Below are 57671 nucleotides of genomic sequence, written 5' to 3'. Positions count from 1 at the left end.
AATAGCGGCATCCGCGCTTAACTCCCCCGCATCTTTGGCCATACAATGGAGCCGGCCCCCGACCACCCTGTGGCGGCTGCGGCCCTATGACTGGATAGGAGAACGTCTATGGCCAAGTACCGAGTGTGGGAGTGCCAGAACTGTGGCTGGATCTACGACGAGGCCAAAGGTTGGCCCGAGGACAACATAACACCGGGCACCCGCTGGGAGGATATCCCCGAGGACTGGTGCTGCCCCCAGTGCGGAGCCAGCAAGCGGGACTTCGCCATGCTTGAAGTGAAGCGGAGCCATACCCCACAGTCCCCAACCCCTCCCCCCACCGCGCCCAAAGCTGCCACTGCAACCCACATCTGGGAGTGTATGGTATGCGGATGGGTTTACGACGAGGCCAAAGGCTGCCCGGAGGAAGGCATAGCGCCCGGTACCCGCTGGGAGCAGATACCGGAGGATTGGTGCTGTCCCCAATGCGGCATCAGCAAGGAGGAATTCGATATGGTGCTGGTAACCGCAGCACCGGTAGAACCACTTGCAAAACCCGACGCCACAAAGGCGCAGCCAAGTCGCGATCCATTGGTCATCCTCGGTACCGGCCTTGCCGGTTACAGCCTGGCAAAAGAGTTTCGCAAACTCGACAGCGATACCCCCCTGCTGCTGATCACCAGTGACGACGGTACCTTCTACTCCAAGCCCCTCCTGTCCGCCTCCCTTTCCCACGGCAGAACCGCACAGCAGCTGAGCACGAATAGTGCTGAGGAAATGGCCCGTGAACTGGAGGCCGACATCCTGGTGCACACTCGCGTCACTGGTATCAACCCGGACACCAGGGCATTGACGGTACAACAGGAAACTGCGGACCACAGCGCAAAAATCCATTACGACCGGCTGGTACTGGCAACCGGAGCCCACTGCCGTCCCCTGCCCTGCATTGAGGGTGACGCCCACGCCCGCCTGTTTCGTATCAACAGCCTGAAAGACTATCATCGCTTTCGCACCGCACTGGTGGGACGCCAACGGGTGCTTGTGATCGGGGCGGGCCTGATTGGCTGTGAGTTTGCCAACGATCTGGTGCAAGCTGATTTTTCCGTGGACCTGGTAGACCCACTGGCCTGGCCGCTGGCCTCCCTGCTGCCAGAAGCGGCTGGGCGCGACTTACAAGGCGCACTGGAGAGCCGTGGCGTGCGTTTTCACTGTGCCAGTGCGGTACAGAAATTGTTGCGGCGCCCCCAGGGTCTCTTGGCCCAGCTCGACAACGGCCAGACTATCGAGGCAGACATGGCGCTTGCCGCCCTGGGTTTGCAGGCAAATACCGCACTGGCGGAAGCAGCAGGGCTGGCAATCCATCGCGGCATCACCGTTGACCGGCAGCTGCAAACCAGTGACCCACACATTTACGCCCTCGGCGATTGCGCCGAGGTGGACGGCCACCTGCTCTTCTTTGTCGCCCCTCTGATGGCCTGCGCCCGCGCACTGGCAAAAACGCTCAGCGGCCAGCCTACTCCCATACACTACGGAGTGATACCGGTCGCGATCAAAACCACCCTGCGCCCCACCACCGTGTGCCCACCCCCTCCGCACGCCAGGGGTCGTTGGCAGATTGATAGTGATGATTCCGGGGTGTGCGCAGAATTCCGCAGTGACACAGGACAGCTGCTGGGATTTGCCCTGACGGGAGCAGCAATCACCCGGCGGGAACCTCTCAGCAGGGAATGTGAACCTATGATGGGCGAGCCTTAGAACACACTGACAATCGAGCTTCTTTTGCTGGTGTTCGAGGCAAAACGCGCAATGGAGACGCTTTTAGCCTAAAATGGCGGCCTCGCACAGGTTTGGTACAAGCAACCCCCGTATGACGACAGTTAGAAGCCCAGCTACCACCCCATCTGCCCAGCAAAGCCGCCTGTTGCGCGACACGCTGGGCCAGTTCGCGACCGGCGTCACGGTGATTACCACGCGGGACGCCGACGGCCAGCCGGCAGGAATGACCGTAAACAGCTTCAATTCTGTCTCTCTCGACCCGGCCCTGGTGCTCTGGAGCATCGATAAGCAGTCACTCGGTTACGAGGCATTTACCACCCGCGACCATTTTGCCGTACATGTGCTGCGCGCCGACCAACAACATGTTTCCAACCTGTTTGCCGGCCGCGGAAGCGACAAGTTCGGTCAGATACACTGGTATGAGGGGCCCAATGGCATTCCCCGCTTGGAGGAGTGTGCGGCTTACTTCCACTGCAGCCGGGCCCAATGTATCGAAGGCGGTGACCATACAATCCTGCTGGGGACCGTACTGGAATTTACCGCTTTCGGTGGCGAACCTCTGGTCTTCCACCGCGGCGGCTACCGGGCCCTGGCCGGGGACTGAATCTCGACTGCAGGCACATCAATAGGGTATCTCCAGACCTGAGAGGTTGCAGTGCCTCCCAGGCCCCCTTAAGCCTTTTTTATGCCGATTGCCCAACAGAATGGGTAAACTTTGGTAGCAGTCACCCCACTGCAATAGGTCAGTGGCAGGCTGCAGCAAACCCTTTGGACGGACTCTACTACCAATGGCACCAGGCACCCTCTTCTGCTTCGCCCACCGCGGCTACCAGCAGCGGGCCAGCGAAAACACCCTGCAGGCGATCGGCCATGCGCTGGAAATGGCTGTGGGGGGCATCGAAGTGGATGTCTGGAATATCGGCGGCCAATTATTGGTAAAACACGATCGACGCCTTGGGCGATTGATTGCTGGCAGTGAATTGCTCACGGATATGCGCCCCGAAACACTGCGCGAGAGGCCGCTGCCCTGTGGCGGCACCATTCCGACCCTCCGTGAAGTTCTGGAATTGGTGGGCGATAGTGCCCAATTGAATATCGAGCTTAAGGGCCCCAACTGTGCCGCGCTCTTTGTCGAGGAAATCCGCTCTTTCGTACATGACAAAGGCACCGCTTTCGATCCCTATATCGTTTCCTCCTTTGACCACCGCCAGCTGTACGAATGCCTGCGGCGACTGCCGGAAGTGCGCCGTGGCGTTTTGCTCAGTGGCATTCCCCTGGACCTTGCCGCCTGCGCAGCCCCTCTGCGGGCCTATTCTCTGCACACCAACGTCGACTTTATCAATACGGATCTGATCGCCGACGCCAAACAGCGTGGCCTCAAGCACTATGTGTTCACCGTCAATACCCCCGATGACCTGGTATTACTGGCCGCACAAGGGGTGGATGGTGTGTTTACCGACGAGCCGCAAATGGTTTTGGATTTCAATGCACGCATAGCCGCGGGCAGGACAACAGGGTAGTCGGGGGAAATATACTGGCTACAACAAAAGTTAACCCGGCAGTAATGCCGGGCTAACTTTTCTAGGACAAGTCATGACAGCTGGCTTTCGAGGCGCCATTCAGCCGCCATAAGCGGGGTATCCCCAGACGCTATGCAAGTTAAAACAATTAGAAATCCGCACTGGCGCGTAAGTACCAGAAACCGCCATTAAAACCAAACGGCGAGGTGAGCGCCTGGCGTACCCCCAGGGATTGCAAAGTCCCGTCCTGCTCATCATCCGGCTGTACATCGAAAATATTCTCACCGCCGACAGAGAGTTTGTAATCCTCATAAAGGGTAAAGGTTACTTCCAGGTCCACCAGTAACTCACCGCCATAACTGTAAGTATCCGTGGCATCCCCAGGACCAAAGAGCCCGCCGGTGGACTCCCAGCCACTATAACGGTTGAGGCGCAAATAACCGTTGAACATCTCACCAGTTTCAAAATCGAAGGTCAGGGTGGTCCGATCACTGGGCACCTGATTTTCCAGGTCGAATACCCTCGATGCATTAATCGTATTCTGCGCAACTTTGCTCACTTCCTGGCGATTGAGATTGTGGCGCAGATCCACGACCAACAGGTTGCCGGCCACTTCAAAATCACTGGTAATGGCCAGGTCGATCCCGGATATCTCTGAATCATAGGCGTTGGCAAAGTAATTGGCATTACTGCCGTTTAGCAGCGCCGCGTTTTCCACCCCGGCCGCTTCCAGCAACGCCACCTCCACATCGCCTATAGCGTTATTGTTCAGGGCGAGGCGATCTTCGATCTCGATATGGTAGTAGTCGACAGTGACACTGGTGTTGTCAAACGGTGAAAAAACCGCACCCAGGGTATAGCTTTTAGACTCCTCGGGGGTCAGCTCAACCGCACCCAGGGCCACTGCCACCGGGTTGCTGACCGGATAGGTGCCATTGGGGATCAGGTTGCCACTGGAATCCGCCGTGGTGGTGACATTCAGGGTATTGACCTGACCGGGGGTGGGTGCGCGGAAGCCGGTGTTAAGGGTTCCACGCAGGGCGAAGCGCTCATTGATATCGTAGCGGGCGGAGAGCTTCCAGTCCGAAGTGGAGCCAAACTCATCGTACTCCTCAAAGCGCAGGGCCGCACCCAGTGTCAGTGCATCGGTAACCTCCGCCTCCAGATCAATATAGGCCGCGATACTCTCGCTACTGAAACTACCCGCCGCCTCCACGGGGAACCCCTGAAAACCATCGGAGCCAACACCAAATTGCGCCGCGGTGGGGCCCACTGCAATGGAGGCGGCATCTCCCGCCTCAATGGAGTAGGTCTCCTCGCGCCACTCGGCACCGAAAGCCAGGTTGAGTGGCGAAAAGAGCCCCGCGATATCCATCGGTTTGACGAAATCCGCGTTTAAGCTGGACTCCTCTTGGGTCAGAGTGCCGGGCTTGAAGCTGGTGGGCGACAGCCGGCCGAGGCTGGGGTTGATGGAGTCTTTCAGCACATACGCCACCTCGTTTTCCGCAACCCGCGCGCGCACATCCCAGGACAGGCCGTTATCCAGCGCACCGCGGGCGCCGGCAACGGCGGAGATATCGCGAATCTCCGCACCGAATTGCGGGTTGTAGCCACCGGGGAACTGGGTGTAGATGGGGTTGCGCAACACATAACCGCTGGGACTGGAGGCATCGGCCACCAGATAGTCGGCCGGGTTCAATCCCTGCCCTTCAATATAATCGATCAGTGACTGGGGTGCAGGGTCCGGCAAGTAGTCGACACTGTCGGGATCATCGGGGTCGTTGGGGGTATCTACCTGCAGGGTGCCACGGGCGGTAAACTTATGCTCCGGGTCCAGCACCGGGCCACGATAGAAGAAGTCGGAAATGGTATCATTGCTGGAATAGCCAACATTTCCATACAGCTCGACGCTGTCACTGATATCCAGCCCACTGTTGACAAAGAATTTGAGCGCCTCAACCTCCGGATCACCCCAGCGCTGGCCAAAGCCATCCAAAGGCACCTGGTCTTCGCCAACAATGGTCCCTACAAAGACGGCATCGGAGCGGGCGACACCGCGCCAGGTCTTATCCGCACTGGATAACTCCACGGTGGCGTTCACAAAGCCCTGATCCCACAGATTCAATCCCGTGTTGGCCGCCAGGCTGGTGCGGGTGCCATCCCCTTCAAAATACTCACCGGTCTGGGCGGAAAGGCTGAAACCTTCCGCATCGTCTTTCAAAATCACATTGACGACGCCTGCGATGGCGTCGGAGCCATATTGGGCCGAGGCACCATCACGCAGTACTTCCACCCGCGCAATCGCCATGGCAGGCAGCGCGGCAAAATCCACTGCTTGGGCCCCCTGATTCACGGTACCCAGAGGTGCCAGCTGCAGATTGACCAGAGCAGAGCGGTGCCGGCGAGTTCCGTTGACCAGCACCAGAGTCTGATCTGGCGACAGATTACGCAGGGTTACGGGGCGAATAAACGCCGTGCCATCGGCAATCGGGAAGCGCTGGGTGTTAAAGGACGGGGCAATTTTTGCCAGAGACTCTGTGAGGTCAAAACTGGCCTGATCAGCCAGATCCGCACCACCCACCACGTCAACCGGGGAGAGGGTTTCCGTTGGCGAAACGCCCTCCTTGCGGGTACCGGTCGTGATGACCTCCTCCAGGGTACGGTTGTCGGCAGCGGGGGACTGCGCTTCCCGTTCCTGCGCAAAAGCACCGCCAACAGGCATGGCAAGCGCGACAGCGATCGCCAGTGACAAGGGTTTCAGCAAATGGGTTTGCATGTTGTCCGTCCTCTTTTTTCATTATTAATTCGAACAGCACACCACTGGATACCTCTGGAGCGCGGTGCGCAATAGGTATTTGTGCGCGCAAACAGCTCAGAAATTCTTTTTTTAAAAACTGCCTTATTTCCCCTGTGAGATACGACCAGCCAATCCCAGCTATCAAGAAATTTGGCTTCGGCGCTAAGAAGCTGCAACTGTTGACGTTATCCATCACCCGAGCAAACAGCAAGCCCCTTGAATCGGGGATCATGGCCTAGCGGTTGATTTATGTCAAAATTTGGCACACTTGCCAATCTACCATAGATGGCAAGTGTGCCAATCCTTACACATCACCTTAAGAATAGAGAGAGGCTAAGCCATTCTCTGGAGGCGAACCCGTTCCATTGTTCACCATCATTCTGATGTGTAGGTGACTTGCAGCTCAAAAATGGAATCCCGGGGACTGTAACCCCGCACCATCACATAGACCGCGCTCTTATCACCGGGCACCGAAAGCGTACAGTTTTCGGAGGACCCATCCTCGTAGGGCCGGCAGTCATAGTCGCGCGAGGTGGGTATCGCGCCGAAACGCACATAGAGATCGGCGTCATTGGTTCCTGTCATATCCGCAACAAAGCCCGTACCTGGCACTGCACTAAATGGCCCGAAGTGCTCTTCACTCCCCCGCACCACGCTACCGGAGAAGTTCTCGGTCTGTTCCTCTGGGTCGGGATCAGGGCCCGGATCATCGTCGATTGTACCCTTGGCCAGTTCCGCGACATAAGCTGCAGCGAGTTTGCCAAACTTAACCGCATGGTTTGCGTCCCCGCCACTGTTGGCTAGTGTGTCGTTGCTGGTATGAATGTAGGGGTTGTAGCCACCAAAACCAGCTTCAAACGGGAAGGACACCACATAGCCCCGATTGTGCCAGGATGCGTGATCTGAACAGGCGTATCCGCAAGACGTGGTGCCGACACTGAGTTCACTCTGGTAGGTCTGGGCAAGATCCCTGAGGAAGGTGTTCTGGGCACTGTTGGTATAATCGTCAATAATATAGATATCGCTGTTGGAGCCGAAATAATTGGTCATATCCAGTTGCAAGACACCGATCACATTCTTGTTTTGGCTTTGGTAGTCACTGGCGATATCCCCGGACCCGCGCAAACCCACTTCCTCAGCCGCATAGCCCATAAACGCCAGGGTTTTATCCGGCTTATAGCCCGTTGCCCCTATGGCGTTAATTACTTCTGTTAGCGCCGCGATTCCCGAGGCATCGTCATCGGCACCGGGAGCCCGGGTGCCCTCCCCGGTACCAAAGCCAACCGTGGAATCCAGGTGTGCCCCCAGCACCACAACCTCATCGGGGTCAGCCTGACCGCGAATGGTAAGAATTACTGAAGGCTGCGCCCAACTGTGGCCATAGAGCTGCACCGAGGCATCACTGCGCGAACTGATCAAAGCCTGCCACTTGTCCCTGATCCACTCGGCCCCATCGACACCTGTTGTGGTGGTGTAATAGCGGTTGGTAAAACCTGACAGGGTTTCTATAGTGGAGCGGATATTGACCTCCGTGATTTCATCTTGCAGCGCATTCACGGTAGCGCCATTGTCTATCGTATAATTGATAAGATTGTTCACTGCAGGGGATGGCGGAGGAAGCAGTGCTGCCTGTGCCTCCGCCAGAGACCCATGCACTATAAAACCGCCACAGCGATTATGCTTTTGGTGCATAATGGTGGAAATATCGGATAGGTTACGTTCATCCACCTTTAATATCGTTACGCCGTTACGTGCACCTTGAGCATCCAGCGGTTGCCTGGCCATCAGCCCCGTATTTTTTTTCAGGGTTTGATAGCCATCATTGCCGATTGTTATCCATACCTCCTGCGCCAAAATAGCACTGGGAAATACCAGGAACCCGATGAGCAATGTACGAATCATTTCTTTCATTATTTTCTCCACATTAGAATGACCCCCGGCGCAAAAGTCGATATATCCCGGTAATACACAAATGAGCGCAGCACCTCCCCACAAAAAAACTTGCATAACTACGGTGCCGGACATCGACAATATTTAAATAACATGCAATTTGTCGAATTTGGAGATACGATCTGACCGACAAGAAACGCCTACAGATCATCCAGATTTATTTATTATTTAAATTTTGAAAATCGCGAGGATAAGAAATAAAGCCAACTAGAATAGCTGGCAACATACACCGTAGCACAGGTGAAACAACACTGAAATATAACGACCCTGAACCCAAACAAAAATAAAAATTGTTTGCTTAACCGGAAGCCAAACAGATTTTCAGATTAACACGAAATAAAGAAGCATCATCCCTCATAGCAGGCGCGAAATGCTTTGTTGAGACACCAGCACCTTCACGCAGTTGACCCACATTCTCAGGTAGCAATCCAAGAGTCACGAAAGTTCTTTACGATCACCAGAACCACAGCAATAAAAATTATAAAAAAATAGAATATCAATAGAGCATCAGTAACAAATGGAGTCATGGATAGCCCTAAAATAACAGATTCAAAATTCATATATAAAAAATCACCCTGGCCTTTTACAAACTAATTAACTTTATTAGAATACCCTCTTCCTGTTACCCCATGGGAAAAGACAGATACCTGTAATCAATACACAAACCTAAGATTACATCCGCTCAAAATTGACACCACAGAGAAACAGCGCCCCCTTTAATAACCGCTGAAAGGCGTTGACGCAGAGGTATTGGCAGGGAGGATTCTCTGGAAACGCCTTCAGCTCCCAGTCAGGATCGGCAGGATACACTGCCCCAAAACCCCAGCAGCAGGACACATCCGTGAAGTTAAGATTCAGAATTATCCCTCTAGCCGCCCTGATCCTTCTCGCCACGGGCTGTGCCACCATGAGCGAAGAGGAGTGCCGTATGGCCGATTGGCAGGCACTTGGCTATGAGGATGGGGCGGCCGGCCGGGGCCTGGATTATATGAGCAAACGCCGCCAAACCTGCGCCAAATACCGTGTTCAGATCAACACCAACACCTATCGCAGTGGCCGCAATGAAGGGTTGGAAGTCTATTGTACCGAGCTGCGCGGATTCGCTGAAGGCCGCGCCGGAGAAAACTACAACGGCGTTTGCCCAGTGGACCTTGAAGGGCTTTTCCTACGCGGCTACAACACCGGCCGCGCTATTTTTACGGCGCACAGTGCAGTGCAGTCATTGGAAAACACCATCCACGACCTGGAACTGGAGCGGGAATATCTCTTGGATGACCTGACAGAAAAAGGCGCACGACTGATCGGTAATGAAGCTTCCAGGGACGAGCGTATCAGCTTGCTGGCAGATATTGCACGCCTCAAAACACGTCATACAGAATTGGGCATCGACATTGACAACCTGAGGTTCGAATTGACTCAGCACCAGGCGGAATATCAGGCGGCGCTCTCCAGGTCGCCGTACCATCCATAGTTTGGGGCACAACCTCCACTTTGCCTTATAGACACTGCCTCTGCTTCAGATGCCCATTCCATGCTCCCTTATGAGTACGTTTCAGATCCCATGCAAACCAAGCGGCTTGGAAGGGGGCTGGCCCACCATGCCAAGACTGCTTTTTCTGTATATCACATACCATCAATAGGCGCTGAACAAAAAAGTGTTTCCCTGAAATCGCTTGGCCAGGTAAAGCTTTCAAAACCGGTACGCCTCGCAATGCTTTTTCTCGAGAATGAGAAACAGTGGCCTTTTAGCAACGGTTTATTAATTCACTCACGTACTACAACAGCCAGTATGAACCGCCGGATTCAGGGGTGCTTGATGATCACCCATAAATTGTGCCATCCGGCCAAGCTTTGAGCCTGGTGGATGAATGGTGTTTACTGATCCAGAATTTTTCCGCGCGTCAGCTTCAGCTTGGAACGCCTGCTTTTACGCTCTAAACGCCTCTCCCTTGCTCCGCGACTTGGCTTGGTGGCAATTCGCCGTTTTGGAACTGACAAGACTGTTTCAATCAGGCATTGCAAGCGCTCAATGGCATCTGTGCGATTCTTGTCCTGGGTGCGAAATCGCTGGGCCTTGATTATCACTATACCTTCGGCGGAGATACGTCGATCCCGCAGTTGTAGCAAACGCTGCTTGACCTCCCCAGGTAACGAGGAGGTACGGATATCAAATCGCAGGTGAATAGCGGTGGAAACCTTATTGACATTTTGGCCGCCGGCCCCCTGGGCACGCACCGCACTTATCTGAACTTCCTCTACAGGGACCTTGATTTTTCGGGGGAGATTGTGCATAAAAATTCACGAACCTTTGCAACTTCAACAGCCAACATCTACACGGGTAGAAAACCCGCCTATTTTCATTAAACCGCCAAGTCACCCATACCATACGCGGCATTGGTCGGTGCCTATGCACACCTTGGTGACCACAACCTGTCAATCGCGCCATGAAACAGGAATCATCCGGGCTTTGGTATTTTTACCTAAAAATGATAATCCAATACTATTACGGCCTTTTTATACTGTATCTCTCGTAGCTGGTCTCTATACAAAGTGACCAGGTAGCCACTTTTTTTGCCCGTGACCTATTTTATTGTCCAGGTCAAATCCGCTAGTATTGCCAAGCTTCTCAGAGGCACAGGAAGAATAAAAGCGCACGCCCTGTTGTTTGCCCTGGGCGACTCCCGATGTTTTCGCGGGTGTGCAGTTACCGGCGAATAGGAGAAAACCATGCCCAACGCCAAGCGCAGCCTCGCGGCGGCGATAGCACTTACAACCATAACCAGCGCTTTCGCATTTGCAGAGGAATCCGCATTCACTCAGGTTATTGCTTTTGGCGACAGCCTGACCGACGTAGGGAACTACGATGTCTTTACCAGCGGTGGTGACAACCGTGAAGCAGCCATCAGTATTTTGTCGCAAAACCTGGGGCTGGGCGCTGTAAACCCATCCTGTGCCGGTTTGTCCCTGTGTCTCCCCGATATCGACCTGACGGACCCAAACCTGAGCCAGGAGGCACTTCTGGCCGCCGCACAGGCCCAGGTAATAGCTGCCGTGCCAAATGTCGGAACCGGTTGGGCCGTGGGTGGCCATAAGGCTGCAGATGTCCTGATGAACATTGTCGGCACCAAAAAATACTTTGAATATCTCGAAACCAAAGGGCTGGCCTACGACCCAAACAAACACAACTTTGCCAGCGCCCTGCTGCCAGACCCTACCCGGGAGACCGAAACCGGCCTCTACCCGGATTTAGAGCAGCTGGGTTACGTGCTCAAGGCAATAGATGACCCTGCAACGTCAGCCCAACTGCGCGCCACAGCAGCCCAATTTGCGGCTGCCGGTGATACCGATTCGGCGAATTTCTACTACGAACTGGCAGACAAAATAGACGCGGCCCCGGCTACCCTCATTGCCGGCTCCGGCACCACCGGTAATCCACACCCCCTGGGCCTGGGCTACCTGGAGAGCACACTCGGCAGCGTGGACCCCAGAGCGCTCTACTGGGTGAACGGGGGTGGCAACGACCTGCTCAACGGCTTCGCCAGCGTTGCAGCAGGGACGACCACCCCAGAAGCATTCAGCGCAGATATCGACCTGGCCTCGACCATGCTGGCAGATGCCGCCGGCGCCCTTTCCAACGCCGGCGCCAACTATATCCTGGTATCCAATGTGCCGGACATCAGCAAGACCCCGGCCAGTTACGCCCTCGCCTCTCAAAAAGCTGCCTCTGAGCTGGGCGCCGCCGTTGCTGCCGGCCTGATAACCCAGGAAGAAGCCGACGCGCAATTGCCAGCAGCAATTGATACGATCCTGGCTCAGGCCAATGCCGCCGCTGAAACCTTTAACACCAACCTGCTCGCCACTGCCAGGGACATCGATGGGGTGCTGATGGTAGATCAAGCGGGCCTGCTCAAAGTCATCCTGGATAACGCCGGCCTGCTGGGCCTGTCCGGGGAAGTCGAGCAGAATCGGTTTTGTTACGACGGCAGCGGCGGTGCCTGTATCGAACACCCGGTTTACGGAATAAGTCAGGAGACCGCAGACGCCGACCAGTTGATCTTCAATGACGGCGTACACCCAACCCAGGTTGGCCAACAGGTACTCGCCGACTACTACACCGCCATTGTCAATGCGGCACAAGTTGCCGGCCAGCTGCCGGACATCGGTGCCCAGTCAGCGCACATGCACCTCAACAGCCTGGAAGAAAATTTGGCCGGGGTACGCTACAGCCAGGCCCAGACCGGTATCTTCGTGGGCAGTGTATTTGGCAACATCGATTACGACAATGGTTTTGCCGCTGATATCAGTGGTGACAGCAACACCAGTCTGATCGGTTTGACTTACGCTCTGCGCGACAATGCCGCACTGGGCTTTGCCCTGAGCCGCTCCAATATCGATCTGGACAACGCCCGCTCTGATATCGAGTCAACCTCAACACATTACAGCCTGTTTGGCCGTCTTCACCACGATATCTTCTTCGTAGAAGGAAGCGCCACCCTGACCGACGTTGATTATGATCAGGTCAATCGCGCCCTGGTCCTCGGTGACAGCTTCAAATCCGAACTGAAAGGCGAGACCTCCGGTGAGAATCTGGCCCTGAGCCTGACTGCCGGTGCAAACCTGTTGAGCAATTCCAGTTTCCAGTTCGGCCCCTTCGTCGGCGTAACCAGGTCAACCGTAGAAATAGACGGCTATACCGAGGATGCCATCGAAGGCTTCACTTATACCAACCTCGGCGGTGCCGAGCTGGACCCCCTGGGTATTCGCTACGGTGATCAGGAGCGCCGCTACACCACCCTGCGCTTTGGTGCTTTTGCCAATAAAAGCTGGAGCACCATCAACGCTTACGCCCAGGTGTGGTACCAGGACACCACCGGTACCGAGGAGGACACCCTTGAGATAGGCGTTAAATCCCTGGAAGGCAATATGAGTGCGATGCCAAGCTACTCCAGTGCGGACCAGGGCCTGTTTGAAGAGGATATGGGGTTGGTTGCCGGTATCCGCTGGCAGGCAGCGGAATCCCTTGCTCTGGGCGCCAGCGTGACCTCCCGCCCGACCACCCAATCTGCTTCTCTCAACGTCACATACCACTTCTGACGCCGTCGCTGGCGTTTCCGCATGTGCCTCCTCTCCTGGGGGCACATTTCCCGTCGATCTCCCGCACTGGAAATTCCAATACAGTGCCTGCACCGAGCGCTCGCCAAACGCTTATCCCACAGGCAATATAAGTACCCAGCCAACGGAACTGTACACACCGAACATGTTTCAACTTAAAACGCCCAATCTGGTACTGCATGAACTTTGTGATGATGACGCAGACCTGATTCTCAACCTGCTCAACGACGCGGATTTTTTGCAAAATATCGGTGACCGCGGTGTACGCAATCTGGAACAGGCGCGCACCTATATCCGTAATGGCCCTGTCACCATGTACCGCCAACACAATGTCGGCCTCTATAAAGTGGCGCTGAAGGAAGGTACCGCTATCGGTACCTGCGGGCTGATCAAGCGCGAAGGCCTGAGGGTTGTGGATCTCGGCTTCGCTTTTCTGCCCCAGTATCGCGGTATGGGGTATGCTCTGGAAGCCGCGCAAGGGGTCATGCAGTACGCACAGAAACAACTCGGGCTGGAGCGCATTGCCGCCATCACTCTGCCCGGCAATACACCCTCGCTGAAGCTTTTGAAAAAAATCGGTTTCAGAGTTGAGGGAAGGATCACACTGCCCGGCGAGCACAAGGAGCTGTTGCTCATGCTCTGGAAGACCAGTTCGCACTGTCACTCTTCGAGCAAAGAGAAATAAGCGCTATTCAACCAGGACTTTTACACACCTAATCCACCTCCTGCGCGCCTCCCATTAACTATTGGGGAGCCAGACCGGATAGGGCGCTCAGGCTTTTAAAACCGACAAGCTGCCTCTTTTGAACGGCTACCCAATTTTTAGCGCCATTTTCTTTTTTTCTGGTTCCATGAGAACCAGTTTACAGAACCCTTCTTATGCATTGTTTAGAGTATTTTTACGATTAATAACGAGTACAAGATTGAAAGTTTGACCAATAATTTTACAATGGCTTTCCGTTCATGCCACCTGGCATCCAATGCAGTACCGGGCAAGCCTATCCAAAAAATGCACACTAAAATAAAGGTACAGGTCACATGCAAAAGAAAAATTGCCGTCCGCTCATAGTGGCGTTCATCATATCCGTATGTTCTGTCAATGCCTGGTCGACACCAGGTGCTCCCGCTATTGCCTGGATGCCCACAGAATATACGGAAGGTACTGCCATTCCAGTGACTTGGAATATGTGGTGGGGTGAAAATGGCACCTCTTGGGTTTTAACGTCGAACAACAGCCAGGTTTGCTCAGGAGACTTAACTCCAAATAGCAACAATGCCCAAAAGGCCAGTTGTACCATTGCCCCTTCTGTTGGGACTCACCAGTTACAGGTGGTTCTCAGCAACGCAGCAGGGTCCTCAACAAGTGCTGTTAAGACAGTGAATGTGGTTTCAGGAGATGGAACCTCACCGGACCCTGAGCCCACCCCAGACCCTGAGTTTGGTGATGCTCCCGCCAAACCTGTTATCGCCTGGATGGATACAAATCAGTCGGCGGGGGATGTTACGGTTTCCTGGAATATGTGGTGGGGCGTGAATGGTTCCAGTTGGACACTACAGTCTAATGATTCAGAAGTTTGTAACGACACGCTAACTGTGAATGGAAACAATGCGCAGCACGGCAGTTGCACCGTGAACTTTGCGAAGGGCAGCTACGACCTTCAGGTGCTTTTGACCAATGCAGCAGGCTCTACCGCCAGTGATGTCAAAACCATCTCTGTTGGTGGTGCGGGAGGCGGCGTAGTGGGCAGTAGCGAAACTCCATTGCCAACGGATTATGCTTCACCGGGTCTGCGAAAGCATAAGCCCTATAACAACACCACAAATTCTGTGGTTGGAGCTTACTTTGTCGAGTGGGGTATATATGGCAGAAATTATCAACCGGCCCAGATACCTGCCTCCAATTTGACCCACCTGCTCTACGCCTTTATCCCTATTTGTGGACCAAACCAAAGTCTGCAGGATGCCAACCCCAGTGGATATAGTGCCTTGCAGCAATCCTGTCAGGGAAAACAGGATTTCGAAGTAACGGTGCATGATACATACGCAGCACTGGATAAACTCTATCCCAGTGACAATGATGCCCAGGACTATAAAGGCGTATTTAACCAGCTGCGCCGTATAAAATTGGCGAATCCTGATTTGGTGATTCTACCTTCCGTGGGCGGCTGGACACTTTCTGATCCTTTCTATTACTTCGATAATGCAGCCAACCGCAACGTATTTGTGGATTCCATGATTGAATTCCTGAAAACTTATACTTTCTTTGATGGTGTGGATATTGACTGGGAATATCCAGGCGGCGGCGGTGCCAACGCCGATCTTGGCAAAGAATCGGATGGCGAGACCTATGTCACCCTGATGAAAGACTTACGCACAGCCCTGGATGCCCTTGAGTCAGAAACCGGTCGCGACTATCAGCTGACCAGTGCTGTGGGTGTTTCACCCGACAAAATTAGCAAGATTGATTACTCTCAGGCCAGCCCCTACATGGATTACATCTTTGCCATGAGCTACGACTACTATGGCGCCTGGAGCGAAGATCTGGGCCACCATGCCGGACTTTACCCCACAGGCAACGCGATTCATACGGGATTCAGCGGTGATGAAACTGTCACCAATCTTCTCACTGCAGGTGTCCCCGCCAATAAGCTGGTGCTGGGTGTGGCCATGTATGGCCGGGGCTGGAAAGGGGTTTCCAATATGACCTCTCAAGACCCCTTCTCCGGAAAAGGGAATGGCCCCATCTCGCTGACGATGAACAATGGTCACTGGGAGGCTGGCGTTGTGGACTACTTCCGCGTAGTGGAAGAAATGCTGGGGGGTGATCCCAATAGCTCAGGCGTAAACGGTTGGAGTGCAGTTTACGACGATACAGCGAAGTCGCCTTACGTATGGAAGGCCAGCACAGGTGAACTGATCACCTATGAGAATGGCAAATCCGCTAAAACCAAGGCGGAATATGTTCGCCAGCGCGGGCTTGCCGGTACCTTTTCCTGGGAAATTGATGCCGATAATGGAGACATTCTCAATGCGGCTCACGAGGGGCTCGGTCATCCACAGCAGTAAATAAAACCTACGGGATCGGAGGGGCGGCAACTGCCCCCCTCTGATTTTAGTGAAGCCGTTAACCCCACTTCCCCTTTCAACACCATCCCGCTGTTTTCCTGAATCAAAATTCATCGACCTTTCACAAACAGAAGGATAGGGTGATGTCGGTGATTTACCCCATTAAAACTGACCGAACAGGCTCTTGAAACACGCACTTTCACCCCACACCCCATGGAACTGGCCACTTGCCAAAATAACAATTCGTCAATAAGGGTTTCCAAGGACCATTTCCCAGAATGGCGGTATCTTTAAATTCGAGCCTAATGTTTTCAACAGCCCATTCAAACCGCAGGGAATTTTCATCGCCGAAATGCCCGCTATGAACAGCCCTATGCAGGTTATCCACCCCACCATTGCATAAAGAATTTTTGTGTGAAAACGCCCTCGAATATCAGGCAAGCCCGGCACTATTTGGGTGACGAATAGCCATGAACATGACAAAGGGGCAGGTAGAGTACATTCCGAGCTTCACTACTGGCGTGATTTTTATCGTTCATGGTCAGACGCACTATTTTTTTGAACCAGCTTAACCGGATTAATTCCACACAAATACTACTGTTTTTCGTTGACTTGTAATCTGGCTAGACTAGTCTCCAACTGACTAACCAGGAGAAGAAAACCATGATTATTGCGACAGATATGCCTGAAGTCAGCAAGTGTGCCGTTACACACTGCGCCTACAATGCCAATGACGGTTGCCACGCCAGAGCCATCACAATCGGCAATGGTGCAGACCCCGATTGCGATACCTTCCTCGCCAACGCAAAGCACACCAGCAGCGCCCGCACCGCCGGTGTCGGCGCCTGCAAAATGGAGGGTTGCAAATTCAATGATGATTTTGAGTGCTCTGCAGACAGTATCCAGGTTGGGCGCAACGGAAGCGCAAATAACTGCCTCAGCTATACCCACTGATTATACAGGTTTATTATTCACCCAATGATCAAATAGGTCATGGAAGACTTATTTGATTACAGGATTGGTGACAACAGCTTCCAATGTGGCGCTCCCCTCTTGCTGGCTGGCACTACCCAGCGGCTCCCAGATAATTCCCTCGCTGTTCGCAAACGCCTTGAGCAATGGCTGGTAACGCGCTTCCAGCACTTTGCGTCTGATCTTCATCGTTGGGGTAAGCAAACCATTTACCGGCGTCCACTCCTCCTTGCCAATTAAAACAAGTTTAATTCGTTCATGGTGCGACAAGCGCTGATTCACAGCACCAAGCCGCCGCAGCAGCCGGGCGCTAATTTCTTTTCGCGGAAGTGTTTCTGCCAACTCAGATACAGTTGCCAGCAGCACCGGTTGATCCATTCCATGCCCAAGCACACAGCACTGTGCCAGAAGCGGTTCATTGCCGAAGGCTCCCTCCAGACAACTGGGTTGGATAAACTTCCCTTTACTGGTTTTAAAGGATTCGGCAATACGTCCGGTAACATGCACCAGCCCATTCTCATCAATAAAACCGGAGTCCCCGGTATGGTAGTAGCCATCGCGAATAACTTCTGCAGTTTTCTCGGGCTCCCGATAATATCCCTTCATTAAAGAATCACTTTTAAACAGTATTTCGCCCTGGGCGGAAATTTTTAACTCACAGTTGTGCTGAGGTTTCCCTACTGTGCCCGGCACAGGGTCTTCATCCCTGTGCGCAATACAACCATAGATAAAGTTTTCCGTCATACCGTAGCCATCTGCCAGCTTCATCCCCATACGGTGATACCAGCGCAATAATTCGACCGACGTTGGCGATGCCCCTGTCACCAACAGTCGCGCCTGATCCAATCCCAGACTGCTGCGTATTCGGTTCCTAAGCCAAGTACTAAGGCCGGGTATACGCAATGCAATGCTCTGCACAGTGGGTGGAATTTTTTGATCAATCTGTTGCTTAAATCTACCCCACAATCTGGGGACTGAAAAAAACATCGTGGGACGGGTGTGCTGCAGATCTTCAAGAAAGGTTTCCAGAGATTCTGGAAAGTACACGGGTGTTCCCGAGTACAAACTGTGAAATTCTATCAGGATTCTCTCTGCCGCGTGGGCCAAAGGGAGATAGGAAAAGAAACGGTCCGACTCATTGTAACCATACCCTTTGACCATATTTGGCGCGACAAAAATCACCGATGACCAGGCGTGCATCACGCCCTTCGGATGACCTGTGGTCCCAGAGGTATACATAATGGTGAAAACGTCATCCTTATCAAATACTGGGTTTTCATCGAAAGAGGCATTAGAGCTGATTACCGTTTCCAGCTCCTGATCGCAGTGAATTTCACAGCGCTGTATAGCCACGGTGGGGATGGAATCCACCACCGCCAGCAGAGCCTCCCGGTTATCCGTGGCCCCACAGAACAGCAGTTTAGATTCCGAGTGCTGCAGTACATAGGACATGGAAGAGGCGGACTGGCCTGGATACAGGGGGACACTGATCATTTCAGCCAGCATGATGCCCACATCCACGATCACCCAGTCAGCGCAGTTTTTGGCATGAAGGGCGATCCGATCTCCGGGGTTAAATTGGCTGCGCAGGAAGCCCGCTACCCGTCTGGCCCTAGCCATCACGTCGCCCCAGGTGTAGTCCCGCCACTGACGCTCGTACATCTGGCGCAGGAAAACCTTGTCAGCCTCTTCAGCCTCCCTTTTATAGAGAAGCTCCAAAGGCTGCAGGCCTTTTATGGTCTCGTATCGCTCTTCCGGGCTCATCGCTTCCCTCGCTCATTATTGTCTGTATTGTGACCAGACGCCCTTAACCTGTCCGGTTACCGGGTTAATAATAGACGCCAAGGCGAGGCGGAAGTCGTTGCCCTTTCTCTTATTGGAATAGATACACGCCAACTATCCGGGGCTGCTAAGTATCCATGATAAACAGGCTGCCCATTTCGTTTTTGACCTGCACCATTAATGCACTGCAGCAACTGCGCAGAGTCACTTGGTTAACAAGGACCAAGCTTCCCCCTAAAGCCAACAGCAGCTGCCTGTTCCGTATGCCCCCTTCCACCCATTCACAAGGCAAACCAGTAACCTCAGCAGCTGCTCACTCCTGTTATCTGTATCCGGAAAAAACAATTCCTGCGCAGTTCCTCGGGCATACTCAAACGGGCGGCCCGGCCGACAGCGGTTATCGACTACACCGTCCTCACCACATCTGACATCCAGGGCTTGATTGCGGCGATTGCCCCTGATACCGCAAATAGCGTCGGGACAAAAGTGCAATTCCCAGTGTGAGGCTGTCGAATAATATTCGCGCGCAAAACAAGCCTGTGTCTATTTATAATGGGTACGTTTTGCTTGCTGGTAGTCGCTATGCCCAGACCCAAGTCCACCGCCACATTGGATGAAGTACACTGGAGTGCTTTGAAAACCCTCGTGCCCTACCTGCTGGAATTCCGCCGGGCGGTTGTTTTGGCGCTTCTATGCCTTATCGGTGCCAAGATCGCGGGAGTGACCCTGCCATTTATCCTCAAACACATCGTGGATGACCTGGATAGCGCCGGCGCCACTGCCCAGGCTGTTGCGCTGCCATTGGGACTGCTCCTGGCCTATGGTGCAGTACGCTTTTCCAATACCCTGTTCGGCGAGCTGCGCGATACCATCTTTGGCAGGGTAACCGAGCGCGCCCAGCGCAGAGTGGGACTGGAGGTTTTCCAGCACCTGCACACACTGGATCTGGATTTCCACCTGGACCGGCGCACCGGGGGCCTGTCCCGGGACATTGAGCGCGGCAACAGCGGCATCGGTTTTCTGATGCGCTTTATGGTATTCAATATCGTACCCACCCTGGTGGAAATCACCATGGTGGCGGGGCTCTTGTGGTGGAACTACAGCGGCGTTTTCGCCCTTGTGGTTCTGGCGGCAGTGATCGCCTATATCAGCTTTTCGGTGGTGGCCACGGAGTGGCGAACGCGCTTTGTGCGGGCACTTAACCAGGCGGAGTCCCAGGCCAGTAACCGGGCGGTGGACAGCCTGCTGAACTACGAGACGGTCAAGTACTTCACCAACGAGCAGCACGAGTCCGGCCACTACGACCACGAATTGGCAGTGTGGGAACAGGCGCGGCGCAGCAACCGCCTGTCACTGTTCGGATTGAACAGCGGCCAGGCCTTTATTATCGCCGGTGCCATGTGCACCGCTATGGTCCTTGCAGCGGCGGGGGTGGTCAGAGGGCAGATGAGTATTGGCGATTTTGTGCTGGTCAACGCCTTTATGATGCAGATTTTCATCCCGTTGAATTTCCTCGGCTTTGTTTATCGGGAAATGAAAGGCGCCCTTGCCAATATCGAAAAAATGTTTTCCCTGCTCGCCGTGAAACCGGCCGTGGCGGACATCTCCGATGCCCAAACTTTGCAAGTGAATGGAGGCCGTATTGACTTCGAGGATGTCCAGTTTGGCTACAGGGATAACCGCAAGATCCTCAAGGGTATCAGTTTCTCGGTCCTGCCCCGCCAGAAAGTCGCTATTGTGGGTGCCAGCGGTGCTGGCAAGTCCACACTGTCCAAGTTGCTGTTTCGCTTCTACGAACCCGGTGCCGGCAGTATCCGCGTTGATGGCCAGGATATCCGCCAGGTCACCCAGGCATCCCTGCGCCGCATCATCGGTGTTGTACCCCAGGATGCAGTACTGTTTAACCAGTCGATCAAGGAAAATGTACGTTACGGCCGGGTTGATGCAGGTGATGAAGAGGTGATGCACGCAATCCGCCACGCGCACCTGTCCGATTTCGTGCAACAACTGCCCCAGGGGATCGATACCCTGGTGGGGGAGCGGGGCCTAAAACTCTCCGGCGGAGAGAAGCAGCGGGTAGCCATTGCCCGCGCACTGCTGAAAAAGCCACCGATTATGATTTTCGATGAAGCGACCTCTTCGCTGGACAGTCGCTCGGAGCGCAGCATTGTTGCCTCACTACAGGAAATCGCCCGCGAGCAGACGACCTTGGTTATCGCGCACCGCCTGTCGACCATTGTGGATGCGGATAAGATCCTGGTGATGGAACAGGGCCGGATCGTGGAGCAAGGCTCACACTCCCAGTTGCTGGCCTTGGCAGGGCATTACGCGACCCTTTGGCGTATTCAACAACAAGAGCGTGGCACCGAGGCAGAAACGGCGGCAGATGCCCCGCTTTCCTGACGGTTGATAATTTCGCACAGCCCGACTAATGTGGCGCCGGTAAAAGATAATGATAGGCAGAACGATGATGACTATTCCCTTTCCGTCCACCAGGATAGCTGCCGCACTATTGGCACTGGCACTTATTGGCGGCTGCTCCAAGGATAAGCAGGCTGAGGAAATCTCCGGGGACGAAGCTAAAGCGCAGATCGTCGAGTCGGAGACTGTGACTCCCTCCAGCGGCCAGACTGTGGAAAACGCAGACAAGCGTTTCGATATTTATGTTCCGGTAGAGCTCACCGCGAACCTGAGCGGACTGTCGGACAACCAGCGCAAAATGATCGGCCTGCTGATTGATGCCAGCCAAGTTATGGATCGGTTGTTCTGGCTGCAATCCTACGGCCCGGCGGAAGTGCTGCTGCCGGATATCGAAGACGGCCGCGCGCGCAAATTTGCCGAAATTAACTACGGTCCCTGGGACCGTCTCAACGGCAACAAACCGTTTATTGTCGGTTACGGGCCAAAACCATCAGGCGCCAATTTTTATCCGGCAGATATGACCCGCAAGGAATTTGATGACTGGAACCAACCCGGAAAAGACGGCCTCTACTCCCTGGTGCGTCGCGATAGCACCGGCAACCTGGCACTGATACCTTACCACAATGCCTACAATGCCGAACTGAAGAAGGCCGCGGACATTCTGCGCCAGGCCGCAGCATTAGCCGAGAACAAGGCGTTTGCCCACTACCTGAACCTGCGCGCAGACGCACTCCTGACCGACAATTTCCGTCCCAGTGATATGGCCTGGATGGATATGAAGGAAAACGAGATCGACGTGGTGATCGGCCCTATTGAAAACTACGAGGACCAGCTGTTTGCCTACCGCACCGCCTACGAATCCTATGTCCTGTTGAAGGACAAGGCCTGGAGCGGAAAACTGGCCAAGTTTGCCGCGCTTTTACCCGAGTTGCAGAAGGGTCTGCCGGTTGAAGCGCAATACAAGTCTGAAAAGCCGGGTACGGACTCCGACCTGAACGCCTACGACGTGCTGTTCTATGCGGGCCACAGCAATGCCGGCTCCAAGACCATTGCCATCAATCTACCCAATGATGAAGAAGTGCAACTGGCCAAGGGCACCCGCCGCCTGCAGTTAAAAAATGCCATGCGCGCCAAATTCGATAAGATCCTGGTGCCCATCAGCGATGTGCTGATTGCTCCGGATCAACGCAAACACATCACCTTCCCCGCTTTCTTTGCCAACACCATGTTCCATGAAGTGGCCCACGGGCTCGGGATCAAAAAGACCCTGAATGGTGGCGAGAATGTTCGCCAGGCGCTGAAAGAGACTTCCTCCGCCCTGGAAGAAGGCAAGGCGGATATTCTCGGGCTATATATGGTCACGCGCCTGTACGAGAAGGGGGAGATCGAGGATGGCGAGTTGATGGACAACTATGTCACTTTCCTTGCCGGAATCTTCCGCAGTGTACGCTTTGGTGCCGCCAGTGCTCACGGCAAGGCCAATATGGTGCGTTTCAACTTCTTCAGAGACCAGGGTGCCTTTACCCGCGATGCCACCACCGGGCAATACAACGTGGACTTCGAGCGAATGCAACAAGCCATGACCAACCTGTCCCGTCTGATCCTCACCATTCAGGGGGATGGCGACTACGCGCAGGCCAAGAACCTGCTCGCTGAGCAGGGCGTGATTGGCCCGGAACTGCAAGCTGACCTGGACCGCCTTGCGAAAGCGAATATTCCTGTCGATGTGACCTTTATCCAGGGTAAGGCCGTACTGGGTCTCTAGTTATGGGACTGAAGTACTCCGCAGGATAGGAGAACCGGGGAAAGGAAAGCCCCCTTTCCCCATCGAAAATTAGCCTGGTAGCCAGGTTTCACCCGGCCATCAATCAGGCCGGGGATCAACCAGGTGATTGCCGGGTTCACCCTCTCTTCACCACTGACTATTGAGCACACCTGTCACTCATCACTGAAGGAGCGATCACAATTCGGTCAGGGAGACCACCTCTATGCCCTGATCGGTATAGCGCCAGCACAAATTGAAATTGCATAATTTCATCCCATAGACCCGCCCTGGCGCCAATTTTTGGTAAGCGGGTCTTGGATCCTGTGCCAGTACCTGTGCAATCAAACTCGCAAGATCCGTTCCCCACCCATCGCGGTAAGCCCGGGCCTGGGCCAGAATAGGTTCGGGAATGGTAACCGGCGTCAGTGCCGGTGCAGAATCTGCAAAAGCACTCTGGGCTTCATCCACGGCATCGGCATAGGGGATATAGGGTTTGATGTCCACCACAGGCGTACCATCGACCAGATCGACGCCGGCGACGATCAATTCCACTTTCGGGGAAGTGCGCACTTCCAACAGGCGCACTACCGAAAGACCGATATTGTTGGGGCGAAAGGGGGAACGGGTGGCCAGTACCCCGAGTTTCCTGTTGCCGCCGAGACGCGGCGGGCGCACCTTGGGAGACCAGTGCCCGGCAGCGCGATGGAATTGGAACACCAGCCAGATATGGCTGTTTGCCTCCAGCCCCGCCACCGCATCTGCCACATTGACCGGCGGCAGCAGTTCAATACTTGCACGGCTGGCATCGGCGAGGCGGGGCTGCCGGGGAACACCAAACTTTTCACCGAAACAGGAATACACCCGTGCAATGGGCTCAACAACCATAGACATTACAATGCATAGATTTCAGGCTGGTTATTTTAAACCCCTTGTTGCGCTTATTGATCGATACCACCGAGACAGAGATACTTGATTTCCAGATAATCGCCGATCCCGTATTTGGAACCCTCGCGACCCTGGCCGGACTCTTTCACGCCGCCAAATGGGGCCATCTCATTGGAGATAACCCCCTCGTTGATTCCCACCATGCCATATTCCAGTCCCTCGGCGACACGACAGATACGGCCAATATCGCGGGAGTAGAAGTAAGAGGCGAGGCCAAACTCCGTATCGTTCGCCATACGAACCGCTTCCTCTTCGGTGGAGAATCTATACAGAGGGGCGACAGGCCCAAAAATTTCTTCTGTGAACAACTTCATCTGATCGCTTGCATCACCGAGCACCACCGGGGCATAAAAACTGTCGCCCAGGGCACTGGGGCCACCGGCGACCAGTGTCTGAGCCCCCTTCTGCAGCGCATCCTCCACCAGTGACTCCACCTTTTTAATCGCCTTGGCAGTAATCATCGGGCCGAGGTCGGTATGGCCGTCAAAACCGTTACCCAATGTAAGGTTATTCACAGCTGCAGTAAATTTACTGGCAAATGCCTCATAAACGCCCTCTTGCACCAAAATGCGGTTGGCGCAGACACAGGTTTGACCGGCATTGCGATACTTGCAGATAATCGCTCCCTTCACCGCCTCGTCCAAATGCGCATCATCGAAGACAATAAACGGCGCATTCCCCCCCAGTTCCATCGAGGTTTTCTTCATGGTTTGCGCACACTGGGCCTGCAGCAGCTTGCCTACCGCAGTGGAACCGGTAAAGGTGAATTTGCGCACCAGCGGGTTCGAGGTCATCTCGGCGCCGATGGCGGGTGCATTTTCACCCGTCACAATATTGAAGATGCCTGCGGGAATGCCAGCTTCCTCCGCCAGTACCGCCAGTGCCAGGGCGGAAAGCGGTGTCTCTTGGGCGGGCTTGGCGATAAAGGGGCAGCCGGCGGCCAGGGCCGGCGCCATCTTGCGGGCAATCATGGCACTGGGGAAATTCCACGGCGTTATAGAGCAGGTGACCCCCACAGGTTGCTTGATGACCACAATACGGCGATCACCGGCAGGCGGCGCTATCACGTCCCCGTAGGCACGCTTGGCCTCTTCGGAAAACCACTCGATATAGTTGGCACTGTAGACAATTTCCGTTTTTGCTTCGGACAGGGGCTTGCCCTGTTCTGCGGTAAGAATCCTGGCCAGGTCATCCGTGTTGGCAATCACCAGGTCGTACCAGCGGCGCAGGGTTTTTGCCCGTTCTTTGACCGGAGTGCCCCGCCAGGCGGGCCAGGCGGCGGAGGCCGCCTCAATCGCACGGCGGGTCTCATCCGCACCCAGGTCGGAGACTTTGGCCACCACCCTGCCAGTAGCCGGGTCGGTGACATCGAAAGTTGCACCGGAATCCGCATTGATCCACTGACCGTTGATATACGACTCGGTGCGCAACAGCGCGGGGTTCTTTAGCTCCAGCATCATTTTCTCCTTGTGAAGTCTTCCCTGATACCCGCCTCACGCGGGATCACCTGCTACGATAGTAACCCCTAATGTACTCCTACCCGGTATTATTGCCCGAAGCCGTGACAACAGAGAATGCCCGCATTCCATTTGAGTACTGCGCACATGCTGTGGTACCCAGCGGCTTGTATCCTGCAGATCTATTTTTTCTTTTTCACAAACTTCATCAGGCGTCTCTTCTTGGCTTTCTGCCGGTCAGTCAGTTTGTTTTTTTTGCCGGCATAAGGGTTGTCACCAGTGCGAAATTCAACCTTCACCGGCGTCCCCTGCAGCTCCAGGGCCTTGCGGAAAGTCTTTTCCAGATAGCGTACATAATGCGCAGGCACCTGCTCCGTCTGGTTGCCGTGGACCACGATCACCGGGGGGTTCTGCCCACCGGCATGGGCGTAGCGCAGTTTGATACGGTGGCCATTGACCAACGGAGGCTGGTGTTCGCTGACCGCCCAGCGCAATATCCGCGTTAGCTGATTGGTGGACAGTTTGTCCGTAGCACTCTGGTAAGCGGCCTCAATGGATTTGTACAAGTGGCCCACACCGGTGCCATGCAGGGCCGAAATAAAGTGTACATCGGCAAATTCCACAAAGCGCAGGCGGCGCTCCAGTTCCGCCTTGACATAGTCGCGATGGTCTGTCTCCAACCCATCCCACTTGTTCAGGGCCACCACCAGGGCTCGACCGGCTTGGATCACAGCGCCCATCAGGTGCATATCCTGATCCACAAGCCCCTCGCGGGCATCGATCACCAGCACCACCACATTGGCGTCTTCCACGGCTTGCAGGGTTTTGACAATGGAAAACTTTTCCACCGATTCCTTGATATTCTTGCGGCGCCGGACGCCGGCAGTATCAATCAGGGTATAGGGGTTCTCATCGCGTTCATAGTTGATATAGATACTGTCGCGGGTGGTACCGGGCTGGTCGTAGACCACCACGCGATCTTCGCCCAACAGGCGGTTCACCAGGGTGGATTTACCCACATTGGGGCGCCCGACGATGGCGATCTTGATGCCGGTGGCCTCTTCAGTCTGAGCGACTTCAAGTGGCTCAGACAGGTCTCCCAACACGCGCTGCATCAGGGTGCGCACACCGCGACCCTGGGTCGCAGTGGTGGGAAACACTTCACCAATGCCCAACTCGTAAAAAGGCGCCAGGGCAATATCCGGATTGACCCCGTCAACCTTGTTGGCGACCAGGAAGGTCTGCTTGGAGCGGACGCGCAGCTGATCGGCAATCATCTCGTCCGCCGATGTGAGGCCGGCGCGACTATCCACCAGGAAGAGCACAATATCCGCCTCTTCGATGGCCTGCATGGACTGTTCCGCCATCACCGCATCAATCCCCGCTTCCCCGCCGCTAATACCACCGGTATCGACAAGCAGCACTTTGCGTCCGTCAATTTCGGCTTCACCGTATTTGCGATCGCGCGTGAGCCCTGCGTAGTTGGCTACCAGAGCGTCGCGACGCCCTGTAAGACGGTTAAACAGTGTGGATTTGCCCACATTGGGGCGCCCGACCAGGGCGATTACTGGCAACATACAGATTCTGGCTTTGGCCCAATAAATACAATCGCCCGCACAGGGCGGGCGATGTCAATACATTTTGTCGGCAAGCTTTTTTCAGGCTCCGGCTCCAATGGCGAACCCCTCTTGGCCGACACTATTTTTCAGGGGACTAACCCCGTGTGAGGCGCAGGGCAACCAGCTTGCCGTCGTCCGACAGCACAAACAACAGATCACTGTCCACCAGCATGGGAATACGTATCGGGTCACCATCCACCTGCTCCCGGCCGATAAACTGGCCGGTGCCGGGATCCAGCAGGTGCAGGTAGCCCTCCAGATCCCCGACAACCACAACATCCTCAAAATACACTGGGCCACTCAGCTCACGGCGCAACAGCGCGTTGTTGCTCCAGTCGATCTGACCATTGCCCACATTGTAGGCGTAGACACTGCCGGAGGCACCACTGAGAAAGACGTGGCCACCGCCCACTGCCACCGCGTGGTGGGTGGAAGCACCCCGCGCCCAGAGACCGCGACCGCCCTCCTTGGACAGGGCCACAACACGCCCCTGGTAACTGGCCGCGAAGACCAGATCGCCGCGCACCACCGGAGAGCCGTCGATATCCACAACCCGCTCCAGTTCCGCGGACCCCTGGGGGATGGCAACGCGCTGTTCCCAGCGGGGAATGCCATCGCGGGCATCGAGAGCAATCAGTTTGCCGTTGTCGAGCCCTGCGATGACCATACCGCCACTGATCACGGGCGCTGCCGTACCGCGCAGGGTCAATACCGGCAGACTGGTATTGTAATTCCAGAGTTCCTCTCCACTGCCGGCATCCAGCCCAACCAGTTTGCCGTCCACGGTTTGCAGCACCACCACGCCCGAGCCCACCGCTGGTGCGGACACAACCTCGCCGGATACCTGGTAGCTCCACAGCTCGCTGCCGCTGTTCAAATCCAGGGCCACAGCGCGACCACGATAGTCCGACACCACGGCGATACCGAGTCCGGCGCCAACACCACCACTGAGTTCCACATCCAGATCGGTTTCCCAAAGCGTTGTGCCGGTGCTGCGTTCGAACGCAGTGACTTCGCCATCGCTGCTGGCAGCCACTAGCCTGTCATCGGACAGGCTCGGCTGCAGCATGGCGTAGCGCTTCACATCAATGCTGCCCACATCCGCAGACCAGACTTCGCGCAGCGACACGCTGGAGGTGATTTCCACCAACTCGAGCGGCTCTACCTCTTCCTTCTCATCGTTGGAGGCGCAGGCGCCCAGAGTAAATGCCAGGGCGGCAATCACCGCGCGCCGCACAGAGTGTTTCAGATATCCCATCAATCCTCTCCCCCCGATGTTGGCTCACTTGACTCCTCTTGCGGCATCCCATCGCCGCTGGCGGCGGCGAGGCTATCGGCCTTGAGACGCAGAAGTTGGGCACTGCCAGCCTGCTCCGGCAACAGCTCGGTCAACGCCTGTTCATAGGCAGCATGTGCACTCGCATCTTTCCCCTTCTGCTTCAGAATGTCACCGCGGGTTTCGGAATAGAGCGCGGCAAAGGCCGGGGGCACAGTACCCGCGACCAGCTCCAGGGCTTCATCCGGATTGCCCCGCGCGGCCACAACCGCGGCGAGACGGCGTTTGGCCAGCAACTGCAAAGCGGTCTCACCGCTGTTGTCGAACACCCATTGCAACTGTTGCTGCGCAGCTTCCAGATTGTTGCTGTCAGCGGCAATGGCGGCCAGGCGCAGGGAGGCCTGGCTGGCGTAAATACGGCTGCCAAAATCGCTCTTCAATTGCTCGGCGAGCGTCTTCGCGGTCGTCAGCTGTTTGTTATCCGGCTGGTTGTTGTTGGCGGAGACGGCCTCCACAAAACTCTGGTACAGATCTGAGGCGGCTTCCGCTTTGGCGCGCTGATCGCCCTGCCACCATTGATAGCCAAAGTAACCGGCCAAAGCCAGGGCCACACCGGTCACAATGCCCCTGCCGTTCTCCGCCCACCAGCGTTTCAGGGTTTCGATTTGTTCTTGCTCAGTAATATGCTCAGCCATTGCGTAATTTGCCTTTCCGTTGTTTTTTCACTTTCCGGGCGGAATCCACCGCCACCCTCCATCATTTGCTTCAGCTCTGTAGCAGGGCCGCCAGATCCGCCGGCGCAAGGGTTTGTTGCGACCGCTCGGAGCGCAGAAATTTCACTGTGATCTGACCATTTACAGCCTCGTTCTCACCGATAATGAGTGCGAAATCGGCACCACTTTTATCGGCCTTCTTCATTTGGCTCTTAAAGCTGCCGCCGCCACAATGGGCCTGCAGGCGCAACCAGGGCAACGCGTCACGCAGTTGCTCTGCCGCAGCCAGGGCGGCCGATTGTACATCCCCCACCGCCACCAGATAGGCGTCCACCTGCTGGACCAGGGTTTTCGGCAACGCCCCCAGGGTTTCCAGCATCAGCACCAGGCGTTCAACACCGAGACCAAAGCCAACCGCCGGAGTGCCTTTGCCGCCCATCTGCTCCACCAAGCCATCGTAACGGCCGCCGGCGCAGACGGTACCTTGGGCGCCGAGACTGCCGGTGACCCATTCGAACACGGTCTTGTCGTAATAGTCGAGGCCGCGCACCAGGGTCGGGTTGATCTCGTATCTCACCTGCGCAGCATCCAGCAGTTCACGCAGCCGGGTCAAGTGCGCGGTGGATTCCTCGTCGAGGAAATCCAGTAGACAGGGTGCATTTGCCAACAGTTCCTGGGTTTGTGCACTTTTACTGTCGAGGATACGCAGCGGGTTACGCTCCAGGCGGCGCTGGCTGTCCTCATCGAGCTGCGCGCGGCGCTCGCTCAGGTATCCCACCAGCGCATCGCGGTAGGCCGCGCGGCTGGCGGCATTTCCCAGAGAATTCAGCTGCAGGGAGACATGCTCGCTGATACCCAACTGGCGCCACAGTCGCGCGGTCATGATCAGGATTTCCGCATCGATATCCGGCCCTTCGATGCCAAACACCTCGACACCAAACTGATGAAACTGGCGCAGGCGGCCCTTTTGCGGGCGCTCGTAGCGAAACATGGGGCCGAAGTACCACAGGCGCTGGGCCTGGCCCAACAGATTGTTCTGAATAGCCGCGCGCACGGTGCCCGCGGTGCCCTCCGGGCGCAGGGTTATGCTATCGCCACTCTTGTCATCGAAGGTGTACATTTCCTTCTCAACAATATCGGTGGCCTCACCCACGGCGCGGCTGAACAATTGTGTGGCCTCCAGATGGGGGGTGCGAATTTCCCGGTAGCCGTAGCGGGCGAAGAGCTCGCTGAGTGTGGCCTCCACATACTGCCAGGCCGGAGACTGCTCCGGCAGCAGGTCGTTCATTCCGCGTATTGCGCGAAGCTGTTTCAATACCGTTCCTTACTGTTATCTCGCATAGTTGTCAGTATTTCGCAGACACCAGGGTCCCTCGCGATCTGGCGATAATATCCGCCTCTCGCTCGGCCTTGGCCGCAGCCTTGTCGCGGATCAGGCGCTCCAGATCATCCACCAGGGTTTCACTCTTGAATTTTCGATCCGGCTGTCCATCGACATAAACAGCATGGCTCGGGGTGCCGCCGGTAAGACCGATATCCGCCTCCTTCGCTTCGCCGGGTCCATTGACGATACAGCCGATCACCGCCACATCCAATGCAGTGGTGACATCCTCCAGGCGCGTCTCCAGTTCGTTCATGGTTTTCACCACATCAAAATTCTGGCGCGAGCAACTGGGGCAGGCAATAAAGTTGATACCCTTGGTGCGCAGGCGCAGGCTTTTGAGCAGGTCCCAGCCCACCTTGACCTCTTCCACAGGGTCTGCGGCCAAAGATACCCGCAGGGTATCGCCGATACCGTCGAGCAGCAGGGCACCGAGACCGATGGCAGATTTCACCGTGCCCGCGCGCAGACCGCCGGCTTCGGTAATCCCCAGATGCAGCGGCTGTTCGATCTGCCGGGCCAGTTTGCGGTAGGCAGCCGTGGCCATAAAGATATCCGAGGCCTTGACGCTGACCTTGAAGTGTTGGAAATCCAGGTTGTCCAGAATTTCAACATGGCGCAGGGCAGACTCCACCAGCGCATCGGGCGTGGGTTCGCGATATTTTTTTTGCAGGTCTTTTTCCAGGGAGCCCGCATTGACGCCGATGCGAATGGGGATATTCAGGTCGCGGGCCTTGTCCACCACCGCGCGAATGCGTTTTTCACGACCAATATTGCCGGGGTTGATGCGCAGACAGTCCACCCCCAGGTCAGCTACCCGCAGGGCAATACGGTAATCGAAATGGATATCCGCGACCAGCGGTACACTGACCTGCTTCCTGATTGCTCCGAAGGCATCAGCGGCGTCCATGCTGGGCACTGACACCCGTACGATATCCGCACCGGCCCGCTCCAGGCGCTGGATCTGCGCCACAGTGGCCGCCACATCACAGGTTTCAGTGTTGGTCATACTCTGCACCGAAATCGGCGCATCGCCGCCGACGGGCACATCACCCACCATGATCTGGCGCGACTTGCGGCGGACAATGGAAGACTCGAATTGCATAGCGCTGACCTGGAGGTATTGCTGCTGAAAATTGAGGGGGGAATTATAGAGAGATTGGGCGCAAACCTACAGAGGTCCCTGCCGCACCGGGATGACCATCTCAATTGCCGACAATAAGGCGACGTGTGCGGCGGTTGCCGATCGGTTCGCTATCGACGGTTTTCTCCAGGTAGACAACGTGGGTCGCGCGCGCATTGCCGAGCATCAACTCGAAAGGCGCGCGGCCGTCAAGGGACTTGGAAGTCCCGCCCTCCTGAACGCCCGCCAGCAGTACAACACCGCCGGCATCCTTGACTTCAATCCAGGCATCCTCGTCGAAACGAAGACGCAGGGGCCCCTGCAGTGACCTGTCCAGCGCGGCCAATTCGGACGATAGGGCCGGCGCAGATTCCTCAGCTTGGGGGAGATCGGTTTGCAGGATCGGGGATCCGGAAACCACCGCGGTATCCCCGTGATCGCCCACTCCCCCGGCTTGGGCAGGCTCTGTCTGGGGCGTCGCACGCACGGATCCCTCCACAGCTTCTGTCTGGGCAACTTCCCCGGACGGCGAGGCAACCTCCTGCCCTTCCGTCAGCGATGCCATTACCCGCACTTGCGGAATAAACACCGGGCCACCGTACAGCCACCAAAAAATACCCGCTGCAGCCAGCAGGGGCAACAGGGCCAGCAACCCCTGGGGGCGCCTGCGCGCCGGGCGCAGGGCATGGGTCATTTCCAGGTGCCGGGCCTCGGTGCGCACTTCCGGTTGCGGACGGCATGCCTCATAGGCCGCCAGCACCGGCTCAGAGGGGATGCTCAGCTCTCGGCAGATATTGCGAATATAACCCCGCGCATAGACCATTTCCGGCTGGCGCTGGTAAATGTCATCTTCTAAGTATTCCACCGCATTGTCGATAATACACAGGCGCTGGGAGAGTTCCCTGCGGGACAGGCCGGCGGCCTCGCGCGCTGTGCGCAGCAGGTTGCCGGGGGAGACGGGGGACTTCTGTGCACTGTGCATGGCATCGGCACTGTCGCAGTGCGTGGAACTGCTATCCGTCATTACCACTCAACTCCTGATATTTCAGTGTCTCCGCAGAGTACGGATACAAATTCTTCAAGGCAAGCGCGTAGCTGAGTTCCTTGTCCCGGTTGCCAAACCGCTTCTCAATGCGGATACCCAGCCACAGGGACTGGGGAATCTGGCGGTTGTTCTCACTGTACTTGTCCAGGTACTGTTTGGCCGCAGCGTAGTCACCGGCTTCAAACCTCATCTCCGCCATTTCGAGCAGTGCCCCGGGCAGGTCGGCATTCAGGGCCAGTGCCCGCGCGTAGGCACTCTCGGCCTCTTCCAACATACCCAAACGGCGGGCAGTGCGACCGTAATTCACCAGGGCGAAGAACCGGCGGTTATAGCTCAGGTCACCGGAGGCGTGACGAAACTGCTTCAGGGCCTCCTTGTAACGGGCCTGTTGATAGAGGAATACCCCGTAGTTGGTACGCGCCATGGAAAACTTTCCGCCATAGCGCAGCGCTTTTTTAAAGTGGGACTCTGCCACCCCCAATTCTCCATCCGCCTGGTACAGCAGGGCCAGGCCGTGATGTGCGAGGGAGTTTTTCCCGCCCAGTTCCAGTGCTTTGTTGAAGTGGTGCCGAGCCAGCTCGCGGTTCTTGTCGTTGCGTAAATAGCGCAGCCCGAGCTGAACATGCGTCTCCAGGGCCTTTTCAAGGTTGACTTCCCGGCGCTCCGGCAGCCCGGTTGTTACACAGCTACTCAGCAGCACGGTCAGAATCAGCCCAGCCAAGGGCAGGCCATGGGGTTTAACGAACACAACATCACCTATGGATTTATTCTTCATTTTTTCCGACTCGCCAGTGCAGCAGGTGCAGATTGAGCACCTTCAACGCAGGGCCAAAGACACCCGCAAGATTCAACACTGCCGACACCCCGCCCCCGCTTCGCCAGTCTATGCTCTAAGGCTCCACACCTGTCTCTCAAACCGGTACGCTGTTTCGAACTGAGCAGAGTCCCAACCCCAATCAGTCTCCCCGTTATACTGCCGCAAAGCCCTATCAATTGCAGCCCTGTACCCCTTTAGTTCCATTTTGCAACCCAGCAGTCGGTATCACCGGATTTCTGCGGCGCAGGGTTGGGACACAACGCCATGCCGATTCCACCCTGATTGGTCCCGTCCACGCCTTCATGGAGAGCGTGGGTCCGTACACCCTTTGCAGTAAGAGACACCCTACCGCCAGGGCCGGGATTATGGGATTCAGGCGTATCACTTAATGCGCCAACAAATTCGGCAATATAGATGCCTTTTTGTGCGCAAATAGAGACTCACGTATGGCTGCTGTTGACCCGATACAGCGGAGTCACAGGTTAGCACAATCCCCGAGAGATACGGTCTGCGCCCTGCGCACTCACTGCTCAGGGGTGCGAGACAAACAGATCGGAAAAGCCGGCCTGATCGCCTGGGTAATCAACCCATTAGGCGTATCGGCCGCTCGGCGTCCCGGTAACGCTCGGCGCGGCGGGTGCGGTCATTCACACTGCCGGCCAACTGACCACAGGCCGCATCAATATCACCACCGCGGGTTGTGCGTACCGTTACGGTAAAGCCTTTATCCAACAAAATCTGTTGAAAGCGTCGCAAAGCATTGTTACTGACACGCTGGTAACTGGACAGTTCAAACGGATTGAAGGGAATCAGGTTGATTTTAACCGGTACATCGCGCAGCAGCTCAGCCAACTGTTGTGCGTGTTCAGGACGATCGTTGACCTCACGTATCAGTGTGTATTCGATGGTCATTTTACGATGGGTATCCGGCATACGCTCAATATAGCGTTTGGCGGAATCCAGCAGGGTAGCGATGGGATACTTTTTATTAATCGGTACCAGCGTATTGCGCAACGCATCGGTAGGCGCGTGCAGGGAAATCGCCAGGCTTACATCGGTGACATCCGCCAAGCGGTCCAGCGCCGGCACCACACCGGAGGTGGAGAGGGTTACACGGCGTTTGGAAATACCGTAGGCATTGTCCTCCATCATGAGGTTCATGGCATCGACCACATTGTCGAAATTGAGCAGCGGCTCGCCCATGCCCATCATAACGACATTGGTGATCTTGCGCGGCCCTTTCGGCTCCAGCTGGCCGAAGGACTTACAGGCCAACCACACCTGGCCGATGATTTCTGCCGCACTCAAATCGCGGTTAAAACCCTGCTTGCCGGTGGCACAGAAACTGCAATCCAGGGAGCAGCCCACCTGTGAGGAAACACAGAGGGTACCTCGGTCCCCATCGGGTATATAAACAGTCTCAACGGCACTGCCACCGCCAGCATTAATCAGCCATTTGCGCGTGCCATCGACGGAGTCCCACTGACCCAGCATGTCCGGTACACGGATTTCGGCCACTTGCGCCAATTTTCGGCGCAAGTTCTTGCTGACATTGGTCATCTCAGCAAAATCATCCACCCCGTTCTGGTGAATCCATTTCAACACCTGGACCGCACGGAAGCGTTTTTCGCCCAGCGACTCAAAGAATGCGGCCAGCTTTTCGACCGAGAGGCCGAGTAGGTTGGTTTTCTCAGTTTGCGCTAGGGTCATTGCATTCACCTCGGGTACGAACTGCACTTGCCCTGCCGGGACCGGTGCGGTTTGGTTGCGCAGATCAGGCGCGCGGGCAGATTTCGTCTCCGCTGAAGAAGTAGCCTATTTCACGGGTTGCAGACTCTGCAGAATCGGAGCCATGCACCGCATTGGCATCGATGCTCTCAGCAAAGTCGGCGCGGATAGTACCGGCAGCGGCTTCCTTGGGGTTGGTGGCACCCATCAGTTCGCGGTTGGCGAGGATGGCGTTCTCCCCTTCCAGAACCTGAACAACCACCGGGCCGGAAGTCATGAAATCGACCAGATCCTTGAAAAACGGACGCGCTTTGTGCTCAGCATAGAAACCTTCGGCTTTCTCGCGGGACAGCTGCAGCATCTTCATGGCAATGATGTTCAGGCCGGCCTTCTCAAAACGGCTCTCAATTTCACCGATTGCACTCTTGGCTACAGCGTCCGGTTTGATAATGGAAAGGGTGCGCTCCAGGGCCATGGTTATCTCCAAATTTTGTTATCGTAACTGAACTTACAGACAGAAAGAGCAACCTGCACAGTTGCTCTTCCCTGATATTCCTTCTATACCCACCGGTGGGTACGCAATTTCTTGTCGCCGTATTTTGCGGCGGGCGGATTATACGGGGTATTGATCGACTTTTATACTCCAAGCCAACACCACCACTGGCAATCTATTCCCGCTCTTCGATCCAGGCGGCCTGTATTGCCTCCAGAATCTTCTCGCCGCAGCGTTTCGGGTCGTCGTCAAAACCGGGGAGCTGCGTAACCCAATGGCGCAGATCAACAAAATTGACCGCAAGTGGGTCAACATCCCTGTGCGCTTCACTGAGCTCTATGGCAATATCGTGAATATCTGTCCACTTCATAAGATTTGCTGCCTCGCTATCCGGGCCGGTCAGTGCTTTTCCGAAACCTGGTTGATGGTGTATTTGGGAATCTCCACTACCAGGTCTTCCTCCTCGACAATCGCCTGGCAGGACAGGCGCGATTCCGGCTCCAAACCCCAGGCCTTGTCCAGCAGGTCCTCCTCCAGTTCATCGGGCTCCTGCAGGGAATCGAAGCCTTCCCGTACAATCACATGACAAGTGGTACAGGCACAGGCCTTCTCGCAGGCGTGCTCGATCTCTATACCATTGGTCAGCGCAGCATCGATAACGCTGACTCCGCTGGCCACTTCCACCACCTTGCCCTCAGGGCAAATATCGGCGTGGGGTAAAAATATTATCTTGGGCATGGGGGTAATAACTCTCTGAGGCCGCAATCCGGCAAAACCAAGTGGACTTGGCAGCTGCGGGGAGCGCTGGCTGCACTCAGCGGCTTATTGATCAAATTCGTCCAGCCTATGGCCCTGCATGGCGCGCTTGATTGAGGCGTCCATACGCCGAGCAGCGAAAGGCTCCGACAGCGTATTCAGGGTTTCCATACGCCGGCGAATCTCTGTCGCATCGGCACCGTTATGGGCCAGGCGCAAAGCTTCCATGGCCCGTTCGAGCTGGTTGAGCTCGCGCTCTTCCAGCAGCTGGGCACCATTTTCCCGCAGGGCGGCCAGCAGGCTTTCCAGGGTGCGTTCCGCTTCTACCTGGGCCTCGCGCAGAGCGCGCAGGGCAATATCCTCAGCGGCGTGGGTGTAGGACTCCTGCAGCATACGCGCGATGACCTTGTCCTCCAGGCCGTAGGACGGTTTAACGGTAATATCCGCGCTGACACCGCTGCTTTTTTCCACGGCGGTAACCGATAGCAGGCCGTCCGCATCCACCTGAAAGGTCACCCGTATATGGGCGGCGCCCGCAACCATGGGGGGAATACCCCGCAATTCGAAACGCGCCAGCGAACGGCAGTGGCTGACCCACTCACGCTCACCCTGCACCACATGGATGGCCATGGCGGTCTGGCCATCCTTGAAGGTGGTGAACTCCTGGGCCTTGGAGACCGGGATGGTGGTATTGCGTGTAATCAGCTTCTCGGTGAGCCCGCCCATGGTCTCGATACCCAGGGACAGGGGGATAACATCCAGCAACAACAGCGCTTCGCTGGATTTATTGCCCACCAGTACATCCGCCTGCAGTGCCGCGCCAATGGCAACCACCTGGTCCGGATCAAGCGCCGCATGCGGGGGGCGATCAAAGTACTGCGCTACGCGCTCGCGCACCCGCAGGGTACGGGTTGAACCACCTACCAACACCACTTCCTGTACGGCATCCACACCGATATTGGCATCGCGCAAAGCCCGCTTACAGGCACGCAGGGTCTTGTCGATCAGCGGGTCCAGCAGCTCTGCCAGAGTGACTTGATCCAATACACCCTGCCAATCCCCGTACCGTAGTGCTACCTGCTCGTTACTGGTCAGAGACTCTTTGGCGTGGCAGGCACAGCCCAGCAGCCTGCGCTGGGTGGCGGCATCCAGGTCGGCACCCAGGCCCGCCTGTGCGGCGAGCCAGGTGGCAATGCAGCGATCAAAATCATCACCGCCCAGGGCGGTGTCACCGCCGGTGGACAGTACTTCAAAGACACCCCGGGACAGGCGCAGGATGGAAATGTCAAAAGTGCCGCCGCCCAGATCGTAGACCGCGATCACCCCTTCCTCGCCCTGGTCGAGGCCATAGGCCACAGCGGCGGCAGTGGGCTCGTTGAGCAGGCGCAATACCTTGAGCCCGGCCAGTTTGGCCGCATCCTTGGTGGCCTGGCGCTGGGCGTCATCGAAGTACGCGGGTACGGTGATGACAGCGCCATCCAAACCGCCACCCTCTCCACCGCAGAGTGCCTCGCGGCCGCGCCGGGCCAGTGTCTTGAGAATTTCCGCGGAAACCTGTACCGGGTTCACCGGACCGGCAGCGGTTTCGATGGCGGGCATACCGCCATCACTTCCGGCAAAATGATAGGGCAGCTGGTCGCCGAAACGCCGGATATCGTCAACACCACGTCCCATCAGGCGTTTGATCGACAGAATGGTATTGTAGGGATCCTGTACAGCGCGGGCCCGCGCCTCGGCGCCGACGGTAACCGTGTCTTTGCCATAATGGACCGCCGAGGACAGTATCACGCTATCCCCCTCAACGGCGATGGCCTCTGCCGAGCCATCACGCACCGTGGCCACCAACGAGTTGGTGGTGCCCAGGTCGATTCCCACAGCATACTTGCGCTGATGGGGTTCGGGGCTCTGCCCCGGCTCGGAAATCTGCAGTAGTGCCATTAGTTGTCTCTTCTGTCCTCAGGAGGGCGTTATGACGGCACAACCTGTGCCAAACCCCGGGGCTTTCTGCGGGTTTGCTCAATCATCGTCAAACAGGTCTGCCTCCTGTATTTCCACCTGCGCCTGCAATTTCACCAGAAACTGCAGTGTGAGCAGAGAATCTTTGGCCTCGGCCAGATTGTCCGCGGCAAACACCTCGGCAAAACGCGCCTGCTCTTCCCGATAGAGTCCACGGGCCTCATCGGCAAGCACCTCAAGGGCGGCAGCGGGGTCCGGCTGCTCGCGCACTTCCTCGAGTCTTTCGCGCAGTCGCATCTGCTGCATCAAAAATTGTGCATCGTCCGTGGTCTGCTCCGGCGGCACTTCCACACCCGCCAATTCCAGCAGGTAAGCAGCGCGCTGCACCGGTTCTCGCAATACCGTATGGGCCTCATTGATCTGGGCAGCCATTTGAACCGCCAACAGCTGTTCGCGCTCGGATTTGGAAGCGTATTTGTCCGGGTGGAATTCCCGCTGTAATGCGCGATAGCGCACCGCCAGAGCACTGCGATCGAGTTCAAACACGGGCTCCAGCCCGAATATCTCGAAATGGGTGAGGTTGGCTGCCATCTCAGGTTACCTGCCAACACCGGGGATTAACATCGGGCTGTGCTTGTGGGGTAAATAAAAAGGCCGGCGTACACAATGCACCCGGCCTCGCTTTGGCGAGCACACATCAGACATGGAAGCTCTCGCCGCAGCCGCACGCGTTTTTGACATTGGGATTGGAAAAGGTAAAGCCCTCGTTCAGCCCTTCCTTCACGAAATCCATCTGGGTACCATCCAGGTAGATTAGGCTTTTGGGGTCCACCACCAGCAGGATGCCATCCTGATCAAACACCACATCTTCGGCTTCCGCCGAGTCGACAAATTCCAGTACATAGGCGAGACCGGAGCACCCGGCGGTTTTTACACCCACCCGAATACCGATACCTTGGCCGCGCTTGGTCAACTGACTCTGGATATGCGTCCGAGCGGACTCGGTCATGGTAATAGCCAAAACAATACCTTTACTGCTGTTGGGCACCAGGCCCGCATGCCTTAACCTGCCGCGGATTCCTCTGCGTCGCCCGCCTCAGCTGCCCCGTCGCGTTTCTCGCGGATATCGCGTACGGCAGCCTTGATCGCATCCTCCGCCAGTACCGAGCAGTGGATTTTCACCGGCGGCAGAGCCAGCTCCTCGGCGATGGCGGTATTCTTGATCCGCTCCGCCTCGTCAATGGTTTTGCCCTTCACCCATTCGGTGAGCAGGGAACTGGAAGCGATGGCGGAACCACAGCCATAAGTCTTGAATTTGGCATCTTCGATAACACCCGCATCACTCACCCGGATCTGCAAGCGCATTACATCCCCACAGGCGGGCGCGCCCACCATACCGGTGCCCACATTGTCCGCCTTATCATCCAGGCGGCCGACATTGCGGGGGTGTTCGTAGTGATCAATTACTTTATCGCTATAGGCCATGACTATTCTCCTAACTCTTGCACACGCTTAGTGGGCGGCCCATTCAATCGTATTCAGGTCTACGCCATCTTTGTACATATCCCATAAAGGGGACAATTCGCGCAGCTTCTCTACCGCCTTGCGCACTTCTGCGACGGCGGTGTCCACATCCTGCTGGCTGGTAAAACGGCCGAAGCTGAAACGCAGTGAACTGTGCGCCATTTCATCATTAACACCCAGTGCCCGTAGTACATAACTGGGTTCCAGGCTGGCGGAGGTACAAGCGGAACCTGAAGAGATCGCCAGGTCACGTAAAGACATGATCAGGCTCTCCCCCTCCACAAACGCGAAACTGACATTCAGGTTGCCCGGCACGCGCTGTCCGGCGGAACCGTTGATATGGACTTCCTCCATATCCTTGATCTGGTCCCAAAAGCGGTTGCGCAGGGCCATCAGGCGCGCACTCTCTTGCGCCATTTCTGCCTTGGCAATGCGAAAAGCCTCCCCCATACCGACAATCTGGTGTGTGGGTAAGGTACCGGAGCGCATACCGCGCTCATGACCACCGCCGTGTATCTGTGCTTCCAGACGCACACGGGGTTTGCGGCGCACATACAGGGCGCCAATCCCCTTGGGACCGTAGATCTTGTGAGCAGAGAAAGACATCAGATCGACCTTCATTTCCTGCAGGTCGATGGGCAACTTGCCGGCACTCTGCGCGGCATCCACATGAAAAATCACCTTGCGCGAGCGGCACAGTTCGCCGATTGCGGCAATATCGTTAATCACGCCGATTTCATTATTGACGTGCATCAGGCTCACCAGAATGGTGTCCTCACGCAACGTTTTCTCTACCAGTTCCGGGTCGACGATACCGTCCTCGCGCGGGCTCAGGTAGGTCACCTCAAAGCCTTCACGCTCCAGCTGGCGACAGGTATCCAGAACCGCCTTGTGCTCGATCTTGGAGGTGATGATGTGCTTGCCTCGGCCCTGGTAGAAGTGGGCCGCACCTTTAATGGCCAGATTGTCTGACTCTGTGGCACCACTGGTCCAGACAATCTCGCGCGGGTCGGCATTGATCAGCTCCGCCACCTGGCGACGGGCATCTTCCACCGCCTCCTCCGCCTTCCAACCGTACAGGTGGGAGCGGGTGGCTGGATTGCCGAAGTTGCCTTCCATCGTCAGCTGCTGTGCCATTTTAGCGGCGACGCGCGGGTCCACCGGACAGGTAGCCGCATAATCCAGATAGATGGGAAGCTTCATAGTCATACCGTTTCCGCTCAATAAATCTCTTATATCCGCCCCGGTTTGCCGGGCGCTTACAGCCCGCCGAGTACGGCAATGCGCTCTTCCGGTGCTTCACGCATGTCCTGGCGACGCGCCACTTCCTGCACTTCTGCACGGGATACCAGGTTCGCCAGGCTGATGCCGCTCAGGAAGCCGTGTATCTGTTCGCTTAAATCCGACCATAGGTAATGGGTCAGGCACTGCTCTCCATTGGCACAATCCGCATTGCCACCACAACTGGTAGCGTCTACGGATTCGTTCACTGCATCGATAATCTGCGCCACAAAAATCTCTTCACCACCACGAGCCAGGCGGTAACCACCACCGGGCCCACGCACGCTGGAGACCAGTCCGGATTGGCGCAGGCGGGAAAACAACTGTTCCAGATAAGAGAGGGAAATACCCTGGCGCTTGGAGATATCCGCCAGGCTGATCGGCCCACGCTCGGCGTGCAAGGCCAGATCCAGCATGGCGGTGACCGCATAGCGGCCTTTGGTAGTCAAACGCATATCAGCTCCCAACTGAGGTGAAGCTCTTTACCGGTCGGGGCGAGAGTATGTAATAACCCAGCACTCTGGTCAAGTATATAACCCCCGGCTCAACTCGGGTATTGACCTAGTCGGGCCGCCCCTTTCCACCGCTGCGGTGGATGTGGTTCTGGATGGCAGTCAACATACCGCGCAGGATGCCCAACTCCATATCGTCCGGGCGTACGCGGCTGAACAGTCTACGCAAACGGGTCATGGTCTGACGGGGGTTATCAGGATCGATAAAGCCCAACTCGCCCAGAGACTGCTGCAGATGCTCGAAATACAGTGCCATATCGCTAGCTCTGGCCGGCGGGCGGTCCCAGTCCGCATAGCACAGCGCGCCCCCCCGCTCCGCTTCCAGCGCAGCGATACGTACCTCATAGGCCAGCACCTGCACCGCAGTGGCCAGGTTCAAAGAGCTGTAATGCGGATTGGCCGGGATATGTACATGGAAATTGCAGGCCTGTAGTTCCTCATTGGTCAGACCCCGGTCCTCGCGACCGAACACCAGCGCCACAGGATGGCTCGCCGCCTCCGCTATCGCGCGCGCGCCACACTGGCGCGGGGTCAACAAGGGCCAGGGGATGCGCCGCTCGCGGGCACTGGTGGCGACCACCAGGCCACAATCCGCCACCGCCTCCTCAAGCGTGTCCACCACCACGGCGCTGTCGAGCATCTCTGCCGCCCCGGCTGCACGCCACACGGCGTTGGCTGCCGGAAACTCGCGTGGCGCGACCAGATAGAGCCGGCTCAAGCCCATGTTCTTCAGCGCGCGCGCGGCGCCGCCGATATTGCCAGGGTGTGCGCTGTTCACTAATACTGTGCGCACATTATCGAGTGCCTGGAGCGGCGTGGTGTCTCGGGGGAGCTTGGTCATGATTGAACGTATTGACTCGGTGTGATGGGCGCGCGAGTGTAGCAAAAGCGGACGGGAATCCCTACAATCCCGTCCGCCGCGGTCAACCTGCGGCCCGCTTTTTAACCCTTCAACCACTCGGTGCGGAATCGTTATGGAACCCATGCTAAATATTGCCCTGCGCGCGGCGCGCAAGGCCGGAGAACTGATTGAACGGGCCTGGGAACGCGGCGACCTGATGCAATTCGAAGAGAAGACGCGCAATGATTTCGTCACCGACGTGGACAGGGCCAGTGAGCAGGAGATTATCTACCACCTGCGCAAGGCTTACCCCAAGCACAGCATCCGCGCCGAAGAGAGCGGCTTGCTGGAGGGCGCCGAGCCCGATTACGAGTGGATTATCGACCCTCTCGACGGCACCACCAACTTTATTCACAGCGTCCCTCAGTTTGCCGTCTCCATTGCCTGCCGCTACCGGGGCCGCATCGAGCACGCGGTGGTGCTGGACCCCATCAAACGCGAGGAATTCACCGCGAGCCGCGGTCGCGGTGCTGCCCTGAACGGGCGTCGTATTCGCGTATCCCCGCGCCAGGGTATGCGCGGTGCGCTGATCGGCACCGGCCTGCCCTTCAACGGCCCGGCCCTGGACAGTATCGACGCCTACTTGTCCGCACTGAAAGAAATTGCCGGACAGACCGCCGGCATCCGCCGCCCGGGCGCGGCCGCACTGGACCTCGCCTATGTGGCGGCCGGCCGCTTCGACGGCTTTTGGGAAATGTATCTGAACACCTGGGATATCGCCGCGGGCTCCCTGCTGGTAAAAGAGGCTGGTGGCCTGATCAGTGATTTCCGCGGCGGTGAGGATTACCTGGATTCCGGCCATCTGGTCTGCGCCACACCCAAAGTGTTCAAGCCCCTGGTGCAAATCGTGGGCAGACACCTGGGCGGTGTGCGCTGATCCCATTGTGCCAGGCCGGCCCGGAAAATCACCGGGTTGACCTTCGGCAGGGCGCTCTGCTCTCTCAGTCACTCCCTCTGGGGCCGGGGCACATGCCTATACAACAGGCTGCCCCGACCTCACCAATCTGTTCGCCAGCACCTTGGATAACTGTACAAAGTCAAACTGCTCCGGCAGGGTTGGATGGCTACCCCCGGATAGATCGCTTCCTACCAACACAAAGCAAGTTGCCCTGGTCGAAATATCCTCTTCCAGAATCCGCACCAGATCGGCAGCGGACATACCCGGCACCGCAGTGTGAAACAGCAACACGTCGGGATTGAGGGTACGCGCCATAAAGATGGCTTCAACCCCATCTGTGGCGACCAGGCACTGGACTTGCGGGGCCTCCTTCAGCATTTCTTTCAGCCGGCTTGCCGCTTCTGGCCGGTTGTCCACCAGTAATAACCGGCCAGCCGGCAGCTGTCGTGGTATCTCCGGCTGAGCCGGGAGAGACATCAGGGTATCCGGGGCATCGATCATGGGAAATTCAATCCAGAAAACGGAACCCTGCCCCTCCTGGCTGTCGAAATCGATCCGCCCGCCCATGGCCTCAGTCAGGCGCTTGGCGATTGCCAGGCCCACTCCGGTGCCCTCTATATGTCCCTTCTCTTCCCCCAGCCGGTTAAACGGTTCAAATACCTCATCGCGCCGCTCCGGCGGGATGCCTTTCCCGGTATCGAGAATGCTAAGGCGCAACCAGCCCTCGGCCTGGGGGGCAAAACTGATGATGACCCGCCCATTGTCGCGGTTGTACTTCACCGCATTGCCGACCAGGTTCAGTATCACTTGCTTATAGCGTACCGGATCGGCACAGATATAAGCGGATTCCCAGCCAAGAGGCTCAAAAATAAGGCTGACGCGGCGGGTCTCTGCCAGGGGTTCGAGCAGGCGCTTACAGTCGGCCACCAGCTCCGCGGGGCGTATCGATTCCATCGATGGCCCGAGTCGCCGGCTGTCGATACGGGCCAGCTCCAGCACATCGCCGACCAGATGCAACAGGTGCTGCCCGGCGCGGCGGATTTCCCCCAGGCGCTGGCGCTGATCTGAATTAAGGCTTGCGTCCAGCTCAACCATTCGGCTGTATCCGAGGATTGCATTGAGCGGCGTGCGCAACTCATGACTCAGGCTGAAGAGAAGATCCGAGCGGCGCACATTTTCCGCTCGCTGCTGCTGCAATTCCCGCTCTACCCGGCATAGGGTTTCACGGCTGCCACTCACATCCTGAAGTGTCCCCAGCACGCGCGTCGGCTGGCCACAGTTATTCAGTTGGACCTTGCCGCGGCACCGGACCCAGGCAATGCTACCGTCGGAGCGCCATAGGCGGAATTCCACATCCAGAGGAAATCGCCCACGCACATGCTCCGACATGGCCTGCTCTACCCTGGGGAAATCCTCGGAAAGTATTCTGGCTTTCCACTGCGCCGCAGCCGAGCGGTCAATACGCCGGATGGGACTGGTCTCATAGCCGAGAATTGCCCAACAGGCATCATCCAGGATCATTTCATCCGCGTTTAAATCCCATTCCCACAAACCGTCACCGACCCCGGAGAGTGCCTGCAGTGGCTGCTCACCAGGCAAACTGTACAGAACGCGCCGGGATACGACCGTACTGACATCGGCACAACAACCAAAAACAACTCTTTCCGCACAGTCATCCACAGTGACAGTTCGCCCCAAAAAGCGCAGCCAACGCAACTGGCCTGCGTTCTCATAGGCGCGAAAAATAATGTCAAAACAACCCTCATTACCGGCGGCCCGCTGGCGCACCTCGCGAACCCGATCGCGCTCTTCTGTGTATACCAGGGGCAACTCGGCACCGGTCCACAGCTTGTCCAGCGCCTGCCCCTCAATCTCGGCAAACAGCAACCAGATTTCCCCCTGAGCGCGCAGGGCTCCGGTTTTCGGATGCCACTCCCATAGACCCTGCTGCGCACCGAGCAACAGGCCGTGCAAATAGGTTGCCTGCTGTGCGAGCTGGCCGCCATCGAACAAATGCAGCTCATCTGGCGTTGCTAACAAAAATGGAGGGCGGGGTTGATCTGGCACTGGTGACTCTGACACACGGGACTCGATTTGTTGAAATTCGCTCGTTGATAGAATTTAACCACTTATAACCAGCAGCGAATCAATGATCTAATTATGGAGAGAGAATACCTCGTTATATTCCAAAAATTTCCCTGAATTTAAAAATATTATGCTTTATTTCAAAAAAAAGAGGAAAAAAGCCCCGCGAAGCGAGGCCAAAATCAGCTTTGATGAGAGAAAGGGAAGTCACCCGGATTTGTGATTTGTCACAGCCCCAAGAGGTCTTCCCGGAATGTGGGCCATGGACCCACCATCAAAGAAATGCAAGCCTTGTGCCATCTTTTCGGGCCGTAACCCTACGCGGTTTGCACTGAGCCTCGGGCACCACCGCAACACAGTTACCAACAGGGAGTGCCGATCTGATCTGTGGCGTTGGGCATTCATGGCTATGAGCAACAGGCCGGTGAAAATTTCGACAACACAAGCCATTTTGGACAGTGACGTCGGTATATCCAGGGAGGCAATCAAGCGGGTCACTGAAGACCGGTTTGATCGCCAGGTGAATCATCATAGTGCAGCCAACCCCAAGGCCTCCCGCTACACTGAAAAACCGCACCGCAGCATACTGATCGAATTCAGAATCCCCCGCAACCTCGAAGTGGGCTCGCTAAGAACAGTTTTGAATCAGAGATCAGCGGCAAATGTACGCATGGAAAAGTCCACCCTCTGCTCGACGCGCTTACCGAGCATTTCTGAGTCCAGACCTTCGATACAGCGCAAATGCCTGCGCAGGCCCACGCCATTGGCCACCTGTATTGCCAGACCCGGTCGGGCATTGGCTTCCAGCAAAAGCGGGCCGCGCTCGCGGTCCAGCACAATATCGCATCCCAGGTAGCCGAGACCGGTCATCTCATAGCAGCTCGCTGCAAGGTGCAAGAGGTCATGCCAACCGGGCACTTCGAGTTGATCGAAAGGAAAATCTGTATCCGGGTGCCGATGAATACGCAGGCCTCGCTGCACCGCGTGGCTGCTCTTGCCTGTAGCCAGATCGATGCCCACCCCCACTGCGCCCTGGTGCAGGTTGGCCTTTCCGTCCGAGGCGTGGGTGGAACAACGCAGCATGGCCATCACGGGAAAGCCGCGAAACACAATCACGCGGATATCCGGCACACCTTCAAAGGAATAATTCTGGAAAATGGGATCGAAATCCACCAGGGCCTCCACCATCACCCGGTCCGGTTTGCCACCGAGACTGTACAGGCCGCTGTGAATATTGTTGACATGCCGCAGTATATCCAGCACCTCGACTTCCACACCGGAAGTTTTCCTGAATTTATCGCCATTGCGACCGGCGATAACCAGAATGCCTTTGCCGCCTGAGCCCCGTGCCGGCTTGACCACAAACTGCCACAGGGGCTCAATCACTGCCATCACCCGTTTGCGACTGGCCGGCGTTTCAAAAGCCTTGATCAATTCCGGCACGGGAATACCGGCCTGCCCGGCTGCGCGCTTGGTATTGAGCTTATCGTCCACGGTGGGAAATTTCCTGCGGTCATTGTAGCGCGCAATATAATGGATATTGCGCGCATTCATGCCGAGAATACCCATATCGCGCAAGACCAGTGGAGAAATCACACCACCGCGCACCTTGTTGAACAGGTGTCTAAAAGTGAATTGGCGCAAGCAAACCTCCCTACTTGACCAAAGGCCGGAAACGCATCAATTCACTGAACCGGTAACCGGTGTAGTTGCCCACAACCAGTATAAAAGCCAGGAGTAACAACAGCAGCTCGGGGAAATTAAAGGTCCAGTGTTCCACATAGCGGTTGGTCATAACCCACCAGGCCAGAATCGCCACCAGCAGGCTGCCGCCCGCTTGCACAATCACCTCGTAGGGACCGTCCTCCTCCCACACGATAGACATGCGCTCGATGGTCCAGGCAAGGATAATCATCGGAAAGAAGGTCACCGTCAGCGCCTGCTCAATACCCAGTTTGTAACTGATGACACTGATAGCGGCCATAATGATCACCACCGTGACCACCACGGCGGCGATCCTCGACACCAATAGCAGGTTGAGTCGACTGAGATAAAACCGCACCCACAACCCGAGGATCAGGATCAGGGTAAAGATCGCAAGGCCCGTCAGCAGCTGGGTTTCAATAAAAGCTATCGCCAACAAAACCGGCATAAAAGTACCGGACGTGCGCAAGCCGACAAACACCCGCAGCAGTACCACAACCAGGGCGCCCACCGGCACCAGCAGGATCAGCTTGAAGATGCTCTGCTGTTCGATAGGCAGGCTGTAGATAGAAAAGTCCACCAAGGCTTCCCTATCCCGGCTGGTGCTGCGCATGGAGACATCCCGCGCGGGTACATCGTTGGCAATGACGGAAAAAGTCACCTGGGAATTGCGTCCACCCTCCAGGTCCAGCAGGCTTTTGCCGCCGCGCTGCCAGATAAAAAAATTCTCCGGCACACCGGGCATGCCAGTAGTGGGCTCAAAGACAATCCAGTGCTTGCCATCATTCGCTTCGAGCAAATCCTCAGGCGCCAGACGCCGGCGATCATCCTCCAGGTAGAGGCCGCGGATTCGGTGGGCCGGAATGTCCGCAGTGGCGAGTATCAACAGGGCCACATCCACCAGAGTGCTGTCGGCATAATGGCGGAAAATCAGGTTGCGATCCTGGTTGTCATCGTTGTTGAGTTCAATCAACAGCTGGGTAGTGAAGGATTCCACATCGGATGAGTGTTCGCGGGCCTGCTCCACCAGGGCATAAATCGCCAGGCGCACCGCCTCCTGTTCGCGCGCACCCAGAAACGGCTTCTGCACTTGCGTGCTGAGATTCAGAGGCTGCGCTAACGGGGCTCCGGGCCTCTGATAAACATCGAGCTGGTAAAACAGGGACTGGGTTCCCTCCGCTGAGCGCCGGGACCAGAGTGCACGGTAGTCGTCGTTTTCCTGGGCAATATAAAAACCGAAACCCGAAGAACTGAAAGTTTCCCCGAGTATTTCCATATTGCGTTGCGCGCGCGGCAACGTCAGCGCGGCTTTGACCGGGCCACCTTCCGCCTCGAAACCCACTTTGGCCTCGATAGTCCAGACGGTGCGGTATTCTCCCGGCAACAGTGGAAAACCCAATTCAAAGTGCTTGTAGGCGGTCAGACCAGCGCCGATCAGCGCGAGCAATACCGCAATAAGATAAACCTGGACCCGCGGCGACATTCGCCATTCCCCGTAACTCTACGGCTCCAATCGGAACCTAACTGTCTAACCGGCCTACTTGCCCCCGGATACTCGGGGTTGACCCTGGACATAGCGCCGACTCACATCGACAACCGCGGCATCTTTGAGGAAATTGCGTCCCAGCAGCATCAAAGTATCCGTGCCGCCCTCGTCCGTCAGGCTAACCTCCACCATGTGGGTGATATCTCCGACCGTCAGGTGCATCTCCACCACTGGTCGTCGCTGACTGGGAAAGCCAATGCGCATCGCACGGATAAAGCGCTTGATGGGCAGCTCAACGCTACCGGGCTCCGTTTCGCCATCCCCTTGCGGGGGTATCAGTTGGATTCTGATCCAGTCTCGGCCGTCGCGCTCGAAGCGGGTCAGAGCCTTGGCACGCAGAGTAGAAGTCGGTGAACCGGAATCGACGATGGATTCAATAACCAGGCCGGAGGGTTCCATTGAGACATTTTCCACCGCGCCAAGCACCAACTTGTCCCTGGCAACGGGCACTTCGACTATTTTTTCAACACTTCGTTCGATTATCTTTTCGACAACCCTGGTTTCAGGTTCCATGCACATCACTGGCACAGGCTCGGAACACGGCACGATCTCAGGCACCGATAGTACCGGCGGAGCGCTCTGATGCTCCTGTCCTGGATACATCAGTGATTCACAGCCCGCCAGCAACGAAAGGGCCAACATCAACCACAGAAGGAAAAATTTCTGCATACCTAACCATTACCTCCAGCCCTGTCGGCATTCCAACCCAGCGGACGATATGCCCGCACTATCCGATTTGGTGTGCGGGGGAATGTTACGTCCGCGCCGGGCAAAAGGCCGATATTAGCCTATGAGCGCTGCCAGTGAACAGGGATGCCCCTGAAGCCGGTCAACCCGGGGGTCGCAATGTGACACACACCGAATCTTTGCGCACCACACCGGAACAGACGCACCGACAGACTTAGATCCAGGGCCAGTAAAAGCGGCACCTGTAGATTTGACACCGCTTCTACAAGATCTCAGCCGCGTTGCAGGCGCTGATCGATAGAATCCAGAATGGCCACCAGGGCCTCTGCATCGCTGTTGCCCTGGAAGAACTCCTCCGCGATAGGCGCGATACCACATTGCCGGGGCAGCGGCATTGCCTGCTCGACCAGCCCTTGCATCCGGGGCAAAAAGACAAACTGCAACCATTGCGGCAAAGTCAGCGTATCCACACAGAAAGGCTCACTACTGGTCAGCGCTTCGGCCGGGGGGGATTCCACCTGCCACTGGCCCAATCGGCGCAGCTCGGTTTCCAACAACAACAGTTGACTGGCAATGTCGGAATAAATTGGTTGCATTAAGCCTGCACCTCCAAACGACCGCTGTTGGAATACCGGGTGACAATGTACCGGCAATAGCGGGCAATTGCATGTTATTCAATGCTGCGGGTAAACGGCGGCAGTGAATCGAGAATCGCCTGGCCGTAGCGCCTGGTCACTATTCGCCGGTCCAGCAGTGTCACGGTACCGCTGTCCCCCTCGGCACGCAGCAGGCGGCCGCAGGCCTGTACCAGTTTCAGGGCCGCATCCGGCACCGTGATCTGCATAAATGCATTGCCCCCTTTGGCTTCGATCCACTCTGCCAGAGCCGCCTCTATCGGATCATCGGGCACGGCAAAGGGGAGCTTGGCAATAATCACATGGCGGCAGTAATCCCCCGGGAGATCGAGGCCCTCGGCAAAACTGGCAAGGCCGAACAGCACACTGCTGCCGCCGCCGTCGATGATCTCGCGGTGGGTGACCAGCAGCTGCTGGCGGGACTTCTGCCCCTGCATCAGAATGCGGTTGCGCCAGGTACCCGGTAGCGATTCGCGAACGGTTTCCATTTGCCGGCGGGAGGAAAACAGCACCAGTGAACCACCTGAACCCTTGAGCAGCGCCGGAAGTCCGTCAATCACCGCATCGGTATGCTGGTCCGCATTGCCCGCATCTACCGCGCTGGCGGGCACCCGCAAACTGGCGCGGGAGAAATCGAAGGGGCTCGGCACCACCTGATAACTGGCCTTCTCAGGGGTGCCGGCGCGCAGGCGCAACCGATCAAATTTACCCAAGGCAGTGAGTGTGGCCGAGGTGAGCACCGCCCCATAACAGCGCTTCCACAGACTCTGCTCAAGGGCCTTTGCAGCCAGAATCGGCGAGCTGCACACTTCAAAATCCGTCGAGCCACCCCAATCCACCGGGCTTATCCAGCGCGCCTGCGGCAGGGTGCCATCGGCATCGGCGCGCGCGTAGTTGGCCCATAGCAACAGGTTGACCTCAGCGCGCCCATGCCAGCTGCCCAGTTGTGGGTACCAGCGCTCCAAATCCACGACCGGCACCGGCGAGTGGAGATCTTCCAGCATACGCTGGACAACCTGCAACATCTTGTTGAGCAGGCTCTCCAACTCATCGAAGTCCTCGCGCAACTTTTCCGCCAGTTGCATCATGGCATCGGGCACCACGCCCCCCTTGAAGCGATGCCGAATAGGGTTGCCGCGCATGTCTTCGAACACACACAACTCCTCGACCAGAGGCCACATCAACTCCATGCCCTGCTTGGCGGAAGCGAGCGCTGCTGGCAACTGTTCGCCGCAGCGATCCAGTTCGGCGCCATCGCCAATCTCGCCGAGCATCTGCCCGAGCACCTTGTTGGTCTGATCCAGCCAACCCGTGGAAGCACCCAAGCGGCTGTGGTGGGAGAAGTGATCGAGGGCCTTGTCCGGCAGGTGGTGGGCCTCGTCGAGTACGTAAATCGCTTCTTCCGGCGGCGGCAGTATCGCGCCGCCGCCGAGGGCCAGATCCGCCAGCAGCAGGTCGTGGTTGGCGACAATCACCTGGGTCTTGCCCAGGCTCTCCCGCGCGCGGAAAAAGCTGCAATTGGTCACATGGGGGCAGCGGCGGCCGCTGCACTGGCGGTGATCCGTGGTAACCCGGCTCCAGTCCTCGGTTTTAATCGAATCCGGCCAGTTGTCGCAATCCCCATCCCAACTGCCAGACGCCAGGCCATCAGTCATTTTCTGGTAAAGTGCAACACTCTCCTCTTCGACTTGGGGCAACTCATCATCGTAAAGTCCCAGGGAGAGGCCGGTGCCACTGGCGGAAAAACTGGAGAGCAGCTGGTCCAGCTTGGACAGACACAGGTAACGACCGCGCCCCTTGGCCAGGGTAAACTCGAAATTGAGCCCGCTGTGGTGTGCAACCTCCGGCAGATCCTTGTAAATAATCTGCTCCTGCAGCGCCACCGTCGCAGTGGAGACCACCAGGGTTTTCTCCTGTGCCTGGGCCAGGGGGATAGCCGCAAGCAGGTAGGACACCGTCTTGCCGGTGCCGGTGCCGGCCTCCACCACACAAATATGCTCGCCATCGGTTTTTTCACTGTCCCGTTCGCCACTGGCAGTTTGGATAATACCGCCGAGCGTGCGGGCAATGGCCGCCACCATCAGCTTCTGCCCATAGCGGGCCTTGTGCCCACGGCCGGACAGGAACTGGCTGTAGGCCTCTTGGATGGCGCTTTTGTGTTTATCGCTGAGCACGGGGAATGGTATCTATTCACTAAGTAAGTGGGCAGGGGGCGCTATTATCCACTAACTACCCCCACCTCACCAGCAATCACTCAAATGCGAGGCGCGAAACCACCGGATTCGCATAGGCCTGAATCGCCTGGTCGCGCCAGCGCTTGTCGATCTTCTGCATTCGCGCCTCAAACGCCTCCCGCATCCCTGTATGCGCCTGCGGTTCCCAGGGCCTGGGAGGATAGCCTACCGGCAATCCCGATACCGAACCGTAAATATGCTCGTAGGCAATCAGGTTGGTGGGGTGCAGGGTGTAATTGCCCACGATCTGCCGATCGATCTCCTCGGCCAGGCTGTTCACATCGTCGAAATCCCCTTCGATCGGGGTGCCGAAGGCGGTGTGCACATGCCCTTTGTGGCCGACAACACCTTTGGCAATAGAAGCCAGGTCCTCATTTTTGGCCTTTTTGTACTCATCCTTATGCTCTGTGATATAGAGCTCTTTAGCTTTCTGGCCATCACAGGGGTCCCACTCATAGGAAATGGACAGCGGCACGATATGCAATTTTCTCCAGAAGTCGGCGAAAGGCGTGTCCCGATCCTTGGTCATGGCAAACATGGCCACGAGCGCCGGGTTGGTGCGGTCCAATCCATCTTTGGCGCGCCCGGCGCGCTGCGCAATCCACACATGCTCGTTGTCGTTCACGATAGAGTGATAGATGTAGTTGGACAGTTTGGTCGCCGCCGCCAGTTTTTGGCGACGACTGCCCGAGCTGCGCTGTACCGTAAAGCTCTTATTGAGCTTCATAATGTCAGAGGCAAACTGCTTGGTCAGCAGGTTATCACCGATCGCGATGCGGGAGGTCTCGTGTCCCTCCTTGAACATGGCCACTATGGCAAACGCGGGGTCCATGGCGATATCCCGGTGGTTGCTCACAAATAAACAGGCGCGATCGCGGGGAAGCCTGTCCAGCCCGGAAATACTCAAGCCGGCAGTGGTGCGGTTGACGATTTTATCGATGTACTTCTCGACGATTTCCTGCACTCCGCGCACATCGTCAACATTGCGGAACTCAAAGCGCAGGAACTGGCGCACCAGCCAGGCCAGCGGGCCTTCCAGTCGCGCCAGTTTGGGGACGAGAAAGTGCGCAACGGTGTGGGACATATCCGGATCGGCGATCAACCTGTCCAGTACAGCACGCACTTCATCGTCGCGATAGGGGCGCATATCCTCGAATTGAGCGGGGTCTAACTCACTTGCTCTCATGAAATCACTACCTGCCCGACCTGCCTACGGGGTCCTGGCTTATTATGTCTTGCGGCCAAGGAATGGCCGGGATTAGAAGTTGGCGCAGAACATACCGGAAGCATCGCCGAACTGCTAGCGCCACAACTGACCCGGTGCCTGATCGCTGTGATATTCCCCCAGGTTCATGGGCCGGCCAAGGGGGTTCTCTATCCGCCCAATGCCATTCAAAGTAGACTTCACCGCCCCAAGCCGTAAAAATAGGGGGGTCAACCGTCATCGACGGTGAAAACAACGATAACGATTACGGCACCAGCCTCGCAGTCAAGCAGGAGTACACCTTGTCTCAAGCCAGCCCCAATTCCGAGCCGCGCACACCCAGCCTGCTGGATGCATTGATCCCCCTGGGGGCCCTGATCTCCCTCCTGTCCCTGTCCGTTTACTTTTACGGCGCCGACTCCTCCTACGGGCCCAATCAGATCGCCCTGCTGCTGTGCGCCGGTGTTGTCGCCCTGATGGGCATGAAAAACGGTCACAGTTGGAGTGACATGGAAGGGGGCATGCTGCACGGCATCGGTCTGGTATTCGGCGCAATCCTGATTCTACTGGCCGTGGGTGCCCTGATCGGCAGCTGGATTCTTGCCGGCACCGTACCCTCCATGATTTATTTCGGTGTGCAGATACTCTCACCCCAGTGGTTCTACGCCGCCAGCTGCATTATCTGCGCAGTGGTTGGTCTCAGCATCGGCTCCAGTTGGACCACCGCCGGCACCCTCGGGGTTGCCTTGATGGGGATCGCCGGGGCGCTCGGCCTGTCTCCCGAGGTCACCGCCGGAGCAGTTATCTCCGGTGCCTACTTCGGCGACAAGATGTCGCCGCTGTCCGACACCACCAACGTCGCCGCGGCGGTTACCTCCAACGACCTGTTCCGGCATATCCGCCATATGATGTCCACCACCATCCCGGCATTTGTGATTGCCCTTGCGGTGTTCGCCTTTATCGGCTTGACCGCCAGGGCTGGCAACGCTTCCGCCACCGATATCGAGCAACTGCTGGCCGCTTTGGGGGCCGAATTCAATATTTCCCCCGTCAGCCTGTTGCCGCTGGTGCTGTTACTGGCCATGGCCTGGCGCAAGGTACCCGCCTACCCTACGCTGATAATCGGCGCCCTGGTGGGTTGCGCCATCGCGTTGATTTTCGAGCCGGAAAGTGCCCGCCGTCTGGGTGGCGGCGAAGGTGCCCTGGCCTCCCTGAAAGGCGTCTGGTATAGCCTGTTCGATGGTTATAAATCCACCTCCAGCAACGAAAACGTGGCGGACCTGCTGTCCAAGGGCGGCATGAGCAGCATGCTCAATACCGTGTGGCTGATCATTTCCGCTATGGCCTTTGGCGGCGCCATGGAACGCGCCGGATTCCTGCAGGTATTGATCAACTGGACGCTGTCACACGTAAAAACCCTGGGCGGTCTGGTAACCGCCACCGTGCTGACCTGCTTTGGTATGAATGCCGCCGCCGGTGACCAGTATATGGCGATCATTATCCCCGGCCGCATGTTCCGCGATGCCTTTGCCGAGAAGGGGCTGCACGGGCTGAACCTGTCGCGTACCCTGGAGGACTCAGGCACCATCACCTCTGTGCTAATCCCCTGGAATACCTGTGGGGCATATATGGCCGCCACGCTGGGCATCGCTACCCTCGACTATTTGCCCTATGCCCTTTTTAACATTATCTGCCCGTTGCTGGCGATCGCCTACGGCTGGCTGCACTTCAAGCAGATGCCGATCTCCATCACGGCCAGCGCCTCCTGAACAATGCGCAGTCATTACCCGTGAAAGCCGGGGGCACTCTCACCGCCCTGATTGAAGGGGCCGGCTTCAAATTGCACTGGTTCGATCTGGGCCGTCGCCTGCAGGCATTGCCCGGCCCCGCAGCCGAGGCTTTTGAAGCGGGACAGGCAAGCTGGCCCTACCCCTACCTGCGCCAGGCCTGGACCGGCCTGTTACTGCAACCGGCAGAGGGTGGTGAAGCCGTTGTCTGGTTTCTGCGTTTCCCTCTGGATGAGCAAGGCAAGCTGCAACTCGCGGTGCGGGACAATCTGTTACACGCACTGGCACAGGGACTAAAGTGCGGCATGCGTTGCGAAGCAGCGCAACAGTTGGACCAGGTGCTAAAACGCAGCGGGCTCTTATACACCCCCTCCATGGAGCGCCGGGCAGCGTTTCACGCCCGCACGGGGATGCTGTTAAAAAGACCGGCAAGCGCACACTACGGGCCGGTCCTCGACTACATCCGCAAACCAGATACCCACCACTGGGACACGCTGGCACTACAGGGGATTGCCGATTTGGCGGTGCGCTGGAAGACAGAAAAAGCGTTGCTGTTGCCCCAGATAAGCCGGATCGCGCACCCGGTATTTATCCACCTCTGTGCGTGCCTTGAAAATGAAATGATTGATCAGCCACTGGCGGAAACCGTCAAGGCCCGCGCTGAATCCATCCTACACAGCGACACCATCCCGGACGTCGCCATGATTTGCGCCGCCGTACGCGCCTGTTCCCACTCGCCGGCAAAAGGATTGCGGCACGCATTTCTTTTGAAACTGCTGCAATACCCCAGCACCGCCCAAAATGTTCAGCTGCTTACCACCCTTGGCAGCTGCTGTACAACAGATCTGGAAAACCCGGAGTTGGCCAGACTCTGGTTAAACGCACTGGCAAACACGGAAGATCAGGGGGCCTTCAACCGGTTGCTTTCAGACTTGCTGTTTGTTCCGCAGGTGCGGGCATCTTTACTGATGGTATTGCGCGATCCGGGGCAAATTGAAATTCTGGCGCAGGCATTTGGCCGTTTTCTGCACGGTCCCACCCTCCCTTAAAATGATCGAGGGTTTTCTATGCCCCTGCCGCAAACCCGTATATCCACGTGCCGTCCACGGGCACACTGCACCTGGCACGCTGTCGACACCTCCGGCAAAACCAATACTATGACCTTCTATCGAGTATCCGCTCGCCGCTCAATGGCCCTTCGAGCCCAATCCGTTATTAATCCCACAACCGAATCGACACGCCTTTTGAATTTTCCTGGCAAGTTGAAATTGACAAAAATTACCAATGGTTTACCAAAAGAAAAAAATCCCGTCATCACTGGGAAAAAATAAAATTCGACGACAAAAAAAGAGAAAAAACCGGTTTTTTCAGCACCAAAACACAATAAACTGGCACGGCTTTTTTCCAGACTTTGCCCCTGGCAGTTATTTAAACCCTGCGCCTATTACACTTCATCAGACGGTATCTTTGTAGAGCATTTTACAAAGCTGACTAACAGATGACGTTTTATTGGCTATGCTAATGGCTAACATCAACGGAAAGGAGTTAGGGGATGAATTTCACTCCAGCCAAGTACTTAATCGGAATTATCAGTGCACTGGTTCTGGCAGGTTGCTGTAGCCCACCGGCACCTCCAGCTTACTGCCCACCGGGCGCTGAACAAATTCCTCTTTCAATGGCCTGCCCCGCAGATGCTGACTGCTGGATGGCTTCAGACAGAGTACGCTGCATGAAAGTGGTGAAGTAAAATCACTTTCAAGCAGAACCAGTGTGGTGATTCATACTAAATACGGGTTTGGTCAAAGCGGGGCCTTCTGGTACACGGCCCCCTGAAGCACTATTTAGTATGAATCACCGCCAAATGCCGCTTTCACAAGCGGCATTTGTCTTTTGATCAGACCACTCTTATTATCCCGGCAAGCAAACAGGCTGTCGGGTTAATGCGATGCAGGGCGTCACCGCAGGCTGGTATGGGTTTTGAAATACAAACGACTTCTCACAGTGGCGTGAATATTTCAAAACAACAATCGCGGATACCCTCTTCTGTAATATACTCTAGCCCCTCAGGCCCTGTCCCGACGCAGGTAATGCGTTAGTATTGCTGCCCCTTTTTAAGACACAGCCCCTAGGGGCTGTTCCCGTTTGGATGTAGCCTATTGATTTGTAAGAGCAAGCTCGCATTGTTGAGGTTCTAACACAACGACAAAACGAGCTTGCAATGCCC

The 57671-nt window shown here is 56.5% G+C and carries 46 protein-coding genes (1 of these 46 running past the window's edge); 14 read left to right on the top strand and 32 right to left on the bottom strand.

Translation table 11 applies throughout. From position 1 onward, the window contains the following. The 4 genes from can to Q1A48_RS07555 all read left to right on the top strand — a co-directional run. A protein-coding gene (can, locus tag Q1A48_RS07570; protein WP_299943022.1) for a carbonate dehydratase crosses the window boundary here: on the top strand, window positions 1-5 show its end. It extends 652 nt beyond the left edge of the window; the window shows 5 of its 657 coding nt (coding positions 653-657); its start codon lies beyond the left edge, outside the window; its stop codon occupies window positions 3-5. Window positions 6-108: 103 nt separating this feature from the next. Next, window positions 109-1734: an FAD-dependent oxidoreductase gene (locus Q1A48_RS07565; protein ID WP_299943020.1), complete on the top strand. Its 1626-nt coding sequence runs from the start codon at window positions 109-111 to the stop codon at window positions 1732-1734. Window positions 1735-1846: 112 nt separating this feature from the next. After that, window positions 1847-2359: a flavin reductase family protein gene (locus Q1A48_RS07560; RefSeq protein ID WP_299943018.1), complete on the top strand. Its 513-nt coding sequence runs from the start codon at window positions 1847-1849 to the stop codon at window positions 2357-2359. Between the two features lie 184 nt (window positions 2360-2543). Then, on the top strand, window positions 2544-3275 hold the full coding sequence (locus Q1A48_RS07555; RefSeq protein WP_299943016.1) for a glycerophosphodiester phosphodiesterase: 732 nt from the start codon (window positions 2544-2546) through the stop codon (window positions 3273-3275). A 148-nt stretch (window positions 3276-3423) separates the two neighbouring features. Here Q1A48_RS07555 and Q1A48_RS07550 read toward each other — a convergent pair whose 3' ends face one another. Both Q1A48_RS07550 and Q1A48_RS07545 read right to left on the bottom strand, forming a co-directional pair. Then, window positions 3424-6051 (bottom strand): TonB-dependent receptor, encoded by a 2628-nt coding sequence (locus Q1A48_RS07550; protein ID WP_299943014.1) that lies wholly within the window; start codon window positions 6049-6051, stop codon window positions 3424-3426. A gap of 396 nt (window positions 6052-6447) precedes the next feature. Next, complete coding sequence (locus tag Q1A48_RS07545) at window positions 6448-7983, bottom strand: M20/M25/M40 family metallo-hydrolase (RefSeq protein ID WP_299943012.1); 1536 nt, start codon at window positions 7981-7983, stop codon at window positions 6448-6450. A gap of 880 nt (window positions 7984-8863) precedes the next feature. Here Q1A48_RS07545 and Q1A48_RS07540 point away from each other — a divergent pair. Continuing rightward, window positions 8864-9493 (top strand): DUF2799 domain-containing protein, encoded by a 630-nt coding sequence (locus Q1A48_RS07540; protein WP_299943010.1) that lies wholly within the window; start codon window positions 8864-8866, stop codon window positions 9491-9493. Between the two features lie 404 nt (window positions 9494-9897). On the opposite strand, the gene arfB is transcribed toward Q1A48_RS07540, so the two are convergent. Further along, window positions 9898-10314: an alternative ribosome rescue aminoacyl-tRNA hydrolase ArfB gene (gene arfB, locus Q1A48_RS07535; protein ID WP_299943008.1), complete on the bottom strand. Its 417-nt coding sequence runs from the start codon at window positions 10312-10314 to the stop codon at window positions 9898-9900. 435 nt (window positions 10315-10749) lie between these two features. Here arfB and Q1A48_RS07530 point away from each other — a divergent pair, with 435 nt between their 5' ends. Together Q1A48_RS07530 and Q1A48_RS07525 are read left to right on the top strand one after the other, a co-directional pair. Continuing rightward, window positions 10750-13116, top strand: a complete 2367-nt coding sequence (locus Q1A48_RS07530) for an autotransporter domain-containing protein (protein WP_299943005.1) — start codon at window positions 10750-10752, stop codon at window positions 13114-13116. A gap of 163 nt (window positions 13117-13279) precedes the next feature. Beyond that, entirely contained in the window at window positions 13280-13819 is a 540-nt protein-coding gene (locus Q1A48_RS07525; RefSeq protein ID WP_299943003.1) for a GNAT family N-acetyltransferase, read from the top strand. A gap of 349 nt (window positions 13820-14168) precedes the next feature. Here the strand turns inward: Q1A48_RS07525 and Q1A48_RS07520 are convergent, their stop codons facing one another. Next, a complete protein-coding gene (locus tag Q1A48_RS07520) occupies window positions 14169-14432 on the bottom strand; it encodes a hypothetical protein (RefSeq protein WP_299943001.1) in 264 nt (87 codons plus the stop codon). Here Q1A48_RS07520 and Q1A48_RS07515 point away from each other — a divergent pair. Both Q1A48_RS07515 and Q1A48_RS07510 read left to right on the top strand, forming a co-directional pair. Further along, the gene (locus Q1A48_RS07515; RefSeq protein WP_366523393.1) at window positions 14320-16200 is read left to right on the top strand and encodes a glycosyl hydrolase family 18 protein; all 1881 of its coding nucleotides are present in this window, start codon (window positions 14320-14322) and stop codon (window positions 16198-16200) included. The genes Q1A48_RS07520 and Q1A48_RS07515 overlap by 113 nt on opposite strands. 663 nt (window positions 16201-16863) lie before the next feature. Beyond that, entirely contained in the window at window positions 16864-17154 is a 291-nt protein-coding gene (locus Q1A48_RS07510) for a DUF1540 domain-containing protein (protein ID WP_299942998.1), read from the top strand. Window positions 17155-17202: 48 nt separating this feature from the next. Here the strand turns inward: Q1A48_RS07510 and Q1A48_RS07505 are convergent, their stop codons facing one another. Then, the gene (locus tag Q1A48_RS07505) at window positions 17203-18936 is read right to left on the bottom strand and encodes an AMP-binding protein (RefSeq protein ID WP_299942995.1); all 1734 of its coding nucleotides are present in this window, start codon (window positions 18934-18936) and stop codon (window positions 17203-17205) included. A 600-nt stretch (window positions 18937-19536) separates the two neighbouring features. Between Q1A48_RS07505 and Q1A48_RS07500 the strand changes: the two genes are divergently transcribed. Both Q1A48_RS07500 and Q1A48_RS07495 read left to right on the top strand, forming a co-directional pair. Continuing rightward, window positions 19537-21357, top strand: coding sequence for an ABC transporter ATP-binding protein/permease (locus Q1A48_RS07500; RefSeq protein ID WP_299942991.1), 1821 nt, complete (start codon window positions 19537-19539; stop codon window positions 21355-21357). Window positions 21358-21406: 49 nt separating this feature from the next. Further along, window positions 21407-23140 carry a Zn-dependent hydrolase gene (locus Q1A48_RS07495; RefSeq protein ID WP_299942989.1) on the top strand — a complete coding sequence of 578 codons (1734 nt, stop codon included), beginning with the start codon at window positions 21407-21409 and terminating at the stop codon, window positions 23138-23140. A gap of 195 nt (window positions 23141-23335) precedes the next feature. Here Q1A48_RS07495 and tsaA read toward each other — a convergent pair whose 3' ends face one another. From tsaA to trmJ, 20 genes are all read right to left on the bottom strand, one after another. Next, the gene (tsaA, locus tag Q1A48_RS07490) at window positions 23336-24031 is read right to left on the bottom strand and encodes a tRNA (N6-threonylcarbamoyladenosine(37)-N6)-methyltransferase TrmO (RefSeq protein ID WP_299942987.1); all 696 of its coding nucleotides are present in this window, start codon (window positions 24029-24031) and stop codon (window positions 23336-23338) included. Window positions 24032-24078: 47 nt separating this feature from the next. Further along, window positions 24079-25542, bottom strand: coding sequence for an NAD-dependent succinate-semialdehyde dehydrogenase (locus Q1A48_RS07485; protein ID WP_299942985.1), 1464 nt, complete (start codon window positions 25540-25542; stop codon window positions 24079-24081). A gap of 182 nt (window positions 25543-25724) precedes the next feature. Beyond that, entirely contained in the window at window positions 25725-27119 is a 1395-nt protein-coding gene (gene der / locus Q1A48_RS07480) for a ribosome biogenesis GTPase Der (RefSeq protein ID WP_299942983.1), read from the bottom strand. 136 nt (window positions 27120-27255) lie between these two features. Continuing rightward, window positions 27256-28419, bottom strand: a complete 1164-nt coding sequence (bamB, locus tag Q1A48_RS07475) for an outer membrane protein assembly factor BamB (protein ID WP_299942980.1) — start codon at window positions 28417-28419, stop codon at window positions 27256-27258. Continuing rightward, the gene (locus tag Q1A48_RS07470; protein ID WP_299942978.1) at window positions 28419-29132 is read right to left on the bottom strand and encodes a tetratricopeptide repeat protein; all 714 of its coding nucleotides are present in this window, start codon (window positions 29130-29132) and stop codon (window positions 28419-28421) included. The genes bamB and Q1A48_RS07470 overlap by 1 nt, the downstream gene beginning before the upstream one ends. 70 nt (window positions 29133-29202) lie before the next feature. Continuing rightward, window positions 29203-30465, bottom strand: a complete 1263-nt coding sequence (gene hisS, locus Q1A48_RS07465; protein WP_299942976.1) for a histidine--tRNA ligase — start codon at window positions 30463-30465, stop codon at window positions 29203-29205. Between the two features lie 31 nt (window positions 30466-30496). After that, window positions 30497-31636 (bottom strand): flavodoxin-dependent (E)-4-hydroxy-3-methylbut-2-enyl-diphosphate synthase, encoded by a 1140-nt coding sequence (ispG, locus tag Q1A48_RS07460; protein WP_299942974.1) that lies wholly within the window; start codon window positions 31634-31636, stop codon window positions 30497-30499. A gap of 100 nt (window positions 31637-31736) precedes the next feature. After that, complete coding sequence (locus Q1A48_RS07455; RefSeq protein ID WP_299942972.1) at window positions 31737-32678, bottom strand: RodZ domain-containing protein; 942 nt, start codon at window positions 32676-32678, stop codon at window positions 31737-31739. Next, window positions 32668-33474, bottom strand: a complete 807-nt coding sequence (gene pilW, locus Q1A48_RS07450; RefSeq protein WP_299942970.1) for a type IV pilus biogenesis/stability protein PilW — start codon at window positions 33472-33474, stop codon at window positions 32668-32670. Before pilW ends, Q1A48_RS07455 begins: the two co-directional genes overlap by 11 nt. Window positions 33475-34098: 624 nt before the next feature. Then, window positions 34099-35226 (bottom strand): 23S rRNA (adenine(2503)-C(2))-methyltransferase RlmN, encoded by a 1128-nt coding sequence (rlmN, locus tag Q1A48_RS07445; protein ID WP_299942968.1) that lies wholly within the window; start codon window positions 35224-35226, stop codon window positions 34099-34101. Between the two features lie 64 nt (window positions 35227-35290). After that, window positions 35291-35719: a nucleoside-diphosphate kinase gene (ndk, locus tag Q1A48_RS07440; RefSeq protein WP_299942966.1), complete on the bottom strand. Its 429-nt coding sequence runs from the start codon at window positions 35717-35719 to the stop codon at window positions 35291-35293. Window positions 35720-35912: 193 nt separating this feature from the next. Next, a complete protein-coding gene (gene iscX / locus Q1A48_RS07435) occupies window positions 35913-36107 on the bottom strand; it encodes a Fe-S cluster assembly protein IscX (RefSeq protein WP_299942964.1) in 195 nt (64 codons plus the stop codon). 29 nt (window positions 36108-36136) lie between these two features. Continuing rightward, entirely contained in the window at window positions 36137-36475 is a 339-nt protein-coding gene (fdx, locus tag Q1A48_RS07430; RefSeq protein ID WP_299942962.1) for an ISC system 2Fe-2S type ferredoxin, read from the bottom strand. Between the two features lie 84 nt (window positions 36476-36559). Further along, window positions 36560-38431 (bottom strand): Fe-S protein assembly chaperone HscA, encoded by a 1872-nt coding sequence (gene hscA / locus Q1A48_RS07425; protein WP_299942960.1) that lies wholly within the window; start codon window positions 38429-38431, stop codon window positions 36560-36562. A gap of 78 nt (window positions 38432-38509) precedes the next feature. Continuing rightward, on the bottom strand, window positions 38510-39040 hold the full coding sequence (gene hscB, locus Q1A48_RS07420; RefSeq protein ID WP_299942958.1) for a Fe-S protein assembly co-chaperone HscB: 531 nt from the start codon (window positions 39038-39040) through the stop codon (window positions 38510-38512). 106 nt (window positions 39041-39146) lie between these two features. Then, window positions 39147-39470 (bottom strand): iron-sulfur cluster assembly protein IscA, encoded by a 324-nt coding sequence (gene iscA / locus Q1A48_RS07415; RefSeq protein ID WP_299942956.1) that lies wholly within the window; start codon window positions 39468-39470, stop codon window positions 39147-39149. Between the two features lie 41 nt (window positions 39471-39511). Then, on the bottom strand, window positions 39512-39934 hold the full coding sequence (gene iscU / locus Q1A48_RS07410) for a Fe-S cluster assembly scaffold IscU (protein WP_299942954.1): 423 nt from the start codon (window positions 39932-39934) through the stop codon (window positions 39512-39514). Between the two features lie 27 nt (window positions 39935-39961). Beyond that, window positions 39962-41176: an IscS subfamily cysteine desulfurase gene (locus tag Q1A48_RS07405; RefSeq protein WP_299943077.1), complete on the bottom strand. Its 1215-nt coding sequence runs from the start codon at window positions 41174-41176 to the stop codon at window positions 39962-39964. A gap of 56 nt (window positions 41177-41232) precedes the next feature. After that, window positions 41233-41709 carry a Fe-S cluster assembly transcriptional regulator IscR gene (iscR, locus tag Q1A48_RS07400; protein ID WP_299942952.1) on the bottom strand — a complete coding sequence of 159 codons (477 nt, stop codon included), beginning with the start codon at window positions 41707-41709 and terminating at the stop codon, window positions 41233-41235. 106 nt (window positions 41710-41815) lie between these two features. Continuing rightward, window positions 41816-42607 carry a tRNA (cytosine(32)/uridine(32)-2'-O)-methyltransferase TrmJ gene (gene trmJ, locus Q1A48_RS07395; RefSeq protein WP_299942950.1) on the bottom strand — a complete coding sequence of 264 codons (792 nt, stop codon included), beginning with the start codon at window positions 42605-42607 and terminating at the stop codon, window positions 41816-41818. A 133-nt stretch (window positions 42608-42740) separates the two neighbouring features. Here trmJ and Q1A48_RS07390 point away from each other — a divergent pair, with 133 nt between their 5' ends. Next, the gene (locus Q1A48_RS07390) at window positions 42741-43544 is read left to right on the top strand and encodes an inositol monophosphatase family protein (RefSeq protein WP_299942948.1); all 804 of its coding nucleotides are present in this window, start codon (window positions 42741-42743) and stop codon (window positions 43542-43544) included. 96 nt (window positions 43545-43640) lie between these two features. Here Q1A48_RS07390 and Q1A48_RS07385 read toward each other — a convergent pair whose 3' ends face one another. The 7 genes from Q1A48_RS07385 to Q1A48_RS07355 form a co-directional block, all read right to left on the bottom strand. Continuing rightward, the gene (locus tag Q1A48_RS07385; protein WP_299942945.1) at window positions 43641-45632 is read right to left on the bottom strand and encodes an ATP-binding protein; all 1992 of its coding nucleotides are present in this window, start codon (window positions 45630-45632) and stop codon (window positions 43641-43643) included. A 663-nt stretch (window positions 45633-46295) separates the two neighbouring features. Next, window positions 46296-47294 carry an alpha-L-glutamate ligase-like protein gene (locus Q1A48_RS07380; protein WP_299942944.1) on the bottom strand — a complete coding sequence of 333 codons (999 nt, stop codon included), beginning with the start codon at window positions 47292-47294 and terminating at the stop codon, window positions 46296-46298. Window positions 47295-47304: 10 nt separating this feature from the next. After that, window positions 47305-48837: an inactive transglutaminase family protein gene (locus Q1A48_RS07375; protein WP_299942942.1), complete on the bottom strand. Its 1533-nt coding sequence runs from the start codon at window positions 48835-48837 to the stop codon at window positions 47305-47307. Between the two features lie 54 nt (window positions 48838-48891). After that, a complete protein-coding gene (locus tag Q1A48_RS07370) occupies window positions 48892-49569 on the bottom strand; it encodes a RimK/LysX family protein (RefSeq protein WP_299942940.1) in 678 nt (225 codons plus the stop codon). Between the two features lie 290 nt (window positions 49570-49859). Beyond that, window positions 49860-50183: a YqcC family protein gene (locus Q1A48_RS07365; RefSeq protein WP_299942938.1), complete on the bottom strand. Its 324-nt coding sequence runs from the start codon at window positions 50181-50183 to the stop codon at window positions 49860-49862. Between the two features lie 74 nt (window positions 50184-50257). Next, complete coding sequence (gene dinG, locus Q1A48_RS07360; protein WP_299942936.1) at window positions 50258-52396, bottom strand: ATP-dependent DNA helicase DinG; 2139 nt, start codon at window positions 52394-52396, stop codon at window positions 50258-50260. Between the two features lie 76 nt (window positions 52397-52472). Beyond that, window positions 52473-53642, bottom strand: coding sequence for a 1-acyl-sn-glycerol-3-phosphate acyltransferase (locus Q1A48_RS07355; RefSeq protein ID WP_299942934.1), 1170 nt, complete (start codon window positions 53640-53642; stop codon window positions 52473-52475). A 320-nt stretch (window positions 53643-53962) separates the two neighbouring features. On the opposite strand from Q1A48_RS07355, the gene nhaC reads away from it, so the two are divergent. Beyond that, a complete protein-coding gene (gene nhaC, locus Q1A48_RS07350; protein ID WP_299942932.1) occupies window positions 53963-55429 on the top strand; it encodes a Na+/H+ antiporter NhaC in 1467 nt (488 codons plus the stop codon). Between the two features lie 20 nt (window positions 55430-55449). Then, window positions 55450-56496 (top strand): DUF3549 family protein, encoded by a 1047-nt coding sequence (locus Q1A48_RS07345; RefSeq protein WP_299942930.1) that lies wholly within the window; start codon window positions 55450-55452, stop codon window positions 56494-56496. Window positions 56497-57671 lie beyond the last annotated feature (1175 nt).

It is taken from the genome of uncultured Microbulbifer sp., from assembly GCF_947489355.1.
In the GTDB taxonomy this organism is placed as follows: domain Bacteria; phylum Pseudomonadota; class Gammaproteobacteria; order Pseudomonadales; family Cellvibrionaceae; genus Microbulbifer.
Note: the sequence above shows the minus strand (reverse complement) of the source record. Positions and strands in the feature narration are given on the sequence as shown.

Coding starts and splice junctions, on each gene's coding strand:
- Q1A48_RS07565 (WP_299943020.1), top strand. CDS start 109: ATGGCCAAGTACCGAGTGTGGGAGTGCCAGAACTGTGGCTGGATCTAC.
- Q1A48_RS07560 (WP_299943018.1), top strand. CDS start 1,847: ATGACGACAGTTAGAAGCCCAGCTACCACCCCATCTGCCCAGCAAAGC.
- Q1A48_RS07555 (WP_299943016.1), top strand. CDS start 2,544: ATGGCACCAGGCACCCTCTTCTGCTTCGCCCACCGCGGCTACCAGCAG.
- Q1A48_RS07550 (WP_299943014.1), bottom strand. CDS start 6,051: ATGCAAACCCATTTGCTGAAACCCTTGTCACTGGCGATCGCTGTCGCG.
- Q1A48_RS07545 (WP_299943012.1), bottom strand. CDS start 7,983: ATGAAAGAAATGATTCGTACATTGCTCATCGGGTTCCTGGTATTTCCC.
- arfB (WP_299943008.1), bottom strand. CDS start 10,314: ATGCACAATCTCCCCCGAAAAATCAAGGTCCCTGTAGAGGAAGTTCAG.
- Q1A48_RS07530 (WP_299943005.1), top strand. CDS start 10,750: ATGCCCAACGCCAAGCGCAGCCTCGCGGCGGCGATAGCACTTACAACC.
- Q1A48_RS07525 (WP_299943003.1), top strand. CDS start 13,280: ATGTTTCAACTTAAAACGCCCAATCTGGTACTGCATGAACTTTGTGAT.
- Q1A48_RS07515 (WP_366523393.1), top strand. CDS start 14,320: ATGTGGTGGGGTGAAAATGGCACCTCTTGGGTTTTAACGTCGAACAAC.
- Q1A48_RS07520 (WP_299943001.1), bottom strand. CDS start 14,432: ATGGTACAACTGGCCTTTTGGGCATTGTTGCTATTTGGAGTTAAGTCT.
- Q1A48_RS07510 (WP_299942998.1), top strand. CDS start 16,864: ATGATTATTGCGACAGATATGCCTGAAGTCAGCAAGTGTGCCGTTACA.
- Q1A48_RS07505 (WP_299942995.1), bottom strand. CDS start 18,936: ATGAGCCCGGAAGAGCGATACGAGACCATAAAAGGCCTGCAGCCTTTG.
- Q1A48_RS07500 (WP_299942991.1), top strand. CDS start 19,537: ATGCCCAGACCCAAGTCCACCGCCACATTGGATGAAGTACACTGGAGT.
- Q1A48_RS07495 (WP_299942989.1), top strand. CDS start 21,407: ATGATAGGCAGAACGATGATGACTATTCCCTTTCCGTCCACCAGGATA.
- tsaA (WP_299942987.1), bottom strand. CDS start 24,031: ATGTCTATGGTTGTTGAGCCCATTGCACGGGTGTATTCCTGTTTCGGT.
- Q1A48_RS07485 (WP_299942985.1), bottom strand. CDS start 25,542: ATGCTGGAGCTAAAGAACCCCGCGCTGTTGCGCACCGAGTCGTATATC.
- der (WP_299942983.1), bottom strand. CDS start 27,119: ATGTTGCCAGTAATCGCCCTGGTCGGGCGCCCCAATGTGGGCAAATCC.
- bamB (WP_299942980.1), bottom strand. CDS start 28,419: ATGGGATATCTGAAACACTCTGTGCGGCGCGCGGTGATTGCCGCCCTG.
- Q1A48_RS07470 (WP_299942978.1), bottom strand. CDS start 29,132: ATGGCTGAGCATATTACTGAGCAAGAACAAATCGAAACCCTGAAACGC.
- ispG (WP_299942974.1), bottom strand. CDS start 31,636: ATGCAATTCGAGTCTTCCATTGTCCGCCGCAAGTCGCGCCAGATCATG.
- Q1A48_RS07455 (WP_299942972.1), bottom strand. CDS start 32,678: ATGACGGATAGCAGTTCCACGCACTGCGACAGTGCCGATGCCATGCAC.
- pilW (WP_299942970.1), bottom strand. CDS start 33,474: ATGAAGAATAAATCCATAGGTGATGTTGTGTTCGTTAAACCCCATGGC.
- rlmN (WP_299942968.1), bottom strand. CDS start 35,226: ATGACCCTAGCGCAAACTGAGAAAACCAACCTACTCGGCCTCTCGGTC.
- ndk (WP_299942966.1), bottom strand. CDS start 35,719: ATGGCCCTGGAGCGCACCCTTTCCATTATCAAACCGGACGCTGTAGCC.
- iscX (WP_299942964.1), bottom strand. CDS start 36,107: ATGAAGTGGACAGATATTCACGATATTGCCATAGAGCTCAGTGAAGCG.
- fdx (WP_299942962.1), bottom strand. CDS start 36,475: ATGCCCAAGATAATATTTTTACCCCACGCCGATATTTGCCCTGAGGGC.
- hscA (WP_299942960.1), bottom strand. CDS start 38,431: ATGGCACTACTGCAGATTTCCGAGCCGGGGCAGAGCCCCGAACCCCAT.
- hscB (WP_299942958.1), bottom strand. CDS start 39,040: ATGGCAGCCAACCTCACCCATTTCGAGATATTCGGGCTGGAGCCCGTG.
- iscU (WP_299942954.1), bottom strand. CDS start 39,934: ATGGCCTATAGCGATAAAGTAATTGATCACTACGAACACCCCCGCAAT.
- Q1A48_RS07405 (WP_299943077.1), bottom strand. CDS start 41,176: ATGAAGCTTCCCATCTATCTGGATTATGCGGCTACCTGTCCGGTGGAC.
- iscR (WP_299942952.1), bottom strand. CDS start 41,709: ATGCGTTTGACTACCAAAGGCCGCTATGCGGTCACCGCCATGCTGGAT.
- trmJ (WP_299942950.1), bottom strand. CDS start 42,607: ATGACCAAGCTCCCCCGAGACACCACGCCGCTCCAGGCACTCGATAAT.
- Q1A48_RS07390 (WP_299942948.1), top strand. CDS start 42,741: ATGGAACCCATGCTAAATATTGCCCTGCGCGCGGCGCGCAAGGCCGGA.
- Q1A48_RS07375 (WP_299942942.1), bottom strand. CDS start 48,837: ATGTCGCCGCGGGTCCAGGTTTATCTTATTGCGGTATTGCTCGCGCTG.
- Q1A48_RS07370 (WP_299942940.1), bottom strand. CDS start 49,569: ATGCAGAAATTTTTCCTTCTGTGGTTGATGTTGGCCCTTTCGTTGCTG.
- Q1A48_RS07365 (WP_299942938.1), bottom strand. CDS start 50,183: ATGCAACCAATTTATTCCGACATTGCCAGTCAACTGTTGTTGTTGGAA.
- Q1A48_RS07355 (WP_299942934.1), bottom strand. CDS start 53,642: ATGAGAGCAAGTGAGTTAGACCCCGCTCAATTCGAGGATATGCGCCCC.